We start from the raw sequence: 44,098 nt of genomic DNA, 5'->3' as shown, positions 1-44,098 counted from the left end.
TGAGACCACTGGACAAGCCGGTCCCGCTCATCATCGGTCAACACGAACTCGGGGGCACGGCCTTCTTGATCCGCCACACGGAAAGCATAGCAATATATGTCGAAGATTTCAGACGCAGGATACTAGCCGCCCTCGTAGACGATCTCGACCCGGCGGTTCTGGGCGCGGCCGCCGGGCAGGTCGCCGCCTTCGCTGTCGGTCTCCTCGGCCACGGGCTCCTCCGACCCGCGGCCACTGGCCTCGATGTCGGGGGCGCCGCCGCCGAGGGCCTCCTCCAGCGCACCGCGCACCGCCTCGGCGCGCCGCTCCGAGAGCGCGGTGTTGTAGTCGTCGTCCCCGAGGCCGTCGGAGTGCCCGATCACCTGCACGGTTCCCGTGACGCCGTCGAGCCGTCCGGCGATGTCGGCCAGGTTCTCGGTGGCATCGGCGCCGAGGGCCGCCTCGTCGAACTGGAACAGGACGTCGGCGGAGACGGTCACCGTGGTGGTGGACCCCTCGACCTCCTCGCGCTCCAGCGGCTCCATGGACCCCTCGACGTCGAGGGTCGCGTTCGCCCCCTCGACATCGAGGTCCACGATGGATTCGGCGCGCTGACTGGTGGTGACCTCGCCCTGCGGCTGCTCGTCCTGCCCCGCCGCGAGCGTCGCGGGCGCCAGAGCGAGGAGCCCGGCCAGCGCGAGCGCCCGGCTTCCCGTGCGGGTCACCGCAGCACCGGCACGTCGGTGACGGGCGGGAGCTCGCTGATGTAGAGGTCCATGGCCTCGACGTCCTCGGGCGGCGCCGCGAAAGTGTAGCTGAGCTCTCGGGGCTCGCCGACCGTGAGGCTGGTGTCCACGACGTCGGGCGCCTGCGCCGTGTTGTCGGAGTCGAGGACCACGTTGTGCCGGGTGAGATTGGCGTTGTCGACCAGGTGCGGGACCGCGCCGAAGGTGCCCCAGAGGTCGTACAGGCTCTCGGTCCGGTTGTCGCCGAATTCGCCGGGCGTGACGGTGATGGTGAGCAGCATCAGCCTGCCGCGCACCTGGAGGGCGTGGACCTCGGCCTCGGCCTCCCCCTCGCGCTTCTGGTAGGGCCAGGTGATCTCCGCGACCACCTCGGTGGCGCCCGAGGAGGTCTCGGGGGAGGCGCTCTCGCCCTCGCTGCCCCCGTTGCCGCCGCCCCCGCCGTCGGAGCATCCGGCCAGCAGGAACACCAGGGCGAGCGCGGGCGCCGCAGCCTTCAGGGGGGATCGCACGTACATGGCTCCTCGGCAAGGTCATCGGGTGGGTCCGTACGGGAACCACACCTTACGGCCCTGCGACGGCACCCGCATCCGGATACCGGCCGGCCGCAACGCGCGCCCGCCCGGCCGTCCCGGGGTCAGGGGCAGAGGGCGTCGAGCGAGGTGGCGTCGCTGCCGACCTGGCGCCCCGGCGTGGTGGGCGAGGGGTCCGTCAGACCGGTGTACTCCTGCCATTCGGTGGAGTCGGCGACGTCGTCGCCCGCGGCGAGCCCGGGCAGCGGCTCCTCGCCCGGGCTGGGCGAGGGCTCCACCGCGAGGCCGTCCTTGGGTGCGGTCTCCTGCCCGTCCTCCTGCTCCTGGACGGCTTCGGCGATCAGCGCCTTGATCTCCTCCCAGTCCGGGTAGGCGGTGTCCACCTGGGGCGGGGAGAGCTGGAGCGTGCGCATCTCACCCTCGTCGCTGACCAGGTCGGCCAGTTCGATGAAAGCCGGCAGCTTCGTCTGCGGGATGTCGGTGCGCAGCGTGCGCTTGGTGGCGCCGGCCAAGTCCTCGAAGCCGGTCAGGACCGCGGCGGGGTCGGCCTGTTCGGCCACGTACTTGATCAGGCACCCCTGGCGGCCCATGCGGGCGTAGTCGTCGCTGTTGACCCGGCTGCGCCCGTACCAGAGGGCCTCGTTGCCGTTGAGGTGCTGGTCGCCCGCCTCCAGGACGCCGCCCTCCTGGCCATAGGGGATGGGGTCCTCGATGTGCACGTCGATCCCGCCGATGGCGTCGATGAGGCCCTCGAAGCCCTCCATGTCCACCAGGGCGTAGTAGTCCAGCTCGATATCGGTGATGCCGCCGATGACCGCCTTGAGGGTGTCGGCCGCGGGGTCGGTCGCCTCCGGGTCGACGGCGAGCCGGTCGGGGTCGTCGGCGACGGTCTGGTAGACCTCGTTGAGCAGGTCGGTGAAGCCGGTGGGGGCGGGATACTGCTCGGCGAGGGCGGTGTCCTCGGGAAACGGCGCGTTCTCCAGGTTGCGGGGCAGGCCGATGAGCACGACGTCGCCGTGCTCCACGTCGATGCTGGCGACCATCATGGAATCGGTGCGCATGCCGTAGCGGTTGCTCCCGGAGTCGCCGCCCAGCAGCAGCACGTTCACCCGGTCGCGGCCGGCCCAGGGGTTGGCCGCGTCGTGCGGTTCGCCGCCGAGGGCGGAGTCGAACACCGACGACAGGGTGTCGTAGGCGGTGTAGGAGGTCCGGATCACCGCCGCCGCCGGTACCGCCATGGCCAGGCACATCACCAGCACGACCGTGCCCGCCGAGAAGCGGGCGAGACGGCCGGCGCCGGGCGGGCGGGTGATGGTCCAGGAGTGGACGACCACCGCCATCCACAGCACCGTCAGGGCGAACGCGACCGCCGCGGCGGTGAGCAGCCAGCGGCCCTGCACCATGTAGAAGGCGCTGCGCAGCATGTCGGAGCCCAGGACGACCGCCCCCGCGACCCCCGCGGCGAGCAGGAGCACGAACGCGCCCAGGATGACCCCTCCGGCGGCCCAGCGGCGCATGCGCAGGTGCGCGATCCCGGGGACCACCGCCGAACCGATCGTCCACAGCAGGGCGCGTCCCGTGTTCCCGGGATACGTCGCCCCGCGTGGTTCCCGCCGGTCAGCCATGGGGATCCCTTCTAGCCACCAGACCCACGGCGGCGCCCGATTTGAGGTAGTTGATTGCTGGAAGCGTGCTAGGCACTGCTTGTCGTAATCTCTACCGCATTGGGCGCCGTTCATGCCGACGAACAGTGTCTCGCTTTGTCGGAGTTGTTCGAACCCGGGGTGACATCCGGGACATGTTCGATCTGTGTCCTCTTTGTTGCTCAGAGTCATCAGGTGTCCGGTTCTCCGTGCAACGAGAGCCAAAGTCGGCCTTGTTTATTTCGTGATCAGTAGTTAACCGACGCCGCAACTGCCATGATCTGGCCGCAGGAGGGGGCGGTGCCCGGGGGGAAAGGGCGCCGTCATGGGAACGAAAGGCAGTACATCGTGCTCGATGCGGTCGACGCTGCGCTCATGAGAGCGCTTCAGGGGGACGGAAGAGCGACATACCAGGCGCTCGCCGACGGAGTGGGCCTGTCGCGGACGGCGGTGCGCGCCAGGGTCCGCAGGCTCGTGCGCAGCGGCGCCATCAGGATCGTGGGGGTCCTGCACGCCGGCGTCATGGGAATGGAGGTGTTCGGTCACGTCTCGCTGCGGGTCACCGGGCCGGTGCGCCCGGTCCTGGACCGGCTGGGCGCCCGCGACGCCGTCACGTTCGCGGCGCAGACGGCCGGGCGCTTTCCCGTCGTCGCCCACCTGCGGGTGCGCGACGACGACGCCCTGGCCGCGGAGCTGGCCGCGCTGCGCAGCCTGCCCGGGGTGAACGGCGCCGAGGTGATCCGGGCCGGGGCCATCGTCAAGGACGCCTACACCAGCGTGCGCCCGCTGCGCGACATTCCGATCGACCCGCTGGACTGGCGGCTGGTGCGCCACCTCCAGCGGGAGGGGCGCGCCTCGTACGCGGAGCTCGCCCGCCAGGTCGGGCTGTCGCAGGCGGCGGCCCGGTCGCGGGTCGTGCGGCTCATCGACGCCGGCGTGGTGCACGTCACCGCGCTCATCGAACCCTCGGTGGTGGGGGCCAACGAGCAGATCGGGTTCGGCATCCGGTGCCGGGGGGACGCGGTCGCGCTGGCCGCGCGCCTGGGTACGCTGTCGGGGGTCTCGTTCCTGGCCACGGGGTTCGGGCGCTACGACATCATCGGCAGCGCCACCGCTCCCGACCGGCCCTCGCTCGTCGACACGCTGGAGGCGCTGAGGGCCGGGCCCGATGTCACCTACGTCGAGACATGGGAGCATCTGACGGTGACCAAGGAGCGCCACCGCGGCGACGGCGGCCCGGTCGCGCCCGACTCCGCCCCCTCACGGGGCGGGGGAGCGGTCGCGGCCGGCCGGTAGCCGCACCCGGACCGGCGCCGGATCCGGGGTATCCGCCGCGTCCCTCCCCCGGGGGCGCGGCGGCCGGCGGGGCGGCACGGGGCAGCGGAGGCGAGTGGGTGATGGCGGCGGGCGGGGTGCTGCGGCTGCGCGGGCACGGATTCGGGCGCGGGCGCCACGGGGTCATGGCGGTCATCAACCGGACCCCCGACTCCTTCTACGACCAGGGGGCCACCTACGCCTTCGGCGCCGCCCTGGAGGCCGCCGACGCCGCCGTGCTGGGCGGAGCCGACATCATCGACGTCGGCGGGGTCAAGGCGGGCTACGGCGCGCACGTGCCGGCCGCCGAGGAGATCCGGCGCACCGTCCCGTTCGTCGCCGAGCTGCGCGCGCGCCACCCCGGCGTGGTGGTCTCGGTGGACACCTGGCGCGCCGAGGTGGCCCGCGAGTGCGCCGAGGCGGGCGCCGACCTCATCAACGACACATGGGCGGGCGCCGACCCCGACCTCGCCCGGGTGGCGGCCGAATTCGACACCGGCCTGGTGTGCTCGCACAGTGGGGGTCTTGCCCCCCGCACCGATCCCCACCGGGTGGCCTACGGCGACGTGGTGGCCGACGTGCTGGCGACCGTGACCGAGCTGGCCGAGCGCGCCGTGGCGCTGGGGGTGCGCCCCGACCGGGTGCTCATCGACCCGACCCACGACTTCGGCAAGAACACCTACCACTCCCTGGAGCTGACCCGCCGGATCGGCGAGCTGGCGGCCACCGGGTGGCCGGTGCTGGTGGCGGTCTCCAACAAGGACTTCATCGGCGAGACCCTGGACGCGCCCGTGGGCGAGCGCCTGTCCGGCACCCTGGCGGTCCTGGCCGTGTCGGCGTGGGAGGGCGCGGCGGTGTTCCGGGTGCACGACGCCGGGGGAGCGCGGGCCGCGCTGGACGCCGTGGCGGCGGCGGGGCAGGAGGCCGAATCCGGCGGGGATCTGTAACCGCCGGTAGCATTTCCGTGTTTTCCCGCGGTATGTCTTGCGTCACCCTCAAGTTACCCGTGAGTATGAGAGGTGTCGGGTCGCATGGAGACCCCCGTGGCTCCCCACCCCGCCGCCGTCGGCCGATCCCCCTCCGAGCGGCGCCGCAGTGGACGCGGCGGCCCGCGAGGCGCGCTGGTAATTGGAGGCTGACGTGGCGCTTGCGGAGACCTTGACGGCGATGGGGACAGCGGTGCTGATCAGGAGCGGCGGCCTTCCCCTGGGATCGCACCTGTTCCCGGTCTGGCCCGGCGCGTCCTTCGCCGCCACCGCCCTGCCGGTGCGCTGCGTGCCCGGCGACAACCTCGCCATCCACGTCGCCGTCGCCCAGGCACCCGACGGCGGCGCCCTGGTCGTCGACGTCGCGGGCGAGGCCGAATACGGCTACATCGACGAGATCCTCGCGGTCGCCGCCCGGATGCGCGACATCGCCGGCATCGTCGTCGACGGGTGCGTGCGCGACACCGGCGCCATCGCCCGCACCGGTCTGCCCGTCTTCAGCGCCGGGGTCTCCGTCCGCGAACCCGGCCACGACGCCGGGGGAGCGGTCGGCCGCGAGGTCCACCTGGCCGGCGACCGCGGGCCCACCCCGGTGCGGCGCGGCGACTGGCTGGTCGCCGACGACGACGGCGTGGTGTGCCTGCCGCGCGGCCGGGTGACCGGGATCGTCGCCGACGCCGTGGAGTCGGTCTCCCGGGACCGGCGGCTGCTCGACGCCCTCATCTCCGGAAAGAGCACCCTCGACCTGCTCGACCTCGACCCCACGCGGGTCACGGGCTGGCAGGGCGCGGGGGTCGGCGCCGACCGCTCCGCCGAGCGCGCCGGATAGCCGGCGCGGTGGTGTCCCCGCTCGGCCGGCGGGGTGCTCGACGCCGCCCTTCAGGCGGTGGAACCGCCGTAGAGGCGCGCCACCACGTCCTCGATCCCGGGCTCGCGCAGGGTGAGGTCCTGGATCTCGTGGGAGCGGGCCACCTCGGCGATCACGGCGGCCGGGTTGGCGCTCAGCTCCAGCCACTGGCGCGGCCCTTCGACCCGGGCGCACCGGGCTCCGGCGACGTCGATCGGCGGCATCGGGGCCGCCAGGTCGACCACGAGGGTGCGGGGCGAGGGAGCCGTGGCGCGCAGCGCCTCCAGGCCGCCGTCGAAGGCCAGCCGCCCGTGGTCGATCACCATCACCCGGCGGCACAGCCGCTCCAGATCGCCCAGGTCGTGGGTCGTGAGCAGGATCGTGGTGCCCCTTTCGGCGTTGAGCCGGAGCAGGAACTCCCGGATCGCCGATTTGCTGACCACGTCCAGCCCGATGGTGGGCTCGTCGAGCACGAGCAGCCGCGGATCGTGCAGCAGCGCCGCCGCCAGGTCGCCGCGCATCCGCTGGCCCAGGCTCAGCTGGCGCACCGGTGTGCGCAGGAACGGCCCCAGGTCCAGCAGCTCGGTCAGTTCGGCGAGCCGCCGGGCGTGGTCGGCGGCCGGGACCCGGTACAGGTGCCGGGTCAGGGCCAGGCTGTCGCGCAGCGGCAGGTCCCACCAGAGCGTGGTGCGCTGCCCGAACACCACGCCGATCCGGCGGGCCAGCCGGGTGCGCTGCCGCGACGGCTCCAGCCCGGTCACCCGGATCCGGCCGCGCGAGGGCGTGAGGATGCCGGTCAGCATCTTCATGGTCGTGGACTTGCCGGCCCCGTTGGGGCCGAGGTAGCCGATCATCTCGCCCTCCCGCGCGGTGAAGGCGACGTCGCGGACCGCGCTGACGGTGCGCCGGGTCCGGCGCAGCAGCGGGCCCTCGGAGAGGACGAAGTCCTTGCCGAGGCCGTCGGCCTCGATGGCGGTGGTCATGGTCAGCTCCCGGTGGATCGGTAATGGCGCAGGCCGCTCCGCCACACGGCCGCGGCGGCGGCCCACATCAGGGCGGCCACCGCGGGCGGGGCGTAGCGCAGCCACCCGGGCAGCCCGAAGGGGTCGGGCAGGCCCAGGAGGAAGAGGGCGGGCTGCCAGCTCACGAAGGCCAGCGGGACGGTGAACGTCACCGCGGTGGCCACGGCGCGCCCGTAGACGGCGAGCGGGTACTCGGTCAGCGCCTGCCCGCCGTAGGTGACCGAGTTCGCGACCTCGCGCGCGTCGATGACGAAGAACTGCACGCACGCGCCGATCACCCAGATCGAGGAGCAGATCACCGTGCCCGACGCGATCAGCAGCGGCAGCATCAGCACCCGCTGCGCCGTCCAGTCGATGTCGAGGACGGCCAGGGCCCAGCACAGCGCCGCCGCGCTGGGCACCACCTTGCCCAGGCGGCGGGGGGAGAACTCGTCGGTGGCGAGCTGGATGAGGGGGGAGACCGGCCGGATGAGCATCGCGTCGAACGAGCCCTTGCGGATGTGCTCGCCCAGCTGCTCCACCGATCCCAGCAGGAAGTCGGCGAGCGAGAACGCCAGCGCCGCGAGGCCGTAGACGAGCACCGCCTCGCTCACGCCGAACCCCGCCATCCGCCCGGCGTGGCCGAACGCGAACGTCACCGCCGCCAGCTCCGCGGCCATCGCCGCGGCCTGGGCGGCCGTGAGCAGGGCCAGCGACACCGGGTACTGCGCCACCGCGCGGCACCAGGTCCAGGCCAGCCGTACATAGGAGCGCAGCCCTTCGGCCGCGCTCCGGCCGGACACCGCCGATTCAGCCACCCTGGACCACCACCCGGCGCGTGGCGCGCTCGGTCAGCAGCACCGACAGTGCCAGCAGGCCGAGGGCCCAGGCGGCCTGGAAGGCCAGCCCGCCCAGGGGGCCGCCCCCGGGCAGGGTGGTCGTGCCGAGCAGGATCTCCACCGGAACCTGGACCATCGCCGACCACGGCAGCGCCCTCAGCAGGGTCGCCAGCGGCTCGGGGTAGAGCACCAGGGGCAGCAGCATCCCCGAACCGAACCCGCCGAGCACGGTCGCCACCGCGGTGAGGCCGCGGCTGTCCATGAGCCAGAACCCGGCCAGCGCGAAGAGGTAGCGCAGCCCGAATCCGGTGAGCACGGCCAGCACCAGCGACACGGCGCCGGCGGCCCAGCGCAGGGGGTCGCCCGGAAGGGCGAGGGGGAAGACCAGCAGGCCCAGCGCCAGGGTCGGCACCCCGCGGAACACCGTGTTGAACGCGGCCCGGCCGAGGTCGTGGGCCAGCCACCACGGGGTCAGGTGAGCGGGCCGCAGCAGATCCACGGCGATCTCGCCGGTGCGGATCCGCGAGGCCAGGTCCAGCGGCGGGCCCATCATCGCGACCGGTCCGATGAGCGCCTGGGTGATGTAGACGTGGGTGACGGCGTCGACCGCGTCATAGCCGTTGATCTCCGGCTTCGCGGAGAAGACCGCGAGCAGGACCGTGGCGTTGATGAGGCCGAAGACGCTGTTGGTGAAGATGCCGGCCGCCGTGGCGGCGCGGTAACCGGAATAGCGGCGCAGCCCGCAGGCGAACACCGCGAGATAGACCCGCACCGTGCCGTGTGCTCCTCGCATGAAAAGGGGACCAGAAGGCACGGCCCTGCGGGACAGGTCCGGGACGCCGAGGTGAGGACGCTACCACAGTCGCGAACGCCGTCGGATCCGCGCGGAGGAGGGGATTCGGGGCCCTCGCCGGGCGCGTGCGGCGCCCGTGGGGCGGCGCCGCTCCGCGGGCCCGGTCCTCTCCGGCGCCCGCCGCGAGGCGTCTCCCGGCCCGCCCCGCCGCGCGCCTGTCCGGCGTGTCCGGTGCTCGGCGCCCGGTTCGGGGGCGTCCGCACACCGCCGCCGGGGCGGCCGGCCCCGTCCCGTTGCGGGCGCCTGCCCGGTGCCCGCGAGCACCGGTCGCCGGCCCGTGCGGGGCCGCGCGTCCTCCGCCGTATTCCGGCCGTGGCCGCATTCGGCTACCGTGCGGCGCGGTGCCGCCACTGCGGGCAGACTTTCCCCCGGACCCGAGAAGAAGGCCCGACCCAGGGACGGGGATGAGATGGGCGAGAGTTCGGAGCGCTCGGCGACGACGGAGGGGCTGTCGGCGCGGGGGCGCGCCACGCGGGCGCGATTACTGACCGAGGCGCGCGCGGTGATCCTGTCCGGCGGCGGGAGCCTGGAGGTCGCCGAGGTCGCGCGCCGCGCCGAGGTGTCGGCCGGCCTGCTCTACCGCTACTTCGGCAACAAGAACGGCCTGGTCACCGCGGTCGTCGACGAGTTCTACGACTCCTACGACGCCGAGGTCTTCACCACCCGGCTGAGCGGGCCCGGGAGCTGGGCCCGGCGCGAGCGCGACCGCATGCGCCGGGAGATCGATTTCCTCTGCGACGACCCCCTGGGCCGCGTGATCGTCGGCCGCCGCCTGCGCGAGCCCGCCGCGGCGCAGACGGACGCCGAACGCCTGGCACGCCAGATCGACATCGCGGCCAGGAGTATCGCCAAAGGGCAGCGCGACGGCGAGCTCGACGCCGCCGTGCGCCCCGGCTTCGCGGCGGCGGCGATCCTCGGCGCGTTCCGCGAGCTCATGGCCGAGGCGCTGAGCGGCGACGGCGACCCGCCGCGCGCCGAGCTGCTCGACGTCATGTGGCGGGCCGGCAGCAGCCTGCTGCTTCAGTCTCCGGCCAGGGAGAGCAGCTCGTCGAGGTAGCAGGCGGCTTCGCGCAGCGCGCCGTCGGGATCGGATGCGCGGATGGCGTCGGTCAGCCGGCTGTGGTCGAGCAGGTCGCCCGAGGGCTGCTGGCCGTAGGCCGTGTGCGCGATGCTCTCGTAGACCGCTTGCGCGATGTCGTCGTAGAGGTCGACGAGGAGCGGGTTGTGGGTCGCGTTGACGATGGCGCGGTGGAGGGCGAAGTCGGCCTCCACGAAGGCCGACATGTCGCGCTGCTCCCACGCCGCGCCGCGCAGCGCCGTGGCGTGGTCGATGCGCGCGATGTCGTCCTGCGTGTGCCTGAGGGCGGCCAGGCGGGCGGCCTCCATCTCCAGCGCGCGCCGGACCTCCAGGTTCTCGCGGAGCCGGGAGCGCTCCAGCCGGCGGCGCAGGGCACCGCCGAGCTCGCTGGAGGCCCGCACGAATGTGCCCGCTCCCTGCCGGATCTCCAGCAGCCCGGCGTGGGCGAGCGCCCGCACGGCCTCGCGCACGGTGTTGCGTCCGACCTCCAGCTGGTCGGAGAGTTCCGACTCGGTGGGGATGCGGTCGCCGACACCCCACTCGCCGGAGTCGATCTGGGCGCGTAACTGACTGATGACCTGGTCGACCAGGCCGGTGCGACGCGTCGAGGCGAGGGGCACGCGGTTACCTCCTACGGTGTCGGCCGCGGGGCGGGCCGGGCGGTGATGCGTTCGGTTAAAGCCGGAGCTTAGACCAGTCACGGCTGCGGAATGGCCTACGCCGCCGAATGCGTTACGCTCATGATGTAGATCCGGTCATCCTATGAATGCGAGGGCAGTGTGGCAAGCGTCACAAGATCGGGTGTGGAGGACCCTTCCCGGACGGACGACGCCGCCGCGCCCCGCCCGCGGCGCGTCGTCTGGCTGCTGGTCGCCGGGATCGCTTTGGGCGCGCTCAACCTGCGCACCGCGATCACCAGCATCGGCCCCCTGCTCGGCGAGGTCACCACGGGGCTGCACATGTCCGGCGCGCTGGCCGGAGTGCTCACCACCCTGCCCGTCCTGTGCTTCGCGCTGTTCGGCGCGCTCACCCCCCTGCTGATCCGCCGCTTCGGCGAGCACGCGCTGATGGCCGCGGCGCTGCTGGCGATCGCGGTGGGCGTGGGCACCCGGCCGCTCGCCGGCGACGCATGGCTGTTCCTCGCCCTGAGCACGATCGCGCTGGCGGGCGGCGCCATCGGCAACGTCCTGCTGCCCGGCCTGGTCAAGCAGCACTTCCCCCACCGGGTCGGCGCCCTGACCACGGTGTACACGACCTTCCTCGCGCTCGGCAGCACGCTGGCCGCCGCAGGCACGGTCCCGATCGAGCAGGTCAGCGGCGACTGGCGGATCTCCCTGGGCGTCTTCGCCCTCTTCGCCCTGGTCGCCGCGGTCCCCTGGCTCCTGGTCCTGGGGCACGGGCCGCAGCGGGCCGGCTCCGCCCGGCCGCTGGGACCCGGGCGCGTCCTGCGCACCGCCACCGGCCGGTGGAGCGTGCTCTTCTTCGGGACCCAGTGCACCATCGCCTACATCGTCTTCGGCTGGTACGCCGAGATGCTGCGCGACAGCGGAATGAGCGCGGCGGCGGCCGGCCTCGCGCTCTCCTACCTCACCGCTCTGTCCATCCCGCTCTCGATGGCCCTGCCCGCCCTCATGGCGCGGACCCGCGACCACCGCGGTTTCGTCGCCGTGTTCTTCGGCTCCTACGCCGCCGGCGTCGCGGGACTGTGGACGGCCCCCGTCGAGGGCGTCTGGCTGTGGACCACGTTCATCGGCGTGGGCATGGCCACCTTCCCCCTGGCGCTGACGTTCTTCGCCGTGCGCACGCGCACCGCGGCCGGTACCGCCGCGATGTCGGCCACCAGCCAGAGCATCGGCTACCTGATGGGTGGGCTGGGGCCCTTCCTGTTCGGTCTGCTGCGCGAGGTCAGCGGCGGCTGGCACGCCCCGCTCGCCCTGTTCCTGGCGCTGGCCGCGCTGAACCTGGTCGCCGGGATGCGGCTGGGGCGGCCGGGCCACCTGGAGGACGAGCTCAGCCCGGAAGCCAGTCGACCCGCCCGATGAGGTAGACCGACCCCGCGAACGCCACGATGTCGATCAGCGCGTGCGCGACCACCAGGGGCATCACCCGGCCGTAGCGCCGGTAGAACCAGCAGAACACCACGCCCATCACCAGGTTGCCGAAGAACATCCCGATGCCCTGGTAGAGGTGGTAGAAGGCGCGCAGCACGGAGCTGGCGAGCACCGCCTGGACGGGCGACCAGCCCAGCCGCTCCAGGCGCAGCAGCAGGTAGCCGACCACGATGACCTCCTCCAGGACGCCGTTCTTCACGGCTTGGAGGACGAGCACCGGGATCTGCCACCAGTGGTCGTTGAGCGCGCTGGGGGCCACCGTCACCGTGAGGCCGAGCTGCCACGACACCAGGTAGACCACCAGCCCGCCGCCGCCGATCAGCGCGGCCAGCCCCGCCCCGCTCAGCAGGTCGCCTCCGGGGCGGCGCACGTCGAAGCCGATCGTGCGGGCCGACTGCCCGGTGCGGTGCAGCAGGTGGATCACGAGCGCGACCGGAGCCATGGCGAACACCAGCGAGTACACCTGGCGCGACAGGTCCAGCCACGGGCGCTCGGAATCGGCCTGCGAGCCGACCAGGCTCGCGGTCTGCTCGGCCAGCGACTGCGGCGCGGTCACCGAGCCGACGAAGGAGATCACCGCGGACACCGCCGCGGCGCCCAGCGACAGCGCCAGCACGATCAGGACCTCGGCGCGCAGCAGCCGCGGTGTGAGCGGGGCGGGTGCCGCCGGCGCGGGCGGCGCCCCGGCGGAGGGCGTGTCGTCGCCGGGGGCGGCGGGTGACGGTTCTGCGGTGCTTTCGGCCATGGTGCAGATCATGGTAGCCGCGAGCGGGCCAGGGGCGCGGGGGCGGCCGGTCCGGGACGCGGTCCGGGGGACCGCGGCCGGGCGGCGGGACGCGAAGTGCCGCCGGCCTCGCGGGTGACACGGTGGCCGCGAGGCCGGCGGCGGGCGGCAGCCCGCTCCGCCCCAGCCACGAAAGCGGGGCGGGCCGCCGCAGGGGAGGGAGGAACCAGGTCAGTGAGCCGCTGAGAACTGGTCCTCTTCCGTGGAGCCGGTGAGGGCGGTGGTGGAGGCGTCGGGGGTGATCGCCGTGCTCACCCGGTCGAAGTAGCCGGTGCCGACCTCGCGCTGGTGCCGGGTCGCGGTGTAGCCCCGCTCCTCGGAGCCGAACTCGGCCTCCTGCAACTCGACATAGGCGCTCATGCCGGTTTCGGCGTATCCCTTGGCCAGGTGGAACATGGAGTGGTTCAGGGAGTGGAACCCGGCCAGCGTGATGAACTGGAACTTGTAGCCCATGTGGCCGAGCTCGCGCTGGAACTTGGCGATGGCGGCGTCGTCCAGGTGCCGCCGCCAGTTGAACGACGGCGAGCAGTTGTAGGCGAGCATCTGGTCGGGGTACTCGGCCTTGATCCGCTCGGCGAACTGCCGCGCGACCTCCAGGTCGGGCGTCGAGGTCTCCATCCAGAGCAGGTCGGAGTAGGGGGCGTAGGCCAGGCCGCGCGCGACCCCGGCCTCCAGGCCGTTGCGCACCCGGTAGAAGCCCTCGGCGGTCCGCACGCCCGTGACGAAGGAGCGGTCGCGCTCGTCGATGTCGCTGGTGATCAGGGTCGCCGACTGGGCGTCGGTCCGCGCGATCACCAGGCTCGGGACGCCCGCGATGTCGGCGGCCAGCCGGGCGGCGTTGAGCGTCCTGATGTGCTGGCCGGTGGGGATCAGCACCTTGCCGCCCAGGTGGCCGCACTTCTTCTCGGAGGCGAGCTGGTCCTCCCAGTGCACGCCCGCCGCGCCCGCCGCGATCATCGACTTCATCAGCTCGAAGGCGTTGAGCACGCCGCCGAAGCCGGCCTCGGCGTCGGCGACGATCGGCGCCAGCCAGTGCGGTGCGTCGTCCTCGCCCTCGGACCAGGTGATCTGGTCGGCGCGCAAGAGGGCGTTGTTGATGCGGCGGACCACGTGGGGCACGGAGTCGGCGGGGTAGAGGCTCTGGTCGGGGTAGGTCTGGCCGGCCTGGTTGGCGTCGGCGGCGACCTGCCAGCCGGACAGGTAGATCGCCTTCAGCCCGGCGCGGACCTGCTGGACGGCCTGGTTGCCGGTGAGCGCGCCCAGGGTGTTGACGTAGTCCTCGCTGTGCAGGAGGTCCCACAGGCGGGTGGCGCCGAGGCGGGCCAGGGTGTGCTCTTCGGCGACCGAGCCGCGCAGCCGCACGACGTCCTCGGCGGTGTAGGTGCGCGTGATGTCCGCCCAGCGGGGGTCGGTCTCCCACTCCCTGCGCAGGGCCTCCGCGGCGTCGCGCCGCTGCCCGTTGATGCTCATGGTCCGTACCGCCTTCGTGCTCGTCGCCGGGAAGGTCACCCGGCTGGAGACCCGCGGCCGGCGCCTGAGCGCCGTCCGGGAGGGTTCCCCGCCGGTGAGTACGATTCTTCGCAAAGTTGCCAGGTTTTTCGAGAGCAGATCGCGTGAAGATACGACATTCTTTCCGTACTATGAACGGATGGCGTACTTCGGGACTGAAGAAATACCCTCTTTGCCGGGCGAGCTCGACCTGGTGACCTTCGGTCAGCGGCTGCGGCACCTGCGCCGCACGCGCGGCATGACCCTCTCCGACCTGGGGGAGCGCGTCGGGCGGGCGCCCTCCCAGCTCTCCCTGCTGGAGAACGGCAAGCGCGAGCCCAAGCTTTCGCTGCTCACCGCGCTCGCGCAGGCCCTGGGGGTCTCGGTCGAGGAACTGCTCTCCCGCCAGCCGCCCAGCCGCCGCGCGCAGCTGGAGATCGCGGTCGAGGAGGCGCAGCGCGACCCCGTGTACCAGTCGCTCAACCTGTCGCGGCTCAAGGTGGGCAAACGGGTCCCCAACGACGTGCTGGAGCACATCGTCGGCCTCTACGACGAGCTGAAGCGGCGCAGCGCCAAGCCCACGGCCACGCCGGAGGAGGCCCGGCGGGCCAACGCCGACCTGCGCCGGCAGATGCGGGAGCGCGGCAACTACTTCGAGGGCATCGAGAACGCGGCCCAGGAGACCCTGGACGCGGTCGGCTACAGCGGCGGCGCGCTGTCGCAGGGCCAGATCCTGGCGATCGTCACCCACCACGGGTTCACCCTGCGCTACGTGCAGGACCTGCCCCGCTCGGTCCGGTCGGTCACCGACACCCGCAACCGCCGGCTCTTCCTCAAGCGCGAATCGCTGGGGATGCACAGCCCGCGCACCATCCTGCTCCAGACGCTGGGCCACTTCGTCCTCGGCCACAGCCAGCCGCGCGACTTCGCCGACTTCCTGCGCCAGCGGGTCGAGGCCAACTACTTCGCCGCCGCCGTGCTCATCCCCGAGACCACCGCCGCGCCCTACCTCCAAGAGGCCAAGAAGACCCGCGAACTGTCGGTGGAGGACCTGCGCGACGTCTACTCGGTCTCCTACGAGATGGCCGCCCACCGGTTCACCAACCTCGCCTACCGCCACCTCGACCTGGTCTGCCACTTCATCCGCAACGATGAGACCGGGATCATCTACAAGGCCTACGAGAACGACGGCCTCATCTTCCCGACCGACGACACCGGTGCCATCGAGGGCCAGCGCATGTGCCGCTACTGGTCGGGCCGGCAGGTCTTCGCCTCGCCGGACCGGCACTCGATCTACTACCAGTACACCGACAAGCCCAACGGCACGCACTGGTGCGTGGCCCACGTCGACCCCAGCCGCGAGCGCAACTTCGCGGTCACCCTCGGCGTGCCGTACAAGGAGTCGCGCTGGTTCCGCGGGCGGGAGACCACGAACCGCACCAAGTCCAACTGCCCCACCGGCGAGTGCTGCGTGCGCCCGCCCGCCGACCTCGCCGCCCGCTGGGAGGGACAGGTGTGGCCGTCGGCGCGCGCCCACTCCCACGTGCTCTCGGCGCTGCCGTCGGGCACCTTCCCGGGCGTCGACGAGACCGACGTCTACACGTTCCTGGAGCGCTACGAGGACCTGTAGCCGCGGGGCGGGCCACCGGAGCCTTCGCCGACCGGGGCGGCGTTGTGTCGGCGCGCGCCCGGCGTTACCGTTGGTAACACCCCCAGGGCGGCCGCGCGCCGTGCCCGGGGACGACGGCCCGCCCCCGCCCTCCCCCAGAGGGCCCGACCAAGGACGTGCACATGAGCGACACCCCGGGAGACGGCGTACCCGGCTTCGGCTTCGAGCTGAGCCAGGACCTCCGCGACGTCCGCGACTGGGCGCACGGGTTCGCGCGCGACGTGATCCGCCCCGCCGCCGCCGAATGGGACGAGCGTGAGGAGACCCCCTGGCCTGTCCTGCGGGAAGCGGCCGCGATCGGGCTGTACTCGCTCGACTTCTTCGCCAACCAGTGGCTGGAGCCCACCGGGGTGGGCATCCCGGTGGCGTTCGAGGAGCTGTACTGGGGCGACCCCGGGATCGCACTGTCCCTCACCGGCACCGGGCTGGCCGCGGTGGCGGTCGCCGGCAACGGCACACAGGACCAGCTCTACGAGTGGGTCCCGCAGATGTTCGGCACCCCCGACGACGTCCGCCTCGGCGCGTTCTGCTCATCGGAGCCCGACGCCGGCAGCGACGTCGCCGCCATTCGCACCCGCGCCGTCTACGACGAAGCGGCCGACGAGTGGGTGCTCAACGGCACCAAGACGTGGGTCACCAACGGCGGGATCGCCGACGTGCACGTCGTCGTCGCCGCGGTCGAGCCCGAACTGGGCGCGCGCGGCCAGGCCACCTTCATCGTGCCCCCGCGCACACCAGGGCTGGCCCAGGGGCAGAAGTTCGCCAAGCACGGCATCCGCGCCTCCCACACCGCCGAGGTGGTGCTCACCGGCGTGCGGGTGCCCGGGGCCTGCCTGCTCGGCGGCAAGGAGAAGCTCGACGAGCGCCTGGCCCGCGCCCGGGAGGGGCGACGCTCCGGCGGCCAGGCCGCGATGAAGACCTTCGAGGCGTCGCGCCCCTCTGTGGGAGCGATGGCGGTGGGCTGCGCCCGCGCCGCCTTCGAGTACGCCCGCGACTACGCCGCCCAGCGCGAGCAGTTCGGCCGCCCCATCGGCGACAACCAGGCGGTCGCGTTCCTCCTCGCCGACATGGCCACCCGCATCGACGCCGCCCGCCTGCTGGTCTGGCGAGCGGGCTGGATGGCCCGCAACGACAAGGACTTCGCCCAGGCCGAGGGGTCGATGAGCAAACTCTTCGCCAGCGAGACCGCCACCTGGGTCACCCAGAACGCCATCCGCATCCTCGGCGGCAACGGCTACACCCGGGAATTCCCGGTCGAACGCTGGCACCGCGACGCCACCATCTTCACCATCTTCGAGGGAGCCAGCGAGATCCAGCGCCTCATCATCGGCCGAGCGGTGACGGGCCTGCCCGTGCGGTGACGTCCGGTCAGGCCAGGCGGTCATGGCCGGGGTGCGCGGGTGTGTGTCCCCGGCGTCTCGCCGAGGGGTTGAAGATCGTGAGCCCCGGTTCCTTTACCGATTGATCCGGTGGTCATCCGGTATCGCGGACGCCGCCCTTGTCCGCTGTCATCGGTCTCCACCGTGCCCCCGCCTTCGGGTGGGGGCACGAATACGCCGGGCACAGCATTTCCCTCATCTTCGACGACGACGTGGACAAACATCTGCGCCCTTCATGGATTGGCCGCGTCCGGCCATTCGGGCATAGCGTCGGAACATCAGGAAAGAACAAAGGATCAAAGTACTACGGATATTTTCGGGGGTATCCTTATGCGTTCCAGGTCGCCACGTACGCCCATGACGATGGCGAAGCGGGCGGTGACCGCGGTCGGCGCACTCGCGGTGATGATCGTGATCGCCCCGGGGAGTGCCTATGCCTCCGTGGCACAAGATCTCGCCGGCACCGGGTTTCAGCTGCCCGGATGTGCTGTGACCTATCTGCCGACCGCGAGCAGCACGGCGGGAGCCGAGTGCTTGCGGTCCGAATCCGGTGAAGCGCGTTCACGTGAGTCATCGGCTGCGGGACCGACGATCACCATCTACCAAAACGGGCCATACGGGTCAGATAACATGCGCAGGGGTGAGGCATGGACCCTGACCTACTCCGGCTGGTACAAGCTCCCATTCTTCATGGATAACGAGGCGAGCGCTTGGCGCTCGTACTGTACTGCGGGCCACTTCTTCGACGTCGACCCCAATTCGGGTGGAACCGCCCATTTCCCGGCCGGATCTGCGGGGAATTTCCCCCGCGGAGGGGTCGGGAATGACCGGCTATCGGGCGTGGCACCCTTCCGCGGCTGCTAAGCGGTGTCTGGACACTGCGAGGTCTCGCTCTCACAGTGGGCGGGGCCTCGCAGCGCGTCCGACCATGTGATGTCGTGTCCGCCTTGCCACGACCTTGAGGTCGACCGCGACGCCCCCGAAGATCCTCTCCACCATGCGGTGCTCCCGCGTGCGACACCTCGGACTGCGGTGGTATATGCCGCCGATTTCGCTGAGTGTGTAGTTGAATACGATCTGTGACAGAACGGGTGTGGTGGCGGAGCCGCGCGGCTTCGGCCGTTCCCTGTTCGCGAACAGATGGGAGAGCACGATGACGACCGCCGCCGACCTCATGCACGAAGGAGCCCAATGGGTCACCGCCGATGAGACGCTGGAGGATGTCGCCCGGATGATGCGGGACCTGGGCGTGGGCGCCGTGCCGGTCAGCGGCGACGACGAGCGCATGTGCGGCATCATCACCGACCGCGACATCGTGGTCGAGTGTGTCGCCGCCGGCCGTGACCCCTCCCAGGTGGCCGCCAGCGAACTGTGCAAGGGGACCCCGCGCTGGATCTCCGCTGACGCCGGTGTCGCCGAGGTCCTCCGGGAGATGCAGACTCATCAGATCCGCCGCCTGCCCGTCATCGACGGCGACAAGCGGCTGGTCGGCATGATCAGTGAGCGCGACCTGGCCGATCGCCTCTCCGAGGCGCAGATCGCCGAGTTCGTCGCAGGCGTCTACGCTCGTTGAAGGCCGGGCCGCGGGCGGGCTCTGACACGGCCAGGGCCCGCCCGGGCGCCATTGCGGTGGATTCATTCCAGGAATCCCCTGAACCGCGGCCCTCGGCCGCACGTACCGATGGATGCGCGGATAAGGCGCGGCTCCGAGGCCGGACGGACTCAGGGTCCGGGGAATCGCACCGCCTGCGCGGGGCCCGCGTGCCGCGGCGCGACCCTGTCAGCGCGTCGGCCAGGGCGGCCGGATCCCGGACCGCCGGCCGCCGGGTGACGTTCCGCAAGGGTGCCCGCGGCCGATCTCCGATGGTGCGGGCGGGCCCGCCGCGTTCGGACGGGCCGTTCCGCTCACCCCTGGAGGTAGGCGAGGACCGCGCGGACGCGGCGGTGGCCGGAGTCGGCGGGGTCGAGCCCGAGCTTCGCGAAGATGTTGCCGATGTGCTTATGGACGGCGCGCTCGGTGACGTACAGCCGTTCGGCGAGCTCGGAGTTGCCCAGGCCCTGCGCCATCAGCTCCAGGACCTCGCGTTCGCGTTCGGTCAGCCGCGACAGCGGGGTGTCGCGGCGCACCAGGAGCTGCGCCACCACCTCGGGGTCGATCGCGGTGCCGCCGGCGGCCACACGGCGCACGGCGTCGAGGAACTCCTCCACCCGCGCCACCCGGTCCTTGAGCAGGTAGCCCACACCGCCCTTGCCGTCGGAGAGCAGGTCGCGGGCGTAGACCTGCTCGACGTACTGGGAGAACACCAGCACCGGCAGGCCGGGCACCACCGTGCGGGCCTTGAGCGCGGCCTGGATGCCCTCGTCGCGGAAGCCCGGCGGCAGGCGGACGTCGGCCACCGCGACATCGGGGCGGTGCTCCTCCACCGCGGCCAGGAACGCCGCGGCGTCGCCGGTCGTCGCCGCCACCTCGAACCCCGACGTCCGCAGGAGCAGGTTCAGGCCCTCGGCGAGGACCGCGTTGTCCTCCACGATCACGACGCGCACGGCAGCGCCACCTCGATCCCGGTCGGGCCGCCCTCGGGGCTGGTGACGGTCAGGGTGCCGTCGAGCGCCGCCACCCGGTGGCGCATCCCTCCGACGCCGCTGCCGCGGGACTCGTCCACACCGCCCACGCCGTCGTCGATGACCTGGACGGTCAGGTCGTCCGGCGTACGCGCCACGTTCACCAGGATCTGGGTCGCCGCGGCGTGCTTGGCCGCGTTGGTCAGCGACTCGGCGATGACGAAGTAGGCCGTGGACTCCACCGCCGCGGGGACCGTGCCCAGGTCGTCGGCCACGTTCAGGCGGACCGGGATCACGCTGCGGGCGGCCAGCGACGACGCGGCGCCGGCCAGTCCGCGGTCGGCCAGGATCGGCGGGTAGATCGTGCGGATGACGTCGCGCAGCTCGGTCATGGCCTCCTCCGCGCCGCCCTGGGCCTCGCGCAGCAGCTCGGCGGCCGTCTCGGGGTCCTTGCCCATGATCCGCTCGGCCAGGCCGAGGCGCATGGCCAGCGCCACCAGCCGGGCCTGGGTGCCGTCGTGCAGGTCGCGCTCGATCCTGCGCAGCTCGGCGGCGTGGGCGTCGACGGCGCCGGCGCGCGTCTCGGTGAGCGTCTCGACCCGCTCGGCGAGCAGGTCGGCCTTCGACGGTGACAGCAGCCGGAGGGTCGTGCGCGCGTGGAGGCGGGCGAGCGGCGGTATCCCCCACAGCAGCAGGGCGATGCCGGTCGCGGCCTGCGCGGTCCCGGCCAGCAGAGCGGTGGGCCAGTCCGTGACCGGCAGGCCCATCAGGGTCGACGGCTCGTCCGCCGGGAACAGCCACCACAGCGACCCGTTCGCGATCGCGCCGGGGGCGCCCAGGAGCGCGGCGAGCGCGAGCAGGCCCGCGACGAGCCCGGGCCCGATGTGCACGGCCACCCAGCCCAGCCGGCGGGGGAGCATGGGGTCGCGGAACGTGTGGCGCAGCCGTGCCCGGAGCCCGGCGGGCATCGGGCGGTCGGGGACCTCCACCCGCACTCCGAGGTGGCGGGCGGCGAGCCCCCGGTGGAACTCGGACCACCGGCGCAGCCCGGCGAAGGCGTGGGGCAGCATCGGGAGCCCCGCGCCGAACACCGCCACCAGCAGTCCGCAGACGATCAGCATCGGCGGCACCAGCAGGGTCAGCAGGGCGGTGCCGCCCGAGGCGCACAGGTAGAACGCGGCGCGCATCGCCGAGGGGAGCCGCTGCGCGGGGGCGGCCGCGAGCGTCGTTGAGGAAGCCATGGTCTGAATTGTGCCGTCGAACGCGGCGGGGGGCAGTGGAGCGGACTACACCTTCTGCCCGCTCACTGCCCGTTGAGCCCGCGGAGCGCCGGCGGGGGACGGTTCCCCTCGTCACACCCCGCCTCCCTCGCTCCCCGGCCGGATTGTCCTCCCCGGCCCGCGGGCAGGGGCGTGAGCGGCGATGGTAGGGCACGGTGGGGAAAGTGCGCACCACGAGGGGTGAAAATGTCCTACCTGGGAATGGATTGAGAGTCCGATAACGGACTGGTATCAGTGGATGGGTCCGCGGTCACCGACGATTGGATCGAGCCCGCGCCATGGCAATGACGACCGCCCGCGCCACGGCCGGTGGCGCCCCCGCCGAGGCGACGCCCCACCCCACGGCGTGGCTGGACTTCGCCCGGGTGGCCGCGATGCTCGCGGTCGTGCTGGTGCACGTGTTCGCTCCGGTGGTCACCACCGTCCACTCCGAGTTCGGCGGACCCGCCTGGTGGACGGCCAACGCCGTCGACTCCACCCTGCGCTGGTGCGTGCCGGTGTTCGTGATGATCAGCGGCGCGCTGCTGCTGCGCCCGCGCGCCGAAGGGCTGCGCCGCTTCTACACCAAGCGCTTCTCCCGTATCGGCGTCCCCCTGGTCGTGTGGACCGTCCTCTACGTCGCCTGGGAGATCCGCCGCACGGGCATCGCCCCCGTGGACGCCGTCAGCGACGTCCTCTCCGGGGCGCCGTCCCTGCACCTGTACTTCCTCTTCGTGCTCGCCGGCCTGTACGTGCTCACCCCCTTCCTGCGGGTCCTGGTGGAGCACTCCACCACCGCCCGCCTGTGGTGGTTCGCCGCGCTGATGTCGGCCATCGGAATGGCCGACCAGGCCATATCCGCCCTCGACGGGGTCGGGGAGCCCAACGCCGCCACCCGGTTCCTGCCCTACATCGGCTACTACGTCATCGGGTACCTGCTCACCCGCGGCGCGCCGAGCCGCCGTGGCGTCTGGACGGCGGCCGCCGTCTTCGCGGCCGCCGTGCTCGCCACCGGCGCGGGTGCGGGGGCGCTGGCCACGCTCGCGGGCGGGTGGAGCGACACCGCGGACTACGTCTACGACTACCTCTCGCCCACGGTGCTGGCCATGTCGGCCGCCGCGTTCGTCCTGCTGCGCGCCGCCGGGACGCGGCTGTACGGCCGCACCGGGACGCCGCGCTGGCTGTCGGTGCTGTCGTCGCTCAGCTTCGGCGTGTTCCTCATCCACGTGGTGGTGCTCTACACGCTGCGCGACATCACCGGCGTCCCCGGATCCGCCCACGGCATGCTCGCCATGGCGGGACTGCACGCCACGGTCGTGCTGACCGTGAGCCTCCTGGTCACGGCACTGTTCCAGCGGATCCCCTGGCTACGCGCTACCGTTTGACGGCGTGGCCCCCGAACCCGCACAGCAGAACCGGCCCTCCGCACGCGGACGCAGCCCCGAACGGCGCCGCGCCATCCTCGACGCCGCCGACGTGGTCATCCAGCGCGACGGCCCCGACGCGTCGATGTCGGTGATCGCCGCCGAGGCGGGGATCAGCAAGCCGATCCTCTACCGCCACTTCGGCGACAAGAGCGGCCTCTACCGGGCCCTCGCCCGGCGCCACGTCGACCCGCTGATCGACCGCGTCCGCGCCGAACTCCACGGCGGCACCCCGCTGCGGACGCGCGCCCGCGCCACCGTGGGCGCCTACCTGGGGATGATCCGCGGCAACCTCAACCTGTACCGCTTCCTGATGGACCGCGCGACCTCGGAGGACCCCCGGACCCGGGGCGATCTGGGGATGATGGTGCGCAGGCTGGGTGAGGAACTGGCCGCCACGCTGGTGGCCGAGCGCTTCATCACCGACCCGCTCCGGGCCCAGATCGCCGCCCACGCGGTGGTCGGCATGGTGCAGGCGGCGGGCGAGTGGTGGCTGGAGCACCCCGAGGCCGATGCCGACACGGTGATCGGCGAGGTCGCCGGCGTCGTGGTCGGCGCCATCGCCGGGTCCGGCGACTGACGTCCGCGCGCGGCCGCTCCGGTGCCCGCTCGGTGGCACGGCCGGGTGCTCGACGAACCGCGTTCCCCGTTGTGCCGTTGCGACGAGGGAGTATGTGTTGACAGTTATATGACTTGAGAGGAATACTCATCTCATGACGGCCGTGTTCGAGGTGCTCGCCGAACCCAACCGGCGGCGCATCCTCGACCTGCTGCGCGTGGCCGAGCGGCCGGTCGGCGACATCGTCGCCGAACTCGGTGTCAGCCAGCCCGCGGTCTCCAAGCATTTGCGCGTGCTGCGCGACGCGGGGCTGGTCCAGGTGCGCTCCGACGCACAGCGCCGCCTGTACCGGGTGCGCACCGAACCCCTGCGCGACGTCGACGCCTGGCTCGCGCCCTACCGCGCGCTCTGGGAATCGCGGCTGGACGACCTCGAACGGCACCTCGACACCATGCCCGACCACGACGACTGACCACCCGAACGCCTTCAGGAGGCCCTTATGCGCCACGGCACGCTCGAACGGTCCGGCGACCGCTGGACGGTGCGGTTCGCCCGCACGGTCCCGCACCCGCCCGAGAAGGTGTGGCGCGCGGTCACCGAACCCGAACACCTCGCCGCCTGGTACCCCACGAGCATCGAGGGGGAGCGCACCGCCGGGGCGGCGCTCCGGTTCCGGTTCCCGGGAGAGGACGAGTACGCCGAGACCGGGGAGATGCTGGTCTTCGACCCGCCCACGGCCATGGCCTTCCGGCAGGGCGAGGACGTCGTCCGGATCGAACTGCGCCCCGGCGCCGACGGCACCGAGCTGGTCTTCACCGTCACCTTCGGCGAGGTCGGTCGCGCCGCCCGCGACACCGCCGGCTGGCACGTGTGCCTGGACTTCCTCGCCGGGCACCTCGACGGCGCCGAGCCGTCGGGGGACACGCGCGCTCTGTGGGAGCCGCTCAACGCCCACTACGCCGCCGAGTTCGGCCCGGAGTCGGCCACGATCGGCCCGCCCGGCGACGGCTCGGGCGGGACCGGGGACTGACACTGGCGCCGGCCGGGTCCGCCGCATCGGGAGCGGCCCGGCCGGCGGGCCCGGAAGGGCGGTCGGCCGGCCGCCGGGCCCACCCGGCCGCCTCCGTCACCCCGCGGTCCCGGCCAGCCGGGCGAGCACGGCGGGCAGGTCGCCCTCGTGGACGACGGTGAGCCGGCGGGTGGCCCGCGTCAGCGCCACATAGAGGTCGTGGCCCCCCTGCGGGGAGCGGTCGAGGACGCCCTGCGGGTCGACCACCACCACGGCGTCGAACTCCAGGCCCTTGGCCGCGCCGGGGGTGAGGACGGCCACGGGGGAGTCCAGCGCCTCGGGCCCCGTCCCGACGGCGGCCCCCGGCAGCAGCGCCGCGATCCCGGCGAGCCGGGGGTCGGGCACGATGACCGCCACCCTGCCATCGGCGCGCCCGCCGTTCACCCGCTCCGCCTCCTCCCGCACCAGCCCGGGCAGGTCCGCCGCGAGCGATCCGCGGGGCATGCGCACGGCTCGGGGCGGGTCGCCGTCGTCGCGCACCGATTCCGGGGCCTGCTGCCCGGGGGCGATGGCGGCCAGGACGTCCGCGGCCACCGCCATGATCCCGGCGGGAGTCCGGTAGTTCACCAGCAGCCGCTCCTCGTGCAGGCGGCCGTTGGCGTAGCGGCCGAGCATCCCCGTCCAGGACCGCGCCCCGGCCGCGGCGCCGGTCTGGGCGACGTCGCCCACGACGGTCAGCGAACGCGCGGGGATCCGGCGCATGACCATCCGCCACGCCATCTCCGACAGTTCCTGGGCCTCGTCCACGATGACGTGGCCGTAGGCCCACTCCCGGTCGGCCTCGGCGCGTTCGGCGGTGGTGCGCCGCTGTCCGCGGTCCGCGTGGCGGTCGGCCAGCGCCCCGGCGGCCATCATCCGGTCCTCGGCCAGGCCGGTGAACTCCAGCACCCCGTGGGCGTAGCGCTCGTGCGCCGCCCGCTCGGCGGAGTCCCGCCGGGCGCGGCGGCGCGCCGCGGAGTCGTCCCGGCCGAGGATTTCGGCCGCCTCGTCCAGCAGGGGGACGTCGTCGACGGTCCACGCCGCCCCGGCCGGGCGGGCCAGGGCGGCGCACTCGTCGGGGGCGAACCCGGCACCGCCGGCGGCCCGCCGCAGGGCGGCGGGGTCGGACAGCAGCGTGCCGATGAGGTCGTGCGGGGTGAGGAGGGGCCACAGCGCGTCGAGGCCGGCGCGCACCTCGGGTTCGGCCCACAGCGCCTCGCTGATGTGGCGCAGGTCGGTGTCGTCGACCGGCCGGCCGAGCCGCCGGGACTGGTCGAGGGCGAGCACGCCGAGCATCTCGGTGACGAACAGCTTGCGGGCGACGTTGTGCGGCAGCCTCAGCTCCCGGGCGAGGTCGCGGATGCCCGCGCAGGTGCCCGCGTCGGCCCGCAGCACCATCCCGTCGGTGGTGATGCGCAGCCCGCCGGAGTCGTCGCGCCCCCAGGGCCGGCCGGCCCCGCCGTCGGGCGGCGGGAGGTCGGCGGGCAGGCGCTGGCGATCGGCGACCGCGGCCTCGATCAGGGCGGCCATGCGCAGCCCGCCCTTGACGGTCGCGGTCGCGGGGGCGTCGGCGGTGGTGGCCCGCACGCCGGGGAACAGCTCGCCGACCGTGGCCAGGACGACGTCGGTCTCGCCGAGGCCGGGCAGCACCTGCCCGATGTAGCGGAGGAAGGTGGCGTTGGGCCCGATGACCAGGATGCCGCGGCGCTGGAGGGTCGTGCGGTGGGTGTAGAGCAGGTAGGCGGCCCGGTGCAGTGCCGCTACGGTCTTGCCGGTGCCCGGCCCGCCCTGGACGACCAGGATGCCCGGCAGCCGCGACCGGATCACCCGGTCCTGCTCGGCCTGGATCGTGGCGACGATGTCGTTCATCCGGCCCGTGCGCCCGCGCCGCAGGGAGGCCAGCAGGGCGGCCTCGCCGACCAGCCCGCGGCGGTCGGAGTCGGTGAGGCCGTCGAGGTCGAACACCTCGTCGTCCAGGCCGGTCACCGTCCGGCCGCGGGTGTGCAGGTGGCGGCGGCGGGCGAGGCCGTCGGGGGAGACCGGGGTGGCGGCGTAGAAGGCGCGGGCCGCGGGCGCGCGCCAGTCGACCAGCAGCGGGTCGTGGTTCTCGTCGCGCAGCCCGATCCGGCCGATGTAGTAGGTGTCGCCGGGCACGCCCGCCGCGGCGCGGTGGTCGATGCGCCCGAAGCACAGCCCTTCCTCCACCCCGGAGAGCCGGGCCAGCCGGCGGGTGCGCTCGCCCGCGGTGACCTCGCGCTCGACGACCGCGGCGAAGCCGCCGCCACCGCCGCGCGCGTGCACCTCGCGCACCGCTTCGGCCGTGTGGTCGCGGAGTTCGTCCAAGCGCGTGTAGACACGGGTGACGTGTTCCTGCTCGGCGAGCAGGGCCGCACGGAGGGGTCCGTGATCTTCGTCTTGACGACGGTCCATTCTGATGATATCCTTCGTTTAAGGATTTCTTTTTTCTATTTTCATTCGGACTCTGTAGCGTATCAGGGTGTGCCGGTTGTCCGCACCCCTTCGCCAACGTGCGATTTCGCTTTTGCGCACATCACGCCGCCAACGCGCGCTACACTTCGGTTCATGCGAACCCGTCGGGTCCTCCGAACCCCTCATCAGTGGTGGCGCCGCTCCTAAGCGGCGCTCCGGTTCGCATACCCACGAACACCTGACCGGCGACCGCCCGCACCGGCGGTCGCTTCGTCGTTCCCGGCCCCGGTCCGGCCGCGCCGCCTCCATCCAGCCCAGCGTGAAAAGGACCGGCCTTGGACGCGAGCTCCACCTCCTACCGCACCGCCGGCGGCGTCGACGTCCGACGCATCGCCGCCCACTGCGACCCCGAAGTCCTCACCGACCTGGTGGCGGCGCTCGACCACCGCCGCGGCGGGGTGCTGTCCTCCGGTATGGAGTACCCCGGCCGCTACAGCCGCTGGCACCTGGGCTACATCGACCCCTGCGTGGAGATCGCCGCCCGCGGGCGGCGGGTCACCGCCACCGCGCTCAACGACCGCGGCCGGGTGCTGCTCCCGGTCATCGAGACCGCCTTCCGCGAACACGGCACCCCCGCCGCCGGCGCGGACGGCACCGTCGGCGTCACCGTCCCCGAGCCCGCGCCGGGGGAGTTCTTCACCGAGGAGCAGCGGAGCCGCCGGCCGAGCGTCTTCTCCGCGCTGCGCTCCGTCGTGGCGCTGTTCGCCTCCGCCGAGGACTCCCACCTCGGCCTCTACGGCGCGTTCGGCTACGACCTCGCCTTCCAGTTCGAACCCATCGAGCAGGTGCTGGAGCGCCCCGCCGAGGACCGCGACCTCGTCCTGCACCTGCCCGACGAGATCATCGTGCGCGACCGCAAGCGCGAGACCTGCCTGCGCTACACCTACGACTTCACCGTCCCGGGCTCCTATACGGGCGGCGCGGCGGCCGGCACCGAGGCGCTGCCGCGCACCGGCGAGCCGACCCCCGCCGTCGTCGCCGCCGAGGTCCCGCCGCCGCCCGAGCCCGGCTCCTACGCCCGGATCGTCGCCGAGGCCAAGGAGCGGTTCGTCCGCGGCGACCTCTTCGAGGTCGTCCCCGGCCACCGCACCTACGGGGCCTGCCCCTCGCCCGCCCGCTTCTACGAGAACCTGCGCGAGCGCAACCCCGCCCCCTATGAGTTCATCTTCAACCTGGGCGAGGGCGAGTACCTGGTCGGGGCCTCACCCGAGATGTTCGTCCGGGTGACCGGCGTCCCCGGCACCGGCCAGCGCGTCGAGACCTGCCCGATCTCCGGGACCATCAAGCGCGGCGCCGACGCCCTGGGCGACGCGGAGAACATCCGCGAGCTGCTGTCCTCCGCCAAGGAGGAGTCGGAGCTGACCATGTGCACCGACGTCGACCGCAACGACAAGTCCCGGGTGTGCGAACCCGGGAGCGTCCGCGTCATCGGCCGCCGGCAGATCGAGATGTACAGCCGCCTCATCCACACGGTCGACCACATCGAGGGCACGCTGCGCCCCGAGTTCGACGCGCTGGACGCGTTCCTCACCCACATGTGGGCCGTCACCGTCACCGGCGCGCCCAAGACCTGGGCCATGCGCTTCATCGAGCAGCACGAGACCACCCCGCGCCGCTGGTACGGCGGTGCCGTGGGCGTCATCGGCTTCGACGGCGCGATGAACACCGGGCTGACCCTGCGCACCGCGCACATCCGCGACGGCGTGGCCACCGTCCGCGTCGGGGCGACGCTGCTCTACGACTCCGACCCCGACGCCGAGGAGCGCGAGACGTTCCTGAAGGCCCGGGCCCTGCTGGAGACCCTGGAGCTGGACCAGGCGCCGCGACCGCACGAACCCGCCGCCGCACCCGAGCGGCCGGCGCCCGGCGCGGGAGCGGGCATGAAGGTGCTGCTCGTCGACCACGAGGACTCCTTCGTCAACACCCTCGCCGACTACGTGCGCCGCCACGGCGCCGACGTCACCACCGTCCGGCACGGGTTCGACCCCGCCGTGCTCGACACCCTGGCGCCCGACCTCGTCGTCCTGTCGCCGGGGCCCGGGCTGCCCTCCGACTTCGGGATGTCGGACCTGCTGGCGGACCTGGACCGGCGCCGCCTGCCGGTGTTCGGGGTCTGCCTGGGCCTCCAGGCGATGGTCGAGCACGCCGGCGGCGAACTGCTCACCCTGGCCGCGCCGGTGCACGGCAAACCGGGGCGGGTACGGGTCACCGGGGGCGCGCTGCTGGCCGGGCTCGGCGACGGCGGCGCGTTCCGCGCCGCCCGCTACCACTCGACCTACACCACCCCCGACCGCGTGAAGGGCTTCGAGGTGACGGCCGTGGTCGACGGCGGTGCCGAGCCCGTGGTCATGGCCATCGAGGACCCCGGCGCCAAGCGGTGGGCCGTGCAGTTCCACCCGGAGTCCATCCTCACCGCAGCGGTGGGGGAGTCCATCATCGAACGGGTCCTGCGCATGGCGCGCTAGCCGGGGGCGCGCGGAGCCCCGCCCGGGGCTCCGCGCGCCGCGCCCGCGCGCGCAGCGCGAAGAACCGCCCCTGCCCGCATAGGCTTGACCAGGTGGACGACAAACCAGGCAGGATCGTGATCACCGGTGTCGCGGGGCGCATCGGGCCGACCGTGCGCGCCGGGCTGCGCGGCGAAGCCGGCCACCTCGTGCTGCTCGACCGGGTGCCGGTCGAGGCCCAGGACGCCACCGAGACCGCGGTCGAGGCCGACATCGCCGACCTCCGCGCCCTGGCCGCGGCGTTCGAGGGCGCCGACGCGGTCGTGCACCTGGCGGGGATCGCCGACGAGGCGCCCTTCGGCGACCTGCTCGACGCCAACGTCCGCGGGACCTACAACGTCCTGGAGGCGGCCCGGCGCGCGGGCGTGCGCCGCGTCGTCCTGGCCTCCAGCAACCACGTCACCGGGGCCTACCCCATCCACCACCACGTCTTCGCCGACGAGCCGCCGCGCCCCGACGGGCTCTACGGCGTGAGCAAGGTCGCCGTTGAGGCGCTGGGGCAGATGTACGCCGACACCTTCGGCCTGGAGGTGGTGGCGCTGCGGATCGGCTCGTTCGAGGAGGAGCCCGGTGAGACCCGCCACCTCGCCACCTGGCTGAGCCCGCGCGACTGCGCCGGGTTCGTGCGCGCCGCGCTGGCCGCCCCCGGTGTGACGTTCACCGCGGTCTACGCGGTCTCGGGCAACGCCCGCAGGTTCTGGGACCTCACCGCGGCGGCGAACGAGCTGGGGTACCGGCCGGTCGACGACGCGGCGGCCTTCGCGTCGCGGTTCCCCGACGACGACCCCTTCTGGCACGGCGGACCCCAGGGCGGTCCGGACTCCGGCGCCGAGAAGGTGCTCCGCTTCGCCGGCGCCGGCGACGGCCCCGACGGCGGGCCGGCCGAGGACGAGCCGGCCGGGGAAGCGGCGGGGGAGCAGGCCGCGACCGCGCCGCAGGGGGACCGTCCCGGGGAGGACTCCGGAGCCGGCGCGGACTGATTTCCGCGCCGCACCGTTAGCCCGGGCCGCCCGAGGGCAGTCGTGGCCCCATGGGACCTCTACTTCTCGTCCTCGGTGTCGTACTCATCATCGCCGGCGTCTTCGCCCTCCTGCGGCGGCAGCTCCTGTGGGGAGTCGTGCTCATCGTCGTCGGCCTGATCCTCGCCCCCGGAAACCTCTACTTCCCGGCGTAGCCGCCCCCCGGCCCGCCGCGCCGCCGCCCGCGCCGGCGGTCGGTGCTAGGTTCGGACACGCGCCGGAGAGCGCGTGTCCTGGGCGGACACGCGCACCGGCCGCAGTCGGTCGACGGTCGTCAACGCCGGAGCGCCACCGGTGCGCCCGGCCATGGGGGGGAAGAATCCACGGTGAAGAGTGTCGAGCCTGAGGTCCATCTGATCGCGCGCCCGCAACTGGACTACGACGAGATCGCACGCTACCTCGCCGACGTCGGCGGGCAGAGCTGGCTGGAGCGATTGGACCGGGGCGACCTGGACTCCGCGCTGAACGACCCGCAGAACCTCGCCGAGTTCGCCGGGCGGCTGTGCTACCGCTCCTGGGAGCCGGGGCTCAACCCCAACGTCACGCGCGTGCGCACCGACCAGGACGCCTACCTCACCAACATCCTCGCCAGCCTGCACGGGTCGGTCCTGGAGCACGTCACCTTCGGGTTCGTCCTGCACAACGTCAGCCGGGTGCTGACCCACGAGCTCATCCGGCACCGCCCCGGAGTGGCGGTCTCGCAGGAGTCGCTGCGCTTCGTGCGCCTGACGGACCTGCCGTTCTGGTTCCCGGACTGGGCCAAGGACGACCCGGAGCTGATGAAGCGCGCCACCGAGATGCTCTCCCAGATGGAGCAGTTCCAGCTGTGGATGGCCGACCACTTCGGGCTCGACGAAGAGGGCGTGAAGTTCTCGGAGAAGAAGCACCGCACGTCCTTCATGCGCCGCTTCGCCCCCGAGGGCGTCGCCACCGGCCTGGTGTGGACGGCCAACGTCCGCACCCTGCGCCACACGCTGGAGGCCCGCACGGCCCCCGGTGCCGAGGAGGAGATCCGCCTCCTCTTCAACAGCATCGGCGAGGTCCTGCGCAAGGAGGCCCCGGCCCTCTTCGGCGACTACACCGTCGAGGACGGGGCCTGGATTCCCCAGTACCGCAAGGTCTGACCGCGGCGGGCCGCGCGGCCCGCCCTCAGCAGCACCGCGATCCCGGGTTCGTGTCGCCCTTGTCGGTGTGGTGGCGCCAGAAGGCGCGTTCGCTCATGGGCGGGGTGCCGGGGTGCTCGCGGTGGTGGTGGTCGAGGTAGATCTCGTAGGCGCGCTCGCCACTGATGCCGCGGACGACCTGCCAGGTGTCGCGCAGCGCGGCGGCGACACGGGAGCGCAGTGGGGCCGGGCCGCCCCCCGCAGGGGCGGCCCGGCCGTCGGTGCTGCCGCTCATGGGTCAGGTGTTCCCCGAGCCGCCCGTGCCGCCCGAGCCGTCCGGCCCGTTCGGCTCGGCCCCGATGTCCGGCACGCTCGGGGGCTCCTGTGCGGCCGGCTGCTCCGGGCCTCCGGGGCCGCCGGCGCCCACGCCGGCCGGCGTGCGCTCGCGGGCGATCCGCCGCTCCTCGGGGGTGGGGATCAGCCCTGAAGGCGCCCAGATCCGGGACTCCTGGTAGGGCTCCTCCGTGGTGGGCAGCACGCCCTGGGCGCGCAGCGCCTTGATCCACACCCGGCAGGCGTCCGCCACGATGATGATGATCAGCAGCGCGAAGAACGCCGACAGGATCCCGTCGACCGTCGTGTTGACGACGACCTGGCGCATCTCCTCCGGGGAGCCGGCGGCCCCGAGGCTGGTCTCGCCGTTGGCCAGGGCCTCGGAGTACTGGGCGCGCTGGGCGAAGAACCCGATCGCGGGGTCGGTGGAGAACACCTTCTGGTAGCTGGCGGTCAAGGTGACCACCGCGTCCCAGGCCAGCGGCACCAGCGTCACCCAGGCGTACTTCGCCCGGCCCGATTTGATCAGCAGGGTCGTACACACCGTCAGGGCCACCGCCGCCAGCAGCTGGTTGGCGATGCCGAACAGCGGGAACAGCTGGTTGATGCCGCCCAGCGGGTCGTTCACGCCGGCCCACAGGAAGTAGCCCCAGCCGGCCACGACGAGCGCGCTGGTCAGCCACAGTCCGGGCTTCCAGCTCACGTTCCGCATGGGCTTGTAGACGTTGCCCAGGGTGTCCTGGAGCATGAAGCGGCCGACCCGGGTGCCGGCGTCGACGGTGGTGAGGATGAACAGCGCCTCGAACATGATCGCGAAGTGGTACCAGAACGCCATCATCGCCTGGCCGCCGAAGACCGCCGAGAAGATGTAGGCGGCACCCATGGCGAACGTCGGCGCACCGCCGGTGCGCGAGAGGATGCTGTTCTCCTCGACGTTGTCGGCGGCCTGCTGGAGGGTCTCCGGCGACACCGTGAAGCCGAGCTGGGTGACCGTGGCCGACGCGGCCTGCACGGTGTCGCCCAGCGCTCCGGCGGGCATGTTCATCGCGAAGTACAGCCCGGGGTCGAGGATGCAGGCGGCGATCAGCGCCATGACCGCGACGAACGACTCGGTCAGCATGCTGCCGTAGCCGATCACCCGGATCTGCGACTCCTTCTCGATCAGCTTGGGCGTGGTGCCCGAGGCGATCAGCGCGTGGAAGCCCGAGAGCGCCCCGCAGGCGATGGTGATGAACAGGAACGGGAACAGGGCCCCGGCGAAGGTCGGCCCCTGGCCGTTGAACGCGAACTCGGTCACGGCGGGCAGCTGGAGCGAGAGCGAGGGGATGTCGAGCAGGGCCGCCGCGATCGGCGCGGCGATGATCGACAGCGCCAGCATCACGACCACGCCCACCTTCATGAAGGTGGACAGGTAGTCGCGCGGCGCCAGCAGCATCCACACCGGCAGCACCGAGGCGACGAACCCGTAGACGATCAGCCCGAAGGTCAGCTCGTTGTGGCTGAACAGGAACATCTCGTGCAGGACGGGGTGGGCGTTGACCCAGCCGCCGCCGATGATCGCCAGGAGCAGCAGCACCACGCCGATGGCCGAGGTCTCGATGACCTTGCCGGGCCGCAGATAGCGCAGGTAGAAGCCCATGAGCAGCGCGATGGGGATCGTCATGATCAGGGAGAACGCGCCCCATGGCGACTCCGCCAGCGCGTTGACGACGACCATGGCCAGCACCGCGAGCAGGATGATCATGATCGCCAGCACGGCGATCAGCGCCGCGATGCCGCCCACCGGGCCGATCTCCTCGCGGGCCATCTGGCCCAGGCTCTTGCCCTTGCGGCGCATGGAGAAGAAGAGCACCACCATGTCCTGCACCGCGCCGGCGAAGATCACGCCGACGATGATCCAGATGGTGCCGGGCAGGTAGCCCATCTGCGCGGCCAGCACCGGGCCGACCAGCGGGCCGGCGCCGGCGATGGCGGCGAAGTGGTGGCCGAACAGCACCCGCCGGTCGGTGGGGTGGTAGTCGGCGCCGTTGTTGATGCGCTCGGCGGGGGTGGCACGGGTGTCGTCGACCCGCAGGACCCGGTAGGTGATGAAGCGGGCGTAGAACCGGTAGGCGATGGCGTAGCTGGCGATCGCGGCGAAGACCAGCCAGGTGGCCGAGATCTCCTCGTCCCGCGACAGCGCTATGACGCCCCAGGACACGGCCCCGACGAGGGCCACTGCGGCCCATACGAGGATGCGCCGGGGGGTCCATGCGGGTGCGGGGGGCGATTCCTGGTCGGCCGTGCGTGCTGCCACGGGCGACCCCCTTTCGGTCACGGGGCCGCCGGTCGGAACGCGGCCGACGGGGCCGGGGGCCTGCGGTGAACGCCGTCATCGTGGCATTCGGGCGGAGCCGCGTCGATGACCGCGAGGCGGCGATTTAATCACGTCTTAACCATCGGGTCATCCGCGCTGACCTGTCGTCATCCCGGAGAAACGCCGGCGCCGCCGTGCCGCGGGGGTCCCCGGGCCGTCCCCGGGCCGTCTCAGGGCGGCCTCAGGGCGGCCGTCCCCGGCCCGGGGGTCCGCCGGCCCGCCGAACGGCGGGTGGGAGCCGTGACAACGCGCTGGTGACGGCCCAGGTACCGGCATGATGCGGTGCTTCGCCGGGTAGGCTCGCTATCCGGGACACAGGGGAGGTGGGGTGGCGATCCAAGAGAGTCCGGCGCGCGATCGCATTTGGACGATCCCGAATCTGCTCAGCATGCTCAGGCTGGCCGGAGTGCCGTTGTTCCTGTGGCTCGTGCTGGGTCCGGAGGCCGACTGGTGGGCCCTGGGGGTGCTCGCGTTCGCGGGGGTCTCCGACTGGCTCGACGGCAAGATCGCCCGCGCCTGGAACCAGACCAGCCGCCTCGGGGTGGTGCTCGACCCGCTGGCCGACCGCCTGTACATCTTCGCGGCGCTGCTGGGCCTGGTGGTCCGGGGCATCGTGCCGTGGTGGCTCATGGCCGTCCTGGTGCTGCGCGACGTGCTCATCGTGATCGCCCTGCCCGTGCTGCGCCACTACGGCTACGGCACGCTCCCGGTCAACTTCGCCGGGAAGGCCGCCACCCTGTGCCTGCTCTACTCCTTCCCGTTGCTGTTCATTGCCGTATATGACGGAATCGTCGGTGATGTCGCCCGAATTGTGGGTTGGGCGTTCGCGATCTGGGGAACGGCTATCTATTGGTGGGCCGGCCTGCTCTATGCAGTGCAGGGCCAGCGGTTGATCCGCGAGGCCCGTCGGGCCGACCGCCGCTCCGGCTCGGGCAGTGCGCCCGGCCCGCGGCCGGCGGCCACGAACGGCGATCCCGGTCCGGACCACGGCGACCGTGCGGCGAAGGCGCCGGACGGCCCCCGATCCAGTCACTCCGGGCCACCGTCCAGCAACAGGAAGGGAGCGACGTCCCCACCATGAGCACGCGCCCCAGGGCGTTTCGCCGACAACCGACCGGGGTCTGGGGGTGGCCCCGTTGAAGGCCGTCGTGATGGCCGGCGGCGAGGGCACCCGCCTGCGCCCGATGACCGCCAACCAGCCCAAGCCGCTGCTGCCCGTCGTCAACCGACCGATCATGGAACACGTGCTCCGGCTGCTCAAGCGGCACGGGTTCGACGACACCGTCGTGACCGTACAGTTCCTCGCCACGCTGATCCGGAACTACTTCGGCGACGGCGAAGAGCTCGGCATGAACCTCCACTACGTCGCCGAGGAGGTGCCGCTCGGCACCGCGGGCAGCGTCAAGAACGCCGAGGAGCACCTGCGCGGGGAGCCGTTCATCGTCATCTCCGGCGACGCGCTCACCGACATCGACCTCTCCGACATGGTGCGCTTCCACCGCGAGAACGGCGCCATGGTCACCATCGGGCTCAAGCGGGTGGCCAACCCGCTGGAGTTCGGCATCATCATCGTCGATGAGCAGGGGCGCGTGCAGCGCTTCCTGGAGAAACCGACCTGGGGGCAGGTCTTCTCCGACACGGTGAACACCGGCATCTACATCATGGAGCCCGAGGTGCTCGACGAGGTCGCCGCGGGCGAGGTCGTCGACTGGTCCGGGGACGTCTTCCCCAAGCTCCTCAAGGACGGCGCCCCGCTGTACGGCTACATCGCCGACGGCTACTGGGAGGACGTCGGCACCCACGAGAGCTACCTCAGCGCCCAGGCCGATGTGCTGTCCGGCAAGGTCGACGTCGAGATCGACGGCTTCGAGCTGTCCCCCGGGGTGTGGGTGGCCGAGGGCGCCGAAGTCGACCCCGACGCCGTCCTCAAGGGGCCCCTCTACATCGGCGACTACGCCAAGGTCGAGGCGGGGGCCGAACTGCGCGAGTACACCGTGCTCGGCAGCAACGTCGTCGTGCGCTCCGAGGCGTTCCTGCACCGGAGCGTCGTCCACGACAACGTCTACCTGGGCGCCAGCACCCACCTGCGCGGCTGCGTCATCGGCAAGAACACCGATGTCATGTCGGGCGCCCGGGTCGAGGAGGGGGCGATCGTCGGCGAGGAATGCGTCATCGAGTCCGACGCCTACCTCTCCAACGACATCAAGGTCTACCCCTTCAAGACCATCGAGGCCGGAGCGGTCGTCAACGCCAACGTGATCTGGGAGTCGCGCGGCCAGCGCTCGCTCTTCGGGCCGCGCGGCGTCTCGGGCCTGATCAACGTCGAGATCACCCCCGAGCTGGCGGTGCGCATCGCCAGCGCCTACGCCACCACCCTGAAGAAGGGGTCGGTGGTGACCACCTCGCGCGACGTCTCACGGGGCGCGCGCACGCTCAAGCGCGCGGTGATCAGCGCGCTGACCGCCAGCGCGATCGACGTCCGCGACCTGGAGGTGGTGCCGCTGCCCGTGGCGCGGTTCCACACCTCCCAGAGCGGGGTCAGCGGGGGGATCAGCCTGCGCACCACGCCCGGCGCCCCGCAGTCGGTGGACATCCTGTTCTTCGACGAGCGCGGCGCCGACCTCTCGCCGGCCGGCCAGCGCAAGCTGGAGCGCGTGTACTCCCGGGCCGAGTACAGGCGCGCGTTCCCCGGTGAGATCGCCGAGCTGTCGTTCCCCTCGCGCGGTGTGGAGAACTACTCCCATGAGCTGCTGCGCTGTATCGACACCTCCGGTGTGGAGGAGGCCGGGCTCAAGGTCGTCGTCGACTGCGCGGGCGGCACGGGGTCGCTGATCCTGCCGTCGCTGCTGGGCCGCATCGGCGTCGACGTCCTCACGGTCAACAACCGGCTCGACGAGGCGTCGCCCACCGACACCCTGGCCCAGCAGATGCGCGACCTCCAGCGCCTGGGCGAGCTGGTCCGCTCCTCGCGGGCCGACTTCGGGGTGCGGTTCGACCCGGTGGCCGAACGCCTCTCCCTGGTCGACGACAACGGCGAGGTGGTCGACAACGAGCGCGCCCTGCTGGTGGTGCTCGACCTGGTGGCCGCCGAGCGCAAGAGCGGCCGGGTGGCCCTCCCGGTCACCACCACCCGTGTCGCCGAGCAGGTGGCCGGGGCGCACGGCGTCCAGGTGCAGTGGACGCCCACGGCCACCGACGAGCTCACCAAGGCGGCCAACGCCGAGGACATCGTGTTCGCCGGCGACGGCCGCGGCGGGTACGTGCTGCCGGAGTTCTCCCGGACCGGCGACGGCATCGCGGCGTTCGTCCGCCTGCTGGGGCTGGTGGCGCGCACCCGGCTGTCGGTCAGCGAAATCGACCGGCGCATCCCCAGGGCGCACCTGCTGCGCCGCTCGGTGCCCACCCCGTGGGCGGTCAAGGGCAGCGTGATGCGGGCGGTGGTCGAGGCCGCGGAGGGCCGCGAGATCGACACCACCGACGGCGTGCGCGTCATCGAGCCCGGAGGGGCGTGGGCGCTGGTCCTGCCCGACACCTCCGAGGCCGTGACCCATCTTTGGGCCGAAGGTCCCGAATCGGACACCGCTCAGCGGTTGCTGGACGAATGGGCCGCGGTGGTCGAGCAAGCCGAGGGCTGAGCACGGCCTGAGGGAGCGCCTCCGAACGGGGGCGCTCCCTTTGTCCGCGGGGCCGATCTCCCTGCTGAAGGCGGGCGGAGACTGCTGCCGGACGTCGCTATGGTTTAGAGTCGAGTGTTCCCGCACCGCCGTGGTCGGGCGGTGTGCGCGGCCCCGCGCACGACCGGCCCCCGACGTGTGGGGAAGCGCCGGATGTGGGGGATGACACGACACGATGTAAGAACCGCGAGGCCGCCGGGAACATCACACCTGTCAGCCCCGTTTGCAGTGTGGGTGGACGGAAGGTATACCCGGCCATCCGTGAGCATGACCACCAGACGATTCAAGCACCGCCCCGTGCGGTAGGAGGCCGAGCCGACCTATGTCGAGCGTTTACTGCACGAAGTGCGGTCACGCCGTTGCGGATGATGCCCGTTTCTGCTCCAACTGTGGGTCCCCCATCCGCGCGGGCCAGGAGGCACCGCGTGCCGAGCGGCGCGGCGATTCCGTCGGCGAGACCACGTCGACGATCTCCATCTCCGGGATCCAGGCCCTTGAGGCCGAGGCCGACGCCGGCGACGAGCTGCCCGCCGACAACGGGAGCGTCGACGCGCTTCCGGCCGGCACGGCGCTGCTGGTCGTCAAACGCGGCCCCAACGCCGGCAGCAGGTTCCTGTTGGACAGCGACGTCACCACCGCCGGCCGGCACCCCAACAGCGACATCTTCCTCGACGACGTCACGGTCTCCCGCCGGCACGTCGAGTTCTTCCGCCGCGGCAACGGCTTCGGCGTGCGCGACGTCGGCAGCCTGAACGGCACCTACGTCAACCGCGAGCGGATCGACGAAGCCGAACTCGGGGGTGGCGACGAAGTCCAGATCGGCAAGTTCCGCCTGGTGCTGCTCACCAAGCCGCGCCGCTGAGGGACGGGCTCGGGCCGCGTCCGAAGGTTTGCGTCCCCCCGGGACCGGACAGCCTTCTAAGGAAGACCGCCGACCCGCGGCGCGGTCCGGGGCATGGCGCCATGGCGCGGACCGCGGACCGCTCGGCGGGGCCGCCGGCTCGGCCCGGTGCCGGAAGGCGCCGGTACCCGATCCGGCGGAACCTCGCCTCGGCGGTGTACCGTGAATGGGACTAATACGCGCACATCCGGGCGAGTGCCCATCCGGCACGACGAGTCGTGGGACGGAGCCGCAGTGAAGCACATGGAGGTTGTCGGCGTCCGGGTCGAGATGCCCTCGAATCAGCCGATCGTCCTGCTCAAGGAGTCCGACGGCGAGCGGTACCTGCCGATCTGGATCGGCGCGGTCGAGGCCACCGCGATCGCACTGGCCCAGCAGGGGGTCGCCCCTGCCCGCCCGCTGACCCACGACCTGTTCCGCGATGTCCTCGAAGCGCTGGACGCCAGCCTGAGCACCGTGAACATCACCTCGCTCAGCGACGGCATCTTCTACGCCGAGCTGGTGTTCTCCAACGGCGTCGAGGTCAGCGCCCGCCCCTCCGACTCCATCGCCCTCGCCCTGCGCACGGGAACGCCCATCTACGCGCACGACGACGTCGTCGACGAAGCCGGGGTCCCGATCCCCGACGAACAAGAGGACGAGGTCGAGAAGTTCCGCGAGTTCCTCGACCAGATCACCCCGGAGGACTTCGGGCGCACCACCTGACGGCAGTATGCGCAGGTCATGGGGCGTGCGCCACGTGCTTCGCCGGAAGCCCTGAGCGGGCCGATCCGAAGCGGACCTGAAGCAGGCCCCCTCCGGATCCGCTCGGAGCGGCTTCGGAAGCCGGTCCGGGACGCCCATCGGAGAACGCGGATCCAGAACCCGCCGATCTTTCGGGCGGCGCCGTGGCCTTGGGGGCGAAGCGGTACGCCCCACCATTCCCGGCGAAACATTCCCGGCCACCGGTACCGGCCGCTGCCGGTCCTGAACCGCTCCGGTTCCGCGCCGCGCTCGGGGCCGCCCGGACGCCTTCCGGCGTGCCGATCCTCTTGCGCCGTGCGGGCGGCGCAACGGCCTGTTGCAGGCCGCAGCCTCCGCAGGCCGGGCCATAATCTCGTTTGGATAACCATCGCGCCGCCTCCATGTGAGAGGCCATGGCGATCACCTAACTTGTTCATTGACCAACTTGGTCAATGAACAAATAGGAGGTTCGCGTGGTCGACGTCGTCGTCGCTGGAGCGGGGCCCGTGGGGTTGTGGCTCGCCTGTGAACTGCGCGTCCGAGGAGTCGACGTTCTCGTCCTGGAGCCGAACGCCCACATCTCGCCCTTCTCCAAGGCGTTCACCGTGCATCCACGAACGATCGAGGTCCTGGCGCAACGGGGGGCGGCCGATGAGCTGCTCGATCGGGGCCATCGCGTTCCCAACGGGCACTTCGGAGTACTGGAACGCAGGCTCGAGTTCTCCGGGCTGGACACTCCGTTCCCCTACACCGTGCTGTTCCCGCAAGCCGACACCGAACGGGTTCTCCAGGCCAGGGCGCTCCGGCTGGGGGCCGAACTGAGGCGGGGACACCGCGTGGCCTCCGCCGAACAGAACGCCGACGGCGTCACGGTCGAGGTGTCCGGCCCCGAAGGCACGTATCGACTCGACTGCCGATACCTGGCCGGCTGCGACGGGACCCGCAGCACCGTCCGCGAGACCGCGGGTATCGGCTTTCACGGCACGGACTCCACGGTGTACGGCTTTCTCGGTGATGTGGAACTCTCCGCGCCCCCCACCGGGAAGCCGCCTCCTCCCGGGAAGAAGGGGCTGGTCATGCTCGTCCCGATTCCGTCCGGGGGGTACCGCCTCGTCGGCGTCGATCCGGCCCGCCAGAACCCTGCGGGGCGCGAGCTGCCCTTCGAGGAGTTCCGGGAGACCGTCGTGCGCATCACCGGATCGGACTTCGGCATGCACTCACCCCGGTGGCTCTCCCGCTTCGGCAACGAGACCCGTGTGGCGGAACGGTACTCCAAGGGGCGCATCGTTCTGGCCGGAGACGCCGCTCACATGCATTTCCCGGCAGGGGGAGTGGGGATGAACGTGGGTATCCAGGACGCCCACGCCCTCGGGTGGCGTCTCGCGGACCTCGTGGACGGGCTCGCGGACCGGAGCGTCCTCGACGACTACCATGACGAGCGGCACCGCGTGGGGCGCGAGCTTGCGCGCAGCACCCGGGCCCAGACCGCCCTCCTCTGCGCTTTCGACGACGATCGCCTGGCGCTGCGGGCCCTGCTGAACGACGTGATCGAGTCGGTCCCCGAACTGGAATCGCATCTCGCGGAGCACCTCGCCGGCCTTTCGGTGGCCTATCCGTCGTCGGGCGGGCATCCGTGGGTCGGTCGGCGCCTGGGGGCTCTGCACACCGGTCCGACGGCCGACATCTCCGCCAGGGGTGGGGCGATCCTCTTCGACCCCGGGAACCGGTTCGCCGATCTGGAACACGACCTGGCCGGACGCGGTATCCATCACGTGCACGGGCCGGTGCCGCACGCGGAGCCGGCCGACCGGGACGTCGCCCTCGTGCGTCCGGACGGGTACGTGCGCTGGGCGGAGGCGGAGCCGGGTTCCGAGGCGCTCAGGGCGGCGATCGACGCGTTCCGCCCGTCCGCATCGGCCTGAACAGGGCCCGGCGTTCGCCTGTGGCCCGGTGGCTCGCCGCCACCACCGGGGCGGATGCGCACATCGGGGACGTGGCGGCGCCATGGTTCGGCCTGCCGACACCGGAGCGTGCGCTTTCAGATGCCCGCGGCCGACAACAGCGCGTCCATGCCGAATCTGAAGCGCTCGTCGAAGGAGTCCTCTGTCAAGGCGGCTGAGACCTTTTCGAGTGTCGGATACGATCCGATTTCGAGCGCCTTTCTCAAGCGGTAATCGGCGTTATCGGGCCAGTTCTGTTCTTCCTGTGCGATGCCCAGAATAAAATAGGAGATCGCCCAGAACGATCGCGTGCAGGTGACCTTGTCCGCACCGCCCTCGAGCAGTGCCCCGACCATGATGTCGCCGACGGTGAGGGTGTTCCGCTCGACAGCGGTCGTGCCCATGACGATTCGGGCGCCGTCCCGGTGGGAGAGCAGTGCGCGACGGTATCGCCCCGCGAGTTCCACCACCCGCGCGCGAGGCCCAAGGGGAAGATCCCTGGTGGACACCTCTCCCAGGATTCGGTCGGCGAGCAGCTCGTAGAGTCGAGCCTTGCTCTTGACCTGGAAGGAGACCGAGTTCAGGTGGACGCCGAGCCGGCGTGCGACTCCTCTGAGCGTGACCTGTTCGATTCCTTGGGCGTTCAGGAGGTCGAGGGCGGACGAAAGCACATCATCCAGGGTGAGGCGCTGGTGTGCCGGTGTGTTCTTCGCCTCGGCCTGCTCTTCGGGCACGAGTGGCCTTTCTTGTCCGGTGAAAGTCCGTAGAGGCGCGTGAAAGCCGATCCCTGATGAATGCTAGCGGTGTTCAGGTGGGATCCGGCAGCCTGCGGAATTCCCTGATGGTGGACGATGGCCGCGGGGCCGTCCGGTGCGCGGTCTCGCGCGGGGCCCGGTTCAGGCCCGGACAAGGGACGCGGGCGTGGGCACGTCGGCGAGCATGTGTTCGGGTGCCGACAGCCGCCACGCCTCCAGTACGAGTTCGCTGAGCTCGTCCAGGTCGATTCCGTCCAGGTGCACCACGACCCAGCCGAACCCGCCCGCGGTGAACTGCACCTCGAACACCTCGGGCCGCTCGGCCACGAGGGCGTGCTGTTCCGACAGCGTCTGCTTCAGGCCGACGGTCCTGGTGCGCGGCCAGAGGTAGCCGAACTTCCTGCCGGCCACGCCGAACGCCGTGTAGCGGACCGATTCCTCGTGCTCGGCCTCCGGCAGTGCTTCCACCAGTCGCAGGAAGCGCGCGATCTCAACACCCATGGAGTGAGATAACCACACATCCGGTGAACCGGGAGACGGCGGGCGTTGGTCCGCAGGGAGCGATGGGCCGGGCGGAAAATGACACCACGTCATGCCTTCACCCACGGGAATGTCATGAAGAGGTGCTGACGCGGCGCCACTGCCCGACGAACCCTCGGGGGGCTTGAATCGACGGGCACGCGATCACCGGCGGCGCCGCGGACCTAGGACAGGACGAACATGGCTCTTCCCTACCTGCACAGCATCGAGGACCTCTTCAACCCGCCGCAGCGCACCAGCGCGTCGATCTCCCCGGACGGCGCCCGGATCGCCTTCCTCGCACCCTGGAGGAACCGGCTCAACGTCTGGGTCCAGGACCTCGAAGCCGATTCCGAGCCCCGGCCCGTCACCGCCGACGAGAGCCGAAGCGTGCGGACCTACGAGTGGGCCGACGACGCGCGCCGGCTGCTGTACCTCCAGGACGACGGCGGGGACGAGAGGTGGCACCTGTACCGGGTCGACCTCGACACACCGGGATCGCCCGCGGTCGACCTCACGCCCTTTCCCGGAGCCACGGTCCTGGGCTTCGAACCCTCCCCGGGCCGTCCGGGGAAGGTGACCCTGTTGATCAACGCCCGCGACGTCGCGGAGTTCGACTGCCACGAGCTCGACATCGCCACGGGTGAACTCAGCCTGCTCGCCGAGAGCCCCGGCCCCGGCAAGGTGTGGTCCCGGGCCGGCAACGGTGAGTTGTTCCTCTCCGAGCTGACCTCTGAGGGCGACCTGGAGTTCTCCCGCCGCGACACCGCGACCGGCGCACTGCACAAGGTCGTGGAGTGGAAAGGCGCCGACTACCCCGTAGGGTCGCCTTCACAGATCACGTCGGACGGGACCGGCCTGTGGATCGTCTCCAACCGTGGTAGCGACCGCACCCGCCTGGTCCGGATCGATCTGGCCACCGGCGAGGAGACCGAGGTCGACAGCCACCCGGCCTTCGACGTCGACGCGCGCATGATGGTCGACCCGGCCGTGCCCGAACCGCTGATCCGCGATCACCGAGGTGACCTGCTGGGGGTGCGCTACTACGGCGAACGGCAGGTGATCCACGCCCTGGACCCGCACTTCGCCGAGGTCCTGGGCAACCTGGAGAAGCTGTCCGACGGGGACTTGGCCCACGTGTCCTTCGACCGGGACCGCCGGCGCTGGGTCGCCTCCTTCGAACACGACCGCGATCCCGGGGCCACGTGGCTCTACGACCACGCGACCGGGGAGTCCCGGCTGCTGTTCCGGCCCTTCCCGCACCTGGACCCGGAGTCCCTGGCCCCGATGCGCCCGGTCACGATCACCGCACGGGACGGGCTGTCGCTGCCCTCCTACCTGACACTGCCCGTGGGTGTCGAGCCATCGGGGCTGCCGATGGTGCTGCTGGTCCACGGCGGCCCCTGGGCCCGGGACGCCTGGGGATTCGTCCCCGCGGTCCAGCTGATGGCCAACCGCGGCTACGCGGTGCTCCAGGTCAACTTCCGCGGCTCCACCGGCTACGGCAAGGCCCACACCCAGGCCGCGATCGGTGAGTTCGCGGGCAGGATGCACGACGACCTGATCGACGCCGTGGACTGGGCGGTGGCACAGGGCTACGCCGACCCGGACCGGGTGGCGATCGTCGGCGGCTCCTACGGCGGGTACGCGGCACTGGTGGGCGCGGCCTTCACCCCGGACCG

General features: G+C 72.0%; 39 protein-coding genes (1 of these 39 only partly in view). 23 read left to right on the top strand and 16 right to left on the bottom strand.

Annotation, left to right across the window (positions count from 1 at the left end):
* Positions 1-122: 122 nt before the first annotated feature.
* The 3 genes from ACFO4E_RS16620 to ACFO4E_RS16610 form a co-directional block, all read right to left on the bottom strand.
* On the bottom strand, positions 123-704 hold the full coding sequence (locus tag ACFO4E_RS16620) for an OmpA family protein (protein WP_378575866.1): 582 nt from the start codon (positions 702-704) through the stop codon (positions 123-125).
* On the bottom strand, positions 701-1,234 hold the full coding sequence (locus ACFO4E_RS16615; protein ID WP_378575864.1) for a hypothetical protein: 534 nt from the start codon (positions 1,232-1,234) through the stop codon (positions 701-703). The genes ACFO4E_RS16620 and ACFO4E_RS16615 overlap by 4 nt, the downstream gene beginning before the upstream one ends.
* A gap of 125 nt (positions 1,235-1,359) precedes the next feature.
* Positions 1,360-2,880 carry an LCP family glycopolymer transferase gene (locus ACFO4E_RS16610; RefSeq protein ID WP_378575862.1) on the bottom strand — a complete coding sequence of 507 codons (1,521 nt, stop codon included), beginning with the start codon at positions 2,878-2,880 and terminating at the stop codon, positions 1,360-1,362.
* Between the two features lie 366 nt (positions 2,881-3,246).
* Here ACFO4E_RS16610 and ACFO4E_RS16605 point away from each other — a divergent pair, with 366 nt between their 5' ends.
* The 3 genes from ACFO4E_RS16605 to ACFO4E_RS16595 all read left to right on the top strand — a co-directional run bounded on the left by ACFO4E_RS16605 (position 3,247) and on the right by ACFO4E_RS16595 (position 6,027).
* Positions 3,247-4,194, top strand: a complete 948-nt coding sequence (locus ACFO4E_RS16605) for an Lrp/AsnC family transcriptional regulator (RefSeq protein WP_378575860.1) — start codon at positions 3,247-3,249, stop codon at positions 4,192-4,194.
* Between the two features lie 101 nt (positions 4,195-4,295).
* Entirely contained in the window at positions 4,296-5,159 is an 864-nt protein-coding gene (gene folP, locus ACFO4E_RS16600; RefSeq protein WP_378575858.1) for a dihydropteroate synthase, read from the top strand.
* 220 nt (positions 5,160-5,379) lie between these two features.
* The gene (locus ACFO4E_RS16595) at positions 5,380-6,027 is read left to right on the top strand and encodes an RraA family protein (protein WP_378575856.1); all 648 of its coding nucleotides are present in this window, start codon (positions 5,380-5,382) and stop codon (positions 6,025-6,027) included.
* 50 nt (positions 6,028-6,077) lie between these two features.
* Here the strand turns inward: ACFO4E_RS16595 and ACFO4E_RS16590 are convergent, their stop codons facing one another.
* Genes ACFO4E_RS16590 through ACFO4E_RS16580 form a run of 3 tightly spaced genes read right to left on the bottom strand, consistent with a single transcriptional unit; the run spans position 6,078 to position 8,657 of the window.
* Entirely contained in the window at positions 6,078-7,028 is a 951-nt protein-coding gene (locus ACFO4E_RS16590) for an ABC transporter ATP-binding protein (RefSeq protein ID WP_378575854.1), read from the bottom strand.
* Positions 7,029-7,030: 2 nt separating this feature from the next.
* Positions 7,031-7,864 carry an ABC transporter permease gene (locus ACFO4E_RS16585; RefSeq protein WP_378575852.1) on the bottom strand — a complete coding sequence of 278 codons (834 nt, stop codon included), beginning with the start codon at positions 7,862-7,864 and terminating at the stop codon, positions 7,031-7,033.
* Complete coding sequence (locus ACFO4E_RS16580) at positions 7,857-8,657, bottom strand: ABC transporter permease (protein ID WP_378575850.1); 801 nt, start codon at positions 8,655-8,657, stop codon at positions 7,857-7,859. The genes ACFO4E_RS16585 and ACFO4E_RS16580 overlap by 8 nt, the downstream gene beginning before the upstream one ends.
* 490 nt (positions 8,658-9,147) lie before the next feature.
* Between ACFO4E_RS16580 and ACFO4E_RS16575 the strand changes: the two genes are divergently transcribed.
* The gene (locus tag ACFO4E_RS16575) at positions 9,148-9,795 is read left to right on the top strand and encodes a TetR/AcrR family transcriptional regulator (protein ID WP_378575848.1); all 648 of its coding nucleotides are present in this window, start codon (positions 9,148-9,150) and stop codon (positions 9,793-9,795) included.
* Here the strand turns inward: ACFO4E_RS16575 and ACFO4E_RS16570 are convergent.
* Positions 9,759-10,436 carry a FadR/GntR family transcriptional regulator gene (locus tag ACFO4E_RS16570; RefSeq protein WP_378575846.1) on the bottom strand — a complete coding sequence of 226 codons (678 nt, stop codon included), beginning with the start codon at positions 10,434-10,436 and terminating at the stop codon, positions 9,759-9,761. The genes ACFO4E_RS16575 and ACFO4E_RS16570 overlap by 37 nt on opposite strands.
* A 183-nt stretch (positions 10,437-10,619) precedes the next feature.
* On the opposite strand from ACFO4E_RS16570, the gene ACFO4E_RS16565 reads away from it, so the two are divergent.
* Complete coding sequence (locus ACFO4E_RS16565) at positions 10,620-11,858, top strand: MFS transporter (RefSeq protein WP_378575844.1); 1,239 nt, start codon at positions 10,620-10,622, stop codon at positions 11,856-11,858.
* Here ACFO4E_RS16565 and ACFO4E_RS16560 read toward each other — a convergent pair.
* Positions 11,827-12,672 (bottom strand): CPBP family intramembrane glutamic endopeptidase, encoded by an 846-nt coding sequence (locus tag ACFO4E_RS16560; RefSeq protein WP_378575842.1) that lies wholly within the window; start codon positions 12,670-12,672, stop codon positions 11,827-11,829. The genes ACFO4E_RS16565 and ACFO4E_RS16560 overlap by 32 nt on opposite strands.
* Before the next feature lie 210 nt (positions 12,673-12,882).
* Complete coding sequence (gene aceA, locus ACFO4E_RS16555; RefSeq protein WP_378575840.1) at positions 12,883-14,181, bottom strand: isocitrate lyase; 1,299 nt, start codon at positions 14,179-14,181, stop codon at positions 12,883-12,885.
* Positions 14,182-14,392: 211 nt separating this feature from the next.
* On the opposite strand from aceA, the gene ACFO4E_RS16550 reads away from it, so the two are divergent.
* From ACFO4E_RS16550 to ACFO4E_RS16535, 4 genes are all read left to right on the top strand, one after another.
* A complete protein-coding gene (locus ACFO4E_RS16550; protein WP_378575874.1) occupies positions 14,393-15,829 on the top strand; it encodes a helix-turn-helix domain-containing protein in 1,437 nt (478 codons plus the stop codon).
* Between the two features lie 161 nt (positions 15,830-15,990).
* Positions 15,991-17,229 carry an acyl-CoA dehydrogenase family protein gene (locus ACFO4E_RS16545; RefSeq protein ID WP_378575838.1) on the top strand — a complete coding sequence of 413 codons (1,239 nt, stop codon included), beginning with the start codon at positions 15,991-15,993 and terminating at the stop codon, positions 17,227-17,229.
* Between the two features lie 375 nt (positions 17,230-17,604).
* On the top strand, positions 17,605-18,111 hold the full coding sequence (locus tag ACFO4E_RS16540; RefSeq protein WP_378575836.1) for a hypothetical protein: 507 nt from the start codon (positions 17,605-17,607) through the stop codon (positions 18,109-18,111).
* Between the two features lie 289 nt (positions 18,112-18,400).
* Positions 18,401-18,820: a CBS domain-containing protein gene (locus tag ACFO4E_RS16535; RefSeq protein ID WP_378575834.1), complete on the top strand. Its 420-nt coding sequence runs from the start codon at positions 18,401-18,403 to the stop codon at positions 18,818-18,820.
* A 332-nt stretch (positions 18,821-19,152) separates the two neighbouring features.
* On the opposite strand, the gene ACFO4E_RS16530 is transcribed toward ACFO4E_RS16535, so the two are convergent.
* Complete coding sequence (locus ACFO4E_RS16530; RefSeq protein ID WP_378575832.1) at positions 19,153-19,791, bottom strand: LuxR C-terminal-related transcriptional regulator; 639 nt, start codon at positions 19,789-19,791, stop codon at positions 19,153-19,155.
* Complete coding sequence (locus tag ACFO4E_RS16525; protein ID WP_378575830.1) at positions 19,779-21,050, bottom strand: sensor histidine kinase; 1,272 nt, start codon at positions 21,048-21,050, stop codon at positions 19,779-19,781. The genes ACFO4E_RS16530 and ACFO4E_RS16525 overlap by 13 nt, the downstream gene beginning before the upstream one ends.
* A 317-nt stretch (positions 21,051-21,367) precedes the next feature.
* Here ACFO4E_RS16525 and ACFO4E_RS16520 point away from each other — a divergent pair, with 317 nt between their 5' ends.
* The 4 genes from ACFO4E_RS16520 (at position 21,368) to ACFO4E_RS16505 (ending at position 24,081) form a co-directional block, all read left to right on the top strand.
* On the top strand, positions 21,368-22,453 hold the full coding sequence (locus ACFO4E_RS16520; RefSeq protein ID WP_378575828.1) for an acyltransferase: 1,086 nt from the start codon (positions 21,368-21,370) through the stop codon (positions 22,451-22,453).
* Between the two features lie 4 nt (positions 22,454-22,457).
* Positions 22,458-23,072 (top strand): TetR/AcrR family transcriptional regulator, encoded by a 615-nt coding sequence (locus tag ACFO4E_RS16515; RefSeq protein WP_378575826.1) that lies wholly within the window; start codon positions 22,458-22,460, stop codon positions 23,070-23,072.
* Positions 23,073-23,205: 133 nt separating this feature from the next.
* Positions 23,206-23,523 carry an ArsR/SmtB family transcription factor gene (locus ACFO4E_RS16510; protein ID WP_378575824.1) on the top strand — a complete coding sequence of 106 codons (318 nt, stop codon included), beginning with the start codon at positions 23,206-23,208 and terminating at the stop codon, positions 23,521-23,523.
* 27 nt (positions 23,524-23,550) lie between these two features.
* The gene (locus ACFO4E_RS16505; RefSeq protein WP_378575822.1) at positions 23,551-24,081 is read left to right on the top strand and encodes an SRPBCC family protein; all 531 of its coding nucleotides are present in this window, start codon (positions 23,551-23,553) and stop codon (positions 24,079-24,081) included.
* Positions 24,082-24,177: 96 nt separating this feature from the next.
* Here ACFO4E_RS16505 and ACFO4E_RS16500 read toward each other — a convergent pair whose 3' ends face one another.
* Positions 24,178-26,529, bottom strand: coding sequence for a HelD family protein (locus tag ACFO4E_RS16500; protein WP_378575820.1), 2,352 nt, complete (start codon positions 26,527-26,529; stop codon positions 24,178-24,180).
* A 335-nt stretch (positions 26,530-26,864) separates the two neighbouring features.
* On the opposite strand from ACFO4E_RS16500, the gene ACFO4E_RS16495 reads away from it, so the two are divergent.
* From ACFO4E_RS16495 to thyX, 4 genes are all read left to right on the top strand, one after another.
* Entirely contained in the window at positions 26,865-29,054 is a 2,190-nt protein-coding gene (locus ACFO4E_RS16495; protein WP_378575816.1) for an anthranilate synthase component I, read from the top strand.
* A gap of 92 nt (positions 29,055-29,146) precedes the next feature.
* Entirely contained in the window at positions 29,147-30,073 is a 927-nt protein-coding gene (locus tag ACFO4E_RS16490; RefSeq protein ID WP_378575814.1) for an NAD-dependent epimerase/dehydratase family protein, read from the top strand.
* Between the two features lie 50 nt (positions 30,074-30,123).
* On the top strand, positions 30,124-30,267 hold the full coding sequence (locus ACFO4E_RS16485; RefSeq protein WP_378575812.1) for a GPGG-motif small membrane protein: 144 nt from the start codon (positions 30,124-30,126) through the stop codon (positions 30,265-30,267).
* 171 nt (positions 30,268-30,438) lie between these two features.
* Entirely contained in the window at positions 30,439-31,236 is a 798-nt protein-coding gene (gene thyX, locus ACFO4E_RS16480; protein ID WP_378575810.1) for an FAD-dependent thymidylate synthase, read from the top strand.
* A gap of 25 nt (positions 31,237-31,261) precedes the next feature.
* On the opposite strand, the gene ACFO4E_RS16475 is transcribed toward thyX, so the two are convergent.
* The gene (locus ACFO4E_RS16475; RefSeq protein WP_378575808.1) at positions 31,262-31,510 is read right to left on the bottom strand and encodes a YbdD/YjiX family protein; all 249 of its coding nucleotides are present in this window, start codon (positions 31,508-31,510) and stop codon (positions 31,262-31,264) included.
* A 3-nt stretch (positions 31,511-31,513) separates the two neighbouring features.
* Entirely contained in the window at positions 31,514-33,844 is a 2,331-nt protein-coding gene (locus tag ACFO4E_RS16470) for a carbon starvation CstA family protein (RefSeq protein WP_378575806.1), read from the bottom strand.
* Between the two features lie 448 nt (positions 33,845-34,292).
* Here ACFO4E_RS16470 and ACFO4E_RS16465 point away from each other — a divergent pair, with 448 nt between their 5' ends.
* From ACFO4E_RS16465 to ACFO4E_RS16445, 5 genes are all read left to right on the top strand, one after another.
* Entirely contained in the window at positions 34,293-34,985 is a 693-nt protein-coding gene (locus ACFO4E_RS16465) for a CDP-alcohol phosphatidyltransferase family protein (protein WP_378575872.1), read from the top strand.
* Between the two features lie 55 nt (positions 34,986-35,040).
* Positions 35,041-37,539: a sugar phosphate nucleotidyltransferase gene (locus ACFO4E_RS16460; protein ID WP_378575804.1), complete on the top strand. Its 2,499-nt coding sequence runs from the start codon at positions 35,041-35,043 to the stop codon at positions 37,537-37,539.
* A 361-nt stretch (positions 37,540-37,900) separates the two neighbouring features.
* Positions 37,901-38,440 carry an FHA domain-containing protein gene (locus tag ACFO4E_RS16455; RefSeq protein ID WP_378575801.1) on the top strand — a complete coding sequence of 180 codons (540 nt, stop codon included), beginning with the start codon at positions 37,901-37,903 and terminating at the stop codon, positions 38,438-38,440.
* Positions 38,441-38,713: 273 nt separating this feature from the next.
* Positions 38,714-39,184, top strand: a complete 471-nt coding sequence (locus ACFO4E_RS16450) for a bifunctional nuclease family protein (RefSeq protein ID WP_378575799.1) — start codon at positions 38,714-38,716, stop codon at positions 39,182-39,184.
* A gap of 491 nt (positions 39,185-39,675) precedes the next feature.
* The gene (locus ACFO4E_RS16445) at positions 39,676-41,124 is read left to right on the top strand and encodes an FAD-dependent monooxygenase (protein WP_378575797.1); all 1,449 of its coding nucleotides are present in this window, start codon (positions 39,676-39,678) and stop codon (positions 41,122-41,124) included.
* Between the two features lie 116 nt (positions 41,125-41,240).
* On the opposite strand, the gene ACFO4E_RS16440 is transcribed toward ACFO4E_RS16445, so the two are convergent.
* Together ACFO4E_RS16440 and ACFO4E_RS16435 are read right to left on the bottom strand one after the other, a co-directional pair.
* The gene (locus ACFO4E_RS16440) at positions 41,241-41,876 is read right to left on the bottom strand and encodes a TetR/AcrR family transcriptional regulator C-terminal domain-containing protein (protein ID WP_378575795.1); all 636 of its coding nucleotides are present in this window, start codon (positions 41,874-41,876) and stop codon (positions 41,241-41,243) included.
* A 162-nt stretch (positions 41,877-42,038) separates the two neighbouring features.
* On the bottom strand, positions 42,039-42,398 hold the full coding sequence (locus ACFO4E_RS16435; protein ID WP_378575793.1) for an MmcQ/YjbR family DNA-binding protein: 360 nt from the start codon (positions 42,396-42,398) through the stop codon (positions 42,039-42,041).
* Positions 42,399-42,617: 219 nt separating this feature from the next.
* Between ACFO4E_RS16435 and ACFO4E_RS16430 the strand changes: the two genes are divergently transcribed.
* Positions 42,618-44,098, top strand: the 5' portion of a protein-coding gene (locus tag ACFO4E_RS16430; protein ID WP_378575790.1) for a S9 family peptidase. The gene runs 430 nt beyond the window's last position; 1,481 of the gene's 1,911 nt are visible here — the first part of the coding sequence; it begins with the start codon at positions 42,618-42,620; the stop codon falls past the right edge of the window.

The sequence above is a fragment of the Nocardiopsis mangrovi genome, assembly GCF_042653925.1.
GTDB classification, from domain to species: Bacteria; Actinomycetota; Actinomycetes; order Streptosporangiales; family Streptosporangiaceae; genus Nocardiopsis_B; species Nocardiopsis_B mangrovi.
Note: the sequence above shows the minus strand (reverse complement) of the source record. Positions and strands in the feature narration are given on the sequence as shown.

Bases quoted from the DNA above. Each gene is read 5' to 3' on its own strand.
- folP (WP_378575858.1), top strand. From the start codon at position 4,296: ATGGCGGCGGGCGGGGTGCTGCGGCTGCGCGGGCACGGATTCGGGCGC.
- ACFO4E_RS16545 (WP_378575838.1), top strand. From the start codon at position 15,991: ATGAGCGACACCCCGGGAGACGGCGTACCCGGCTTCGGCTTCGAGCTG.
- aceA (WP_378575840.1), bottom strand. From the start codon at position 14,181: ATGAGCATCAACGGGCAGCGGCGCGACGCCGCGGAGGCCCTGCGCAGG.
- ACFO4E_RS16455 (WP_378575801.1), top strand. From the start codon at position 37,901: ATGTCGAGCGTTTACTGCACGAAGTGCGGTCACGCCGTTGCGGATGAT.
- ACFO4E_RS16560 (WP_378575842.1), bottom strand. From the start codon at position 12,672: ATGGCCGAAAGCACCGCAGAACCGTCACCCGCCGCCCCCGGCGACGAC.
- ACFO4E_RS16590 (WP_378575854.1), bottom strand. From the start codon at position 7,028: ATGACCACCGCCATCGAGGCCGACGGCCTCGGCAAGGACTTCGTCCTC.
- ACFO4E_RS16510 (WP_378575824.1), top strand. From the start codon at position 23,206: ATGACGGCCGTGTTCGAGGTGCTCGCCGAACCCAACCGGCGGCGCATC.
- ACFO4E_RS16525 (WP_378575830.1), bottom strand. From the start codon at position 21,050: ATGGCTTCCTCAACGACGCTCGCGGCCGCCCCCGCGCAGCGGCTCCCC.
- ACFO4E_RS16595 (WP_378575856.1), top strand. From the start codon at position 5,380: ATGGGGACAGCGGTGCTGATCAGGAGCGGCGGCCTTCCCCTGGGATCG.
- ACFO4E_RS16535 (WP_378575834.1), top strand. From the start codon at position 18,401: ATGACGACCGCCGCCGACCTCATGCACGAAGGAGCCCAATGGGTCACC.
- ACFO4E_RS16575 (WP_378575848.1), top strand. From the start codon at position 9,148: ATGGGCGAGAGTTCGGAGCGCTCGGCGACGACGGAGGGGCTGTCGGCG.
- ACFO4E_RS16505 (WP_378575822.1), top strand. From the start codon at position 23,551: ATGCGCCACGGCACGCTCGAACGGTCCGGCGACCGCTGGACGGTGCGG.
- ACFO4E_RS16435 (WP_378575793.1), bottom strand. From the start codon at position 42,398: ATGGGTGTTGAGATCGCGCGCTTCCTGCGACTGGTGGAAGCACTGCCG.
- ACFO4E_RS16610 (WP_378575862.1), bottom strand. From the start codon at position 2,880: ATGGCTGACCGGCGGGAACCACGCGGGGCGACGTATCCCGGGAACACG.
- ACFO4E_RS16520 (WP_378575828.1), top strand. From the start codon at position 21,368: ATGGCAATGACGACCGCCCGCGCCACGGCCGGTGGCGCCCCCGCCGAG.
- ACFO4E_RS16465 (WP_378575872.1), top strand. From the start codon at position 34,293: ATGCTCAGGCTGGCCGGAGTGCCGTTGTTCCTGTGGCTCGTGCTGGGT.
- ACFO4E_RS16475 (WP_378575808.1), bottom strand. From the start codon at position 31,510: ATGAGCGGCAGCACCGACGGCCGGGCCGCCCCTGCGGGGGGCGGCCCG.
- ACFO4E_RS16485 (WP_378575812.1), top strand. From the start codon at position 30,124: ATGGGACCTCTACTTCTCGTCCTCGGTGTCGTACTCATCATCGCCGGC.
- ACFO4E_RS16500 (WP_378575820.1), bottom strand. From the start codon at position 26,529: ATGGACCGTCGTCAAGACGAAGATCACGGACCCCTCCGTGCGGCCCTG.
- ACFO4E_RS16540 (WP_378575836.1), top strand. From the start codon at position 17,605: ATGACGATGGCGAAGCGGGCGGTGACCGCGGTCGGCGCACTCGCGGTG.